The organism is Kribbella sp. NBC_01505, from assembly GCF_045040285.1.
In the GTDB taxonomy this organism is placed as follows: Bacteria; Actinomycetota; Actinomycetes; order Propionibacteriales; family Kribbellaceae; genus Kribbella.
Genome location: NZ_CP109425.1, coordinates 6,137,632 through 6,195,302, shown reverse-complemented (window position 1 = coordinate 6,195,302; position 57,671 = coordinate 6,137,632). Strand labels below are relative to the sequence as shown.

Genomic DNA, 57,671 nt, shown 5'->3' with positions numbered 1-57,671 from the left:
ATCGGCGAAGCGCCCAGCCACCGGTGCACTCACGGCGATCGCGAGCGACGTGATCGTCAGCGCCAGTCGCACCAGCACCTCGGATCCGAAATAGCTGCTCATCGCCGGCAGACTCGGCGCGATGATCGCCGCAGCCATGATCGTCGCCATCGATGTCGCCAGCAGCGTCCCTCGGGCTGTCCGCGTCGGGCCCCTCGTCATCAGCTCCATGACCACGAGCCTCGCAGCGACCCAGCACACCGCGCGTCGGTGAGAATTGCGTAGTTGTGCCCCGTACGTAGCGGACGCCGGCAGCGGTCAGGGCTTGCGGGAGAACACGATGTCCTGATTCCACGCCCGCCGACCGGTTCGGCCCGGACAGGTCGAGTTGAAGCAGCGCCAGTACCAGATACCGTTGCGCCGGCGCCGGAGATCGACGTCGGTCCGCGTGCACTTCGGGCAGGTCGGCGGATCCGCGAACACCTCGGCGTGCTCGTGTTCAAGAATCTTCCGGGCGAAATGGGCGCCGCGAATCGTCACCATGATCTCGCGGGTCCGGCTCTGGGAGAGCGCGTTCAGACTGCCGATCAGCACCGTCTGCTCGTCCACCACGATGATCTTCTGATGCATCCGTTCCACCAGTGTCGCGGCGTGCACGACAGCACGTAGATCCGTCACCAGCTCCGCATTGGCTCGCTGGATGGGGTCGCTGGGATCACGGACGAAGACCACGATCCGAACACCACGCGCTGCGGCCGCGGCGAGGTGTGGAAGGAGCTGGCGGACGCGGTTGACGACCCAGGGTGCCCAGATCCACAACGAGGCACGCGCGGTGCGGATCGCCTCGATGAAGGTCTCGAAGAACTCCCGCTCGTCGTCGATGTCGGTGATCTCGACATGCCGCCCGAGTACGTCGCGCAGCCGTGAGCCGAAGGGCCCGAGCCGCTCCGAGTCGGCGGTGGCCCGGGGTGCGATCAGCGCCGTCCCGGGCACCGTGCGATTGATCCGTCCCTTCAACTCGGCGAAGGCCGTCCCGGGAGCGGCCGCCTCGATCCGTCCACGGCTGCCCAGCAGGTAGAGCCTGGTCCGGACGCGGGTGATCGCGACGTTGAACAGGCGAAGCCCGTCCTGCTGCCATCCGCTGGTGCCCGGTCCGCGGCCGGCCTGCGCCATCCACATCGCCTTGCCGTCGCTGCCCTCGACAAGGTCGAAGACCACGATCGGGAACTCCCGGCCCTGGAACCGATGAGCCGTCCCCACTTCGGCCAGCGGGCCTCCGGTCCGCTCGACATCACGAAGCGCCTCGAGCGTCGCGGACGCCTGGTGCCGGTAGGGGGTCACCACACCGGTGGCCTCGCCGTTGTCCTCATGCAGCTCGATCAGTGCCCGGGCGAGCAACGCACCGGCCGGCCACCATCCACTCGCGGCGCCCGTCCTGGTCGGTACGGCGAGTTCCCCCAGCCCGTCGGTGTCGATCAGCACGATCTCGGGGTCGGCGACGACGTCCCGCGCGGGAACCAGCGGCCCCGCCTCGAGCGCACCGTCGTAGGCGATCCCGTTGGCCAGCTCCATCACCGTGTGACCGAAGCGGTTCTGCGCCGTCAGGGTGACACAGGAGGGGTGAGCCCTGGCTTCGGCCGGAGTGCCGATTCCGCAGTGCGCGAAGACGTCGGCCTGCAGCCAGGTGACGATCTCGCGTCGTTTGCTCTGCTTGATGGCTGACGGGAGTACGGGACCGAGCTGCAGGAAGTCACCGAGCAGGACCGCGGTCGACGATGCCCTCGAGACAGCCAGCAGGACTTCCGGCAAGGTTGCCGCTCCTACTTCGTCGACGAGTACCACGTCGTACCTGCCGTTGAGCACGTGTTTGTTGGTCCGCGATCTGGCCAGTGTCGTCGCGACGAGCCGCGCCGCGGCGACGATCTCGCCCTCCGCATCCCGCGCCAGCCGCTCGAACTCCTCCTGAACAGCCTGGTACTGCGCCTCCAACTCGACCGATCGAGAGCGGTCTACTTGCACGCGCCGCCGCAACGGCCCCGCTTGGTCATGCAGAACGGGCCGCCCGGCCGCCTTCTCGGACCGAACGATCTCGTCGGCCCGGTGCGCCGCGGTCTGACGCTCTACGGCCAGCCGCAGCTCGCTGAGTGTCTCCTCCTTGATCCGGGTGAGCCGCTGAAGCTCCGGCGCGGCCGCACGAGCACGATCTTCCCGGTCCCGGATCACTTCGCTGCTGAACGGGATTCCGGTCGCGATCGCCTGGGCTTGGTCGAGCAGAACACGCGACCGGCGGTCGGCGACGTCACGGGCCGACAAGGCCTTCGCCGCCAGCCTCGTCTGCCCCTCGACCGCCGCTCGCAGACGTTCCGCGGTCGTGGCGAGTTCCTTACGAGCTCGCCACTTGGAGATGCCTGCGAGACGTCCCAGCTCGCCGAGGCGGAGCTGAAGATCAGCGCGCTCCTGGTCAGCGATCAGAGCGGCTGCTTCGACTGTGGTCGCCGCGCCATCGACTTGGTCCGCCTCTGCCCGCAATTGCTGAACTTGCGTCCACAGGTGACGCGAGTCGGCGACCTCGTCAAGCTGTTGCCGAGCCTGCTGGACCTCGTGAGCCGCGGCTTCCACGTCGCCGGTCCGCCTCCGGTAGGCGGTCTCGGCGTTGAGCACGGCAGCGTTCACCCCGGAGAGGTCGTCGTCGTGCCGTGCCAACAGTCGCCGCGCGGCGACGTACCGGGCGACGTCGAAGCCTGTGAGTTCCTTCTCCACGGCAGCCAACCGGTCCACACGTTCCTGTATGGCGACCAGTTCGTCCGAGATCGCCTGTCGCTTCACCTCCGTCGCCGTCAGACGGTCCCGCACCAGTAGGGGCAAGGAGACGGTCGCATCCGCCGCGACCTCACGAAGCTGGGGCGGTCCGACCCGAAGGATTTCGCCGGCGGCGTGAGCGCCTTCGCGCAGTACGCCGAGCAACGCGTTGTCGACGGCGATATTCGTCCCGGATACCAGCAGGATGCGCTTTCCCGCGGCCAGCAGATCGACGATCGCACGCTTCAGCACCATCGTCTTGCCGGTCCCCGGTGGTCCCCAGACCAGGAACAGACCCGACCCCAGGCAGGCTCGGTAGGTCTCCATCTGAGCCGGCAGAAGTCCGGGCTGGGCTACTGCCGAGGCGGGCCTGCCCTGCACCTTTCCGTCGGCGAGCGAAGCGGCGAGGGGAGCATCGCCGAGGTTGGCCAGCCCGTCCCGCAGCGCCTCGATCAGGAACGTCGTGGGCTGCTGCAGAAGCCACAGGTGTGGGTCCTCGGGGTGAGCGAACTCGGCAACCCGAACCGTGAGCGCTGTCCCGCTCTGGGAAACCTCCATGACGGCATGTCCGGAGTCGATGCTGGTCCGCTCCGGTCCGGCCAGCTTCAGATCGTCGAGCTGGTCCGGGCCGAGTTCGGAGCTGCGGACGTCGACGAGGTATTCACCGTCGTTGGCCGTCCGCATGGCTCGCCCGACGCGCCGCCACGACGGTCGTCGTGCGCTACCGCCCTCCAGGGCGATCCACTCCTCCAGCGCCGTCGTGACCTCATCGCTCCAAGCCACCCGACCCCCTCACCAACAGTGACCGTTGCGTAGCCAAGATCTCACAGTCCGCAGCCGCTCGCCTGTCGAGGCCGCGTCGTCGGGGTGAGCGATGCTGTGGGCAACGTTTCGGCCCCCGTCGGCCGCCGTACCGGGCCTGCGGTTACCCCAGGTAGGGCGTCGGTGACGGTGGGAGGTGTGCTGGTTCTGGTGCTCGCGCAGTGGCGCATGAGGTGGTAGGACGGCGAGATGGAATTGTCCTCAACGCCTTTTCTCTCGGCCGCCGCGGAGCCGCTTTACCGTGCGGCCGTCGTGGGCGGGAGGGCGAGCCTGGAGGTCCTGGCGGAGCGGGCAGGTGTCGACCGCGCCACTGCTGCGGACCAGGTGAAGACGCTGGCTGCCATCGGCCTACTCGAGGTGATCGACGGGGGGATCGAGGCGGTCGCGCCGCGGATTCCGTTGGAGAAGGTGGCGGCCGAGCATGCGCGGGCTGCTGATGCCACTCGCCAGATCGCCTCGGTCTTCGCTGAGATCTGGAGCGAAGCCGGCGACCGCGCGAGTTTCGTGGAGGTCATCACAGACGAAGCGCGGTGTACGGCGGTCGAGGCCAAACTGATGGCCGACACCGCGTCGACCGTCGACGGTCTGTGCATCGGCCCCGTCTCACCGCGGAAGGTCCAGACCGGGATGGCGATCCCACGGCCCGGCGTGGCGATCGGATTCCTCGCAGCCATGGAACGCGGCGTGCGAGCACGCGGCCTGTACGGCGTATCGGTGCTCGAGGACTTCGAAGGGCTTGCCGCGGTTCATCAGTGCATCGCGGTCGGCGAGCAGGCGCGCGTCTTCGCCCAGGTACCGCTCAACCTCATGCTGTACGACAGCAAGCGGGCGATGCTGTCGGTTCCGGGCCAGAAAGGGTCCCGGCGGTCACTCATCATCGTCCACGAGTCCGGCCTGCTCGACTCCCTGGTCGGCCTCTTCGAGGTCTTCTGGCAGATGGGCGTACCCCTGTCGACCGAGTCGCAGGTGGTCGACGCGTTGGGCGGTCCAGGTTCTGATGAACAGCAACTGCTGTCCTACCTGGCGGCCGGTCTCACCGACGAGGCGATCGCCCGCGACCTGGGCGTGAGCGCTCGCACGGTCGGCCGGCGGATCGCTCGTCTCGAAGAGGTGCTCGGCGCCCACAGCCGATTCCAGCTGGCCATCCAGGCGAGCCGTCGAGGCTGGATCTGACAGCACCTCCTCGAGCCCGAAGCGCTCGAGGAGGTGCCACTGCCAGGGACTACTCCGACACGGTGGCCGTGAACGCGCCCGATCCGGAGTCGGCCTTCACCACCAGGCGGTAGGTGCCCGCCGTGTTGTTGTAGGTGAACGACTCGTCCGGGTTCGGGCTGATGCCTTGGGCAACCGTCACCCAGGAGAATCCGGACTGCTTCTGCAGGTAGACGTCGAAGTCACTGCCGGTCGGCCCGTCGAGGCAGACCTTGAGCTTGCCCGCGTCGCTGTCGCTGAAGGCAGGGAACGTCTTGCTACCGCCTGCGGCGAGGTTGCCGGTGTAGGTGAGGTCGCCGGTGCATGCCCCGCCACCACCGCCGGAGACGACCCACGAGAACGACGCGCTGCCCGTCTTGCCGCCGGCATCAGTGACCTTCGCCGTCACCGTGGACGTGGCCGCGGCGGTCGGCGTACCGGAGATCAGACCCGTTGAGGCGTTGACCGAGAGACCCGCGGGGAGACCCGTCGCCGTCCACGAGTACGGCGTGGTGCCGCCCGTCGCGGCGAGTTGCAGACTGTCAGCGGTCCCTACCGTGCTCGTCTGCGCGCCGGGGTTGGTGACCGCCGGGGAGCCCGGTTCCGGGTTGCCCGTGCCACAGGTCTCGGTCGTCGCCGCGACGGCGATCGCCGTGAACGCCTTTTCGACTGCCTGGCACTCGGCTGAGCCCTGACCGTAGAGGTCCTTGGCGGACTTGATCGCGCCGGTCCGGGCGTTGGAGTACTTGCTCGACGACGTGAGGTAGGTCGACAGCGTGCGGTACCAGATCTTCTCGGCCTTCGCATGACTGATGCCGGTCACGGCCGCGGCGCCGGAGCAGGTCGGGGAGTTGTAGCTGACCCCGTTGACCGTCCTGGCTCCCGAGCCCTCGGAGAGCATGAAGTACCAGTGGTTGAGCGGGCCCGAGGAGTAGTGCGGGTCGAGCGAGCCGAGCGTCGAGGACCAGCAGTCCTTCGACGCACCGTCCTTGCTCGGCTTGTCCATGTACCGCAGCGGCGAGCCGTTGCCGTTGATGTTGATCTCTTCACCGATGAAGTAGTCCGGTACGTCGTTGGGATTGTTGACGTAGAACTCGATCGCGGTGCCGAAGATGTCGGAGGTCGCCTCGTTGAGTCCGCCCGCTTCACCGCTGTACACGAGGCCGGCGGTGTTCTCAGTGACACCGTGGCTCATCTCGTGCCCGGCGACATCCAGTTCGGTGAGCGGAGCAGCGTTGTTCGCGCCATCGCCGTACGACATCTGTGTACCGTCCCAGAACGCGTTCACCATGCCGTTGGCGAAGTGCACGCGCGAGCGGGCCCCGCGGCCGTCGTTCCAGATCCCGTTCCGGCCGAGCTGTGTCTTGTAGTAGTCGAACGTCTTCTGCGCGCCGTAGAGCGCGTCGACGGCGGCGGACGCCCGGTCGGACTGCGCCCCGGTCCCCCACTTGTCGTCGGCGTCGGTGAAGATGTCGCCGTCCGGGCCTTCACCCGTGTTGGGGTCGCCCTGGTTGTGGACGTCGGTGGCCGTGTGACCCGCCGCGTCCCTCATCTCGAAACCGCCACCCGACTTGGGGCTGGTGTTGATGGTGACGTTGCCGACGAAGATGCCGTCGCCGGTACCGGTCTTGATCTCGTCGTCGGTCAGCAGCACGGCGCCAGTGCCGGCGTCGACGTACGTGTGCAGGCGGGTCGGAACCTGGTTGGCGCGAGTGCCGGTGGTCAGTACGTCGTACGCGAGCTTCGGACCCTGATCGGTGACGAGGACAACCAGCTCGTTCCCGGCGGCCTTCTCGTCCTTGGTCGCCTGGGCCGTGGCGAGGCCCTTGGCCTGCGCCGCCGCCTTGGAGATCTTCGGGGTCAGCGATCCGGGAGCGATGCTCTTGCGGCCGAGGTTGTAGGTGACGTCGGTGACCGTGCCCTTGGCCGCCTTGTGGGCAACAAGGTCACCGCCGATCACGCGCATCCCGTTCAGCGTGCGCTGGTAGCGCACGTGGGTGCCGCCATCAGCGTCCTCGACGACCGCCTTGACCGTCAGCTTCTCGCCCGCTGCCAGCCCCAGCGCGGAGGCACTCTCCGCGGCGTGCGCCTGCTCGTTGGCAGCCAAGGAGTTCGACCGGTCGGCGCCGGCGCCAGGAGGCGTCTGGTCGGCGTTGGCGGCGAAGACAGGCGTCATCACCAGCCCGGCCGCGAGCAGACCGCTGGTAGCGATCAACCTTTTTTTGGCTCGATTCACAACTGCTCCTTGAGGCGGGGTCGACGATCGGCCGACCTGGGTGTGCCGTCCGCTTCCGGGACATGTCGGCGGCGGCGGCGTTCGGGTGGTCCGAGTTTGGGCACACCTCATGACCAGCGGAAGGCGTCGTCGCTGGCGGAGATCGGCACCGCCGATTTACGACATCCCTCGGAGCAGGCCCGCCATAGTTGCCAAAAGCACCAAGACGGCCGTCGGCAGCTCAGAGCTCGATTGCTCGGTAGCTCAACGCTCGCTCGACGATCTCTTCCGAGGTCGGCTCGTGGTCGAACTCGTCGCTCGGACAGAAGATCAGGCCCGACGCGTCGGGATGCCGCACGCCGGCCTCGAACTCGGCCAGCGCAGCATCCTCTTCTGCTTCGGTTTCATAGGCGCCTTGCAAGAGGTTCTCGACAATCTCGACCAAGCGCGCCCGCTCGGCACTCGTCACCCCGTCCCCCCACACGGGGCTTCGCAGCTTGGAACGGTCTGGTTGAGGGTCGATCTTCAGGACGAAGGTCAGTACGGCGTACGACGCGGCGCCGAGGGCCAGGCCGGAGCTGTAGATGCCGGTGATCGCGGCCGACATCAGCGAGATCACGATCACGATCGAGAACGGGACGAAGAACCAGCGCGGCAACAGCGCGGTCAGCGCGCCGATCGGATCCGCCGCCGCGGCCTCGCCGAGCGCCGGGTCGCCACCCACCAGCAGCGCACCCACGATCAGCAGAATCACCACCGGCAGCGCCAGCCCACTGGTGGTCCAGCCGATCACCGCCCGGGCCGGAGTGTCGCGCGGCAGGTAGCGCGCGAAGTCACCGCCGTAGTTGAGGAACCCGAGACCGACCAGCGTCATCGCCATGATCGTCCCGCCGACGAACGCCAACGGCCCGCCGGCCGGGGTGTCCCCCAGCCGCGACCAGGAGACCTCGGGCAGCACGAAGCCCAGGAAGGCCAGCGTCATCAGGCCGGTCCCCCACGAGATCCACACCTCGATCTTCATGATGAACGCATGCCCCAGGACCGACGCCGACATTGTTGCCACCAGCACGATCACGAACCAGACCACGATCGTCCCGTCGGCGGGCTTACCGTCCGCCTTGGCGAACTGGCCCGGCCAGAGCGTCCCGAAAAGATTCGCCCCGGTGGTCGACGCCAGCGTGATGATGGTGACCTTCCAGCCCATGTTGGACAGGTAGGCGAAGAACGCGGGCAGGATGTTGCCGCGGATTCCGAACGCGAACCGGGTCTGCACGAGCGTCGGCAGGCCGGTCCGGGGCCCGCCGACCGCAAGGACCCCGACGAGTCCGCACGAGATCAGGTAGCCCACGGTTCCGGCGACGATCGTCTGTACGACGTTCAGCCCGATCCCGAACACGTAGATCCCGTAGCTGATGCCGAGGATCGACACGTTCCACGCGAACCACACCGCGAACAACCCTCGCGGCCGCCCTCGTCGTTCCGCGTCCGGCACCGGATTGACCCCGTTCGCCTCGACGGTCACACCGCCCGAGGCACCCTTCTGCTGAACAGCCACGGCACAACTGTAGGCCGCGTCGTACCGCTCCCATCTCTTACTCGCGAGGCTCCACGGCTGCTGGGATTGCGAGCCATGTGATGAGTAGGGCCGCGAAGGAGAGGGCTGCGGCGACGAGGAAGGCGCTCCGGTATCCGTCGGCGAGCGCGTCGATGGCGTGCTGCGCGAGCCCGCGATCTTCCTGAGAGCCTTGTACGTCGGCCACCGTGACAAGTATCGCCAGACCGAGTGCGCCGCCGAGTTGCTGGGTGGTGTTCACGAGTCCGGATGCCAGGCCGGAATCGGATGGTGGGACGTCGGCGACGGCAAGCGAGACGATGGAGGGCAGGCCGAGACCGGCACCACTCCCGATGAGAACCATCGGCGCGAGCACATCGATCCAGTACGTCGCGGAGTCGGGAATGCGGGCCAGCAGCAACAGACCGGCGGTAACGAGCAGAAGCCCGGCCATCAGGACCCACTTCGCTCCGTGCCGAGCGCCGAGCCGGGCGGACAGACCAAGACTGCAGAGTGCGATGACCAGCGCCACCGGCAGGTAGGCGACCCCAGTCAGGGCCGGGGAATAACCCAGCACACGCTGGAGGTAGAGCGCACCGAGGAACTGGAAGCCGAAGAGCCCCGCCACCATCAGGACCTGCGCGAGGTTCGCTCCTGATAGTCGCCGGGAACGCAGGATCCGCAGCGGTACGAGTGGCGCGGTCGCCATCGACTGCCGCAGGACGAAGCCCGCAAGGAGAAGCGACGCGACCACTGCCGCGACCACCGTCGGCAGGGAACTCCAGCCGTGCTCGGCAGCACTGACGACAGCGTAGATGCCCAGCATGGTTCCGCCGGTGATGAGCACGGCACCCGAGACGTCGGCGCCGATCTCGTTCGGCGCATCGCCATCGGGCTCGACGAGGCGCACTACCAGCGCGACCGTGGCGATCCCGACCGGAACGTTGATGAGGAAGATCCAGTGCCAGTTGGCGAGATCGGTCAGTAGGCCGCCGAGGAGCAGCCCGATCGAAGCACCGGCCGCCGCGACGAAGCTGAAGACGCCGATCGCTCGAGCCCGTCGCTGCTCCTCCGGGTGCATCGCCACGATCATGCTGAGCACGACAGCGGAGGTGAAAGCGCCACCGATGCCTTGGACGAACCGAGCGCCGATCAGCACGTCACCCGACCAGGCGAGCCCACACAGCACTGACGCGGCGGTGAACACGGTCAGGCCGCCGATCAGGACTCTGCGGCGTCCGAAGCGATCACCCACCCGGCCGGCAAGAAGCAGGAAGCCGCCGAACGCGACAAGGTACGCATCGGTGACCCAGGCCAAGGCCGCCGGGGTGAAGTCGAGGTCTTTCTGGATCGAGCCCAGGGCGACGCTGACGACGCTGCCATCGAGGATGATCATGAGTTGCCCGGCGCAGAGAACGAGCAGGGTGAGCGTTGCGCGCGGGGATACGGACGGGTCGACACGACTTCGGTGGCTCACCGGATTCTCCGATCGAGACGGAACGGTTCGTTTCGATTCAGAGTAAGTATCCACCCGCTCCTCGTCAAGACGGTCCGGTTCGTTCCGTTGCTAGAGTGGTCCGGTGACTGATGCAGAGCCGAACTCACGCAGTGAACGCGCCCGCGTCGCGATCCTCGCCGCCGCTGTGGAGGAGTGCGTGGCCCTCGGGTACGAACGGACCAGCGTCGAAGGGATCGCGCGGCGTTCGCGGAGCGGGAAGCAGACCATCTATCGGCGGTGGCCATCCAAGGCCGCAGTCCTGCTGGACGCGTTGGTGGAGTCGCTCGGCGACACCGCCGACTTCCCTGACACCGGGGACCTTGTCGCCGACCTGAGGAACCAGATGCACGGCGTAGTCAGATTCTTCAACGATGCGCGACTCTCGGCGGTCTACCGGGCATTGATCGCGGCAGGACAGAGTGACGCCGGCGAGCTGCGCGCGATGCTCGACCGTCTCGTCGAGCCCCGTCGCGCGCAGGCACTGGAGCTGCTGCGCCGGGCACAGCAGAACGGGAAGCTTGCGGCCGACATCGAAGCGTCGATGCTCCTCGACCTCCTGTACGCCCCGCTGTACTACCGCCTCCTGATCACCCAGGAGGCATTGACGGACGATGTCGCGGACAGTGTTGTCGACCTCGTGCTCGTGCGGATGGCGGGCGCGCGTCCGTAACTCCGATCGGTCAGCCGGCCGTCCACCGGCTCAGCTTCTCCGGATTACGCACGGCCCAGACCCGGTCGATGCGGCCGTCCGAGACTCTGTACGTCGATGGTGCGGCCGGACGCCGTACCGACGAGTCCTGCCGCGCCATTGACGACGGCTTGGCGAATGGAAGGCGGTCACCATACCGAAGGGAGAGCCGAAGACGTCATGCAGGACAAACGCGACCCGCTCGGCACGTTGAGCAGCAGAGCCCGATCGATCTCGGTGACGTCCACCGCCGGCCCTCCCAGCTCCACCGCACATACTGTGCGGCTACGTCGTCATGGGTGCATGTCTACTATCGCAGTTGTCCTGTGCCTCATCACGATCACGGCGAACGCCGTGATGGCCGTCGCCGATCTGGTCGGTGCGCGGTTCGTACTCGCGAACTCGGCCGCGGTCGGCGTGCCACGCTCGTGGTTGCCGATGCTGGGTCTGGCGAAGGCCGCCGGCGCCGCGATCGCGCTCCCGTTGCCTGGGGCTGACGGGCTACGGCTGAGGCGTGTGATGTGCGGTAGTCGGTAATATTTGGTAGCTATATAAGAAAAAATCGCCGACCAACGCACCACACCGGCCCACCGGCCCTCCCTCCCGAACCGCACCCCAAAGCCCGGGAGCCCAGGCGACGGGAAGTTGGCCGCCGACCCTTCCTTGCCGGACCGCAACCAAAACCCGTCAGCCGCAAGCAACGGGGAACCTCTGTCGCAGCCTCGCCATCCGGCCCAGCCACCGCGGCGGCCGGCCATGCTGTCTTTCAGATCGGCCGGACGCGGCGAGCAACCACAAACCCACGACACCGGCCGAGACCTTTCGGCCTGCACCCAGTCGAACCACCAAGCGCAGCCAACAAATAGCCGCGGCTAGCCAGGCCGCCGGCTGAACCGGATAGCGAGCACGGATCCGCGCCACTGACCAACTCACTCCAGCAAAGGGTTCCAGGCAGCGCTTGAGCGTGGCGAGGTAGGCGCGGCGGAGGTTGGTCAGTGTGGGCGATCCGCGAGAGGACGTGCACCAGGCCCACGACGCGTCGCCTCAGCCGGCCGCGCCGATGCAGGCCAAGGGGCGACGCGCTAACCAGTGGATTTTGTGGACCCCGTGACGAAAATCCACCGGCTAACGAACGTCGCGAGCGGTACCGCCCGGTGGGACAGCTCAACTCAACTAGTGACCGGCGCACCGGTTGAACAGCAACCGAAACCGATGCCCGTCAACCCCAAACAACGCACACCCAACCACCGGCCCCTTCCCGGCCCGCAACCCAAGCCCATCAGCCGCAAGCAACGGGGAACCTCGGTCGCGGCCTCGCCATCCGGCCCAGCCACCGCGGCGACCCACCATGCTGTCTTTCAGATCGGCCGGGCGCGGCGAGCAACCACAAACCCACGACACCGGCCGAGTCCTGTCGGTCTGCACCCCGCCCGACCACCAAGGCCAGCCAACTGAAACGCACAGCGAGCAGAGCAGGTGGCTGAGCCAGATGGCGAGCCCAGCGACCGCGATCCCGTCGCCTGGAGCTGACGGGCTGACGGGCGGTGACTTGGGCGCGTGAGGTGGCGGCTGGTCGGAAACTCTTCGGCGCCATCTGACAAAGAAGTTCCGGTCAACACGGTCACCGCCGCCTGAATTTAGCTGTGGCCAGGTGTGGGCAAGTTGAGCAGGCAACCAGCCCACACCAACAGCCCACACTTCCTTTGTATATAAGGGGTTCTGGGCTCGAAAACTGTCGGTGGCCATGGCTATGCTTTGGGGTATGGAGATCTTGGCGATGCCACCGGTGTACACGCAGAGCGGCAGCGAACTGCTGACGACTCTCGACACCCTGATGGCCACCGCCGCCCTGATCGAAACCCTGAAACTGCAAACCATGGCCCGCCTCGACGAAATCGGCACCGCCCAAGAACTCGGCGCCCGCGACACCACCGAACTCGTCTCGCAGCGCTACCGGCTCGTCCCCGCCGACGTCCGCAAAGACCTCACCTTCGCCAAGAACCTCCCCAAATACTCCGCCGTCGCCGACGCACTGCCAGACCCCGCCGACCCATCGAAGTCGGCGGCCTCTGAGTCGGCGGGGTCGGCGGTCCTGGCGGTCCTGGCGCCGGACTCGGCCAAGGTCATCGTGTCGACCTTGGAGAAAGCACCCTCCACCGTGCCGGTCGAAGTCCTGGACGTCGCCGAACGGGAAATGATCCGGGCCGCCGAGCACACCAACACCCGCGAGCTCACCAAGTTCGGCCGCGACGTCCTCGCCCGCCTCGACACCGACGGACCCGAACCCGCCGAAGACGAAACCCACAAGCAACGCTCACTGCGGCTGCGTGATGTCGACGGCGGGGTGAAGATCACCGGGTTCCTGCCCGGCGCCGCCGGGGAACAAGTCAAGACCCAGATCCACACCCTCGCCAAACCCCACAAAACCATCGACGGTGAACGTGACCCGCGCACCCTGGAACAGCGCCAAGCCGATGCGCTGATCGGGATCTCGGATGCTGCGGCAGGCAACCCCGACCACCCCGGCGTACCGCACCTCACCGTCACCATCGACTTCAACGACCTCAAAAACGCCCTCGCCAACGTCCCCGACGCCTTCAACAGCGCGGCCGGCGCGAACGGTGCGGCCGGTGCGACCGGCGCGAACGGTGCGAACGGTGCGACCGATGCGACCGGTGCCACGGGTGGATCGGGTGGGATGGGTGAGTTGGTGTTCGGCGGCAACCTGTCCGCCGGCGCCGTCCGGCTGCTCGCCTGTGATGCCGCGATCCTCCCGATCGTGCTCGGCGGCGATTCGCAGCCCCTGGATGTCGGCACCGAACAACGGTTCGTGAACCGCTACATCCGGCGGGCATTGAACAAGCGAGACAAGGGCTGCGTGGTGTGTAAAGCACCACCGTGGATGTGCCATGCCCACCACGTCATCCACTGGGTCGACGGCGGACCGACCAGCCTGCACAACCTCGCCCTGGTGTGTTCTGCCCACCACCGCGCGGTCCACAAGAACCAATGGACCATCACCATCACCGCAGGCGTCGTCCACGTCGGTCGCCCGTCCTGGGCCGATCCACCACCACCCGACCCTCTCGCGCTTGCTGCCATGGCTGCGTGGGTCACCCCTGCCCGCAACGCCACCGCGAACAGCGCTTACGCCACGCCTAGTGCCAGCACGACCAGGACCGACGGAGCCAGCACGGCCAGCGCCAGCACGGCTCATGCCGAGGAGGTCAGTGCCAGCACGGCTAGTGCTAGCAGGGCTCGTGTCGATGCGGGCGAGGTTAGCGGGACTCGTTTCAGTTGGGCCGAGGCCGAGAGCAGCCCGACATACGAACAGCCGACCCGGCTCCCCGCAGCCAGTGCGCAGCCCAACGCCGCGATCGTCGCGGAGCGCGAAGCCTTCCGCGCCTACCTCATCTCGACACCCGGCTACACAGACCCCTGGCGCACCGACGACACCCCAGCAGCCGGACCGTAGGCCGACCACTGCTGGTGGCTCGCGGCCCCGACCGCCACCACCCGGGTCGAAACGGCAGCCGGCGCTCGTGGATCACCCCAGCGCCGGATCAGCCATGCGCGCATGCTGGAACAGGTTCATTTCGTGGGGCGGGGCGCCCGCAGCCGCGGCCTCGGAGATAGCGGTGCGCTGCTTGGTGTGGGCTAGGTGGCCGCGGGGTCGGGCTAGCTGAGCGCCGCGTGCTCGCGGAGGCCGCAGCTACAGCGTCGGGCTAGCAGCCGGTCACCAGATAGCCTGCGGCTACGGGGTCGATTGGCCGCGCACAAGGATGACCATGGGGGTCGCAGCAGGAGCCCGTTACGTGGGCGACGGTGGAGTTGGTGGTGCGGTCGTCGTCCACATCCGTGCCGGTGCCCTGCGGACCCTCTGCGTCCCAGCAGCGTTCCTCGCTTTGGCCGCGGCTACCGTCGCGGTCAGCTAACGGAAGTGCAGCTTGTGCGTCACCCGTCCTGGAAGATCACCCGCCGCAGCGGACCGATGGCTCCGCAGAGGCGGAAGAAGCCGCGGGCAACAGTACGCAGCACTCGGCTCGGCGAGATCGCGAGAGCGACGTACAGACGAGCTTGGCGGACCGACCCGAACCCCGACGTGAGCATCGCCGCCTCGTAGCCGCGCAGGGCAGGGAGCAACGCCGATCTCCCATCGTGTACGTCGGTGATGGCGTCGCGCAGCAACAACGCGTCGTGCAATGCGGCGTTGCCGCCCAGCCCGCCGACGGGTGGCATGTGGTGGATCGCGTCGCCGAGCACGGTGACGGTGGTGGTCGGCCACGGAGCGACCCGCCGCGCGGTGGAGAAGTCGAACCGGTCGACGGTCTCGGCCGGAGTGGCCGACAGCAAGGCGCGCAGCCCAGGGTCCCAATCCCGCATGCGCACGTCGACGCGGTCGAGCAACGCCTGCCCGGTGAGATCCTCGCCGATGTGTCGGCGGTGCGCTACATACGCCCACATCACGTAGTCGTCGTCCGTGACGTCAGCCAACACCGTCTTGGTGTCGAGTCCGGCTGCGGCGACCTGGTCGCGCATCCGCTCAGCCAGCTCCTCGGGCTGTTCGCGGCGGCGGAAGACCGCGGTGAACAGGAAGTCGCGCTGCGGGAGCACCATGTTCTTCGAACGCGTCAAGGCCTCGGGCAGCCAGCTCGCCGTCCGGTCGGTGAGCGGCACCTTTCCGCCGACACCGAACGCGGGCAGTGCGGTCGTGACGGCCGCGGGCAGCAGTTGGCGACGTACTCGCGACCGCCCGCCATCGGCACCGACGAGCAGCGTGCCGTTGGCAGTGGAGCCGTCGGCGAACTCTGCCGTCACGCTGCCGTCCGCCTCGTGCCGGTAGCGCTGGAACTCCTTGCCGAAGTGCACCACCTCATCGAGGCCCGCCAGCAGCAGCCCGCGCAATGACACCCGGCTGACGGCGTGAGTACTGACGGCGGGGTCGAGGCCCGCAGGAGGGCCGTCCTCCCGCATGAGCTCGCGCATGCCCTCGGTGAACACACCCATCCCCGGGCCAGGATCACCGGCCGTGGCAACCAGGATCTGCCAGAGATGATCGGGCAAGCAGGCGTGCAGTGCACGGCTGCCCTGGGGTTCGATGTTGAGCCGGTAGCCCTGCAGGCGGGCGTCGGGTGCGGCGTCGCGCTCGTAAACGGCGACGCTCACTCCCGCCTTCACCAGGCCTTGGGCCAGGCACAGCCCACCGATGCCGCCACCGATGATCACGACATGCATCACGCCTCCCGGCGGAAGTCGGCGACGATCTTCGGCAGCCGGTCGAGCAGCTCGTCGTGCCAGCGCACCTCAGTGGCCAGCCGGGCCGCCAGGTGCGCGAGAGCCATCCGCTCGGCCTCCGTCAGCCACTGATCGGCTTCTTCGGTCTGGTGACGCAGCGAGTCCTCCTGCGCGATGAGCGCAGCACGGCGATCGGTGATCACGTGCTCGAGTTGCTGCTCGTCCAGGTCGCCCGAGTGCACGAGAGCGAGGTCGAACGGATCGGGCCGCACCACGACCGCGCGCAGCGCCTGCCCGCGCACCACATCAAGCGCCTCCCGGCCGGCGCGAGTGATCTCGTAGACCGTCCGCTCCGGGTAGTTGCCCACCCGCTCACCGCGGACCTCGGCGATGAGCTCCTCCGAAGCCAGCCGGCGCAGCGCGCCGTAGAGCGCACCGACCTTCACCTCGGTCCACAGCTCGGTGTGATCGCTCTGGGCTTGATTGCGGATCTGATGACCGTGCATCGGACCGTGCTCGCTCAGGATGCTGAGGACGAACAAGCGGATTGAACTCATGAAAGTACTCTCGCATGAGTAGTCGCACATCGCAACCGGACGACCCTTGTTCTCAGTGACGAACCCCGCCATCCCTCAGGGGATGGCGGGGTTCACTGGTCGGACTGATCAGCTTTGGGGCGGATCGGCGAACTCGGAGCAGTAGGACGCACTCCAGGAGCTCAGGTTGTTGTTTCGGTCCCGGCCCATGACCTGGAAGCAGGTGCTGGAACCGCGCGGGCCCGTCCCGGCATATTGCGTGCTCTGCCGGGACGCGACCGTCTCGGTCCAGTCGCCGTACGGCGCGTCCGGAGACGGCCGGGTCTGGTAGCGGAGGTGGAAGGCATTCAGGCCGCTGGCCGGATCCGAGTCGGTGCTCGGGTCCTCGAAGACCCACTTGAACTGGAGGGACTCCTGGTTCCGGTACGCCGGTCCGGCGTCGGCGCTGACCAGCCTCGGTGCGACATGGTCGGAGGTGTAGACCATCGTCGGCGAGAGCCAGTCGAGGGTGACGAGCCGCGGCCGATGGTTCTCGTCCACGTAGACCAGACGGCCACCACCCTGATCGTCCGCCGCGTATTCGGCCGACCGGGAGACACCCGCGAGCGGACCGTAGCGACGTTCCTGCAGGTCCAGCGTGCGCAGGTCGGACACCCGGAGCTGGACCGGTACGGCGCCCAGCGCGGTCTCCTGGAGCAGGAAGTTGTTGCCGAGCTCCCAACGGTCGGCCAGCGTCGTCGTACGGATCGGAATGCCGTACGACGTCAGGTCGATGATCTGATCCGGACCGGCGCAGTCGACGACGAGCCAGTTGCCGGCCACCTCCAGCTTCCGCGCCACGCCGCATCCGGGCTTGGCCGGGATGAACAGTTGCCGGGGGCCACCGATGACATTGATCGTGTTGGTGGCGTCCGGAGCGACGTACGTGAGGTCGCCGTTCAGCGCGATCGCCCTGCCGTAGCCGCCGATGCTCTTGCGCTTGGCCAGGTCCCAGACGCCGATCGAGCCGAACCTTTCGTCCTTCACCGCGACCAGCTTGCCGCCCCGCCCCAGCCTGGCCTCCCAGGTCGGAAACGTCCAACTGCCCTTGGAGTCGGTGATCACGGATTCCTTGCCACCGCTCGCGTTCAGGCGCTTCGTCAGTACGACGTCGCCCTCGAACTGCACCTCATGGCCGTCGCTGTCGAGCGCCGACCGCGACCACGTCGTACCGAGGTCTGAGGTCTCGTACAGATGGGCGTCGGTACCGGCGGTCCGCACGCGATTGCCGGACAGGCCGACGTACCCGACCTGTCCTTCGAAGGCCGGCGTCTGCGCGATCGTCTGCAGAGCACCGTCAGCGCCGATCGAAGCGACCTGCGACTGCGCGGTCAGGAGTAGACGGCCGTTGCCCTGGCCCTTGGCGTCGTGGACACCGGTGACGACGTTCCGAGTCACGGTGCCGTCGACGACGTTGACCTTGAGCAGTTCCTTGGTGGCCGGCAGCCGGACCGCGACGTCATCGCCGAGCGGGAGCAGCGGCCCGCCGAACGGTACGACGGTCGCCCCTGCTGCTGGACCAGTCCGATCCTTCCAGGCCAGCGTGGTGCTGGAGTCGCCGGAGGCGGTCCGCCAGATCACGCGGCCCGGCGTGAGCTGCGCCCAGGTCGTGGCCGCGTCCAGTGCCGCGAGTTGCGACGCCGTACCGGTTGCGACGTCCAGGATGAAGAGACCGCTCGCTGTCCCCAGCAGGAATGCGTCATCGGTCCGGTCGAGCACCTCGGCGGTCGCGCCGACGCCGATGACCGGCGTTTCGTCACCCGCGTACGTGCGCAACGCGAGATCGCCACCGCGTGCCAGCAGCAGGCCGCCCGGGTAGACGTTGCGAACCTCCGCACCGGTCGGCGTGCCGATGTACTGCGTCTCGGTCTCGCCGAGTTTCCGGACCTCGGCGCCTTCCTCGTTCCACTCCATCGCGTAGTCGCCGACCACGTCCAGAGTGCGGGCAGAGCGCCGGTACTCCCCCGCCGCGCTTCCGTCCAAGACGTTCCGGATGCTCCACGGGGCCGGCCCGCCATCGGCCGGCTCCCCGAAATCGGTCAAGTAGTACTTGCTCGTCGCTGCCAGGATCTCGAGCGGCGGATCAGCCTCCAGCCGCGACCCCAGCAACACCCCCTCGGCGTACGGCGGGTCGGCGGCGACCGCCGTACCTGGAGAACTCAGCACCGTCCCGAACAAACAAACGATTGCCATGGCACGAATTTTCACGGGACCCCTCCCTCTTGTCCCAGGCTCCCCCGCCCGGGTTACGGTCGTCACCCTAAAGCACCCGGTCGACCCCTCACCTCATCCTTTAGGCCAACATGACCGGCTACGTCTAGGATTGGCGGCATCCGTCCAGCCGACCGCGTCAGGGGATAAGGTGCCGAAGGCAACGACCGGTGGAGACGCGCTTCCGCTGGCGGAGGTGCGGGACGCGATCATCGCCGATCCGTCGAACCGATGGGCGGCCGAGCTGGGCTATCTTCCGCTGTACGCGGCCTCGGCGGCCGCGCGGATCGTGATCATCGGCCAAGCACCCGGTCGGCGTGCGCAGGAGTCGGGCATCCCGTGGGACGATCCCAGCGGAGTTCGGCTTCGATCCTGGTTGGGTGTCGACGACGAGGTCTTCTACGACCCGGCTTCGATCGCCCTGCTGCCGATGGATTTCTACTTCCCGGGCAAGGGCAGTCACGGAGATCTGCCTCCGCGCAAGGACTTCGCTCCGCGGTGGCATCCCGCGATCCTCGGTCAGCTGCCGGAGGTGCGTCTCACGGTTCTCATCGGCAGTCACGCACAAGCGCACTATCTCGGCTCGCAGGCACGGTCCAACCTGACCGAGACCGTTCGCGCGCACATCGACTACGCGCCGGCGGTGATCCCGCTCGTCCACCCCTCGCCGCTGAACTTCCGCTGGCAGAAAGCCAACCCCTGGTTCGAGGCGGACGTCGTACCGGCGTTGCAGGATCTCGTCCGGGCCGCTCTGACCTAGCCCTCACATCTCGGCGCGCCAGGCCGGCACCGCTTCGGCGAAGGCGAGTACCGGTGCTTCGCAACGCCGCCTGAAGGTCAGCGGATGGCGCCGGTGCTGAAGAAGTGTCGTACGACGAGGCCGCCGGCCGCGGTGACGAGGGGGTTGGTGGTGGAGCGGGGGCGGGTCAGGGATGGTGGCGGCACGGCTTCGACCTGGTTGCGGACCACCTCGAGCCATCGATCGGTGGGGGCGCCACTGCCGCCGAGGATCACGAGGTGTGGACGCATGAGGTCGTAGACGGTGTCGGCGAGGACGGCGACCTGGGCGCTGTGTGCGGTGAGCAGGTCGACCGCGGTCGCATCGTGCTCATCGGCAAGCCGGACGAGATCTGCGAGTGTGGGTGTGTCGAGCCCCGCGGCTCGTGCGGCGGCGAGCAGCATCAGGTCTGTTCCGCACTGGTCGAAGCGCGCTTGGCCGTTGCCTGTGAGTTCCGGTACGGCGATGCGGCGCAGACTGCCGTGCACGATGCGGTCGGAGTCGAGCAGGGACGGGTGGTTGACGAATCCGATCTCGGCCACGTTGCCGACGAACAGGTAAAGCACGCTGTGCATGCCTTGGCCGGCTCCGAAGGTCAATTCGGCGTTCAGGTGTGCGCGCGCGTTGCTGTCCACCAGCACCTGGAGGCCGGTTTTCTTGCCCAGCGCATCGGCCACGGCGACGTCGTACCAGCCGAGTTCTTCGTTGCGTACAACGGTTCCGGTCGATTGGTCCACGTCGCCACCGACGACCACGCCGATGCCCAGTACGCGCTGGGGAGCTCGGGCGGCCAGGTCCGCGGCGAGTTCGCCGGCCCGGCGAACCGTGCCGTCATGGTCGGCCGGGTCGCGGTCCTCGGCGTACGTCTCGACACACCGGCCGGTCAGATCGGTCAGTCCGATCGTGGTGCGCTCGACACCGAGATGGATGCCGACGGCGAACCCACCGGTCGGGTCGAGCTCGACCGGAATCCTCGGCCGGCCGATCCCGCTGGCCTCCTTCGCACACTCGCGAACGATGCCGTCGGCAAGCAACGGATCAAGGATCCGGCCGACGCTCGCGTGGTTGAGCGACAGCTCCTTGGCGATGTCGGCCCGCGCCAGCGCACCACGCTGAGCCAGCAACTGCAGCACCGCGGACGTGTTCGACCGGCGGGCCTGGCGCGGCTGCGTCCCCTGCAGGCTCGGCGTCACCCGGTCTCCGCTTCTCGGGACGCGACGACATCCTCGAGTTCGACACCCGTGGTGGCAAGCCACGGCGACGCCACCACGATCAACGCGCTGATGAGGAACGCACCGGCGTACCAGGCGACGACTGTGATGCCGTACTTCTGCAACAAGGTCGGCACCAGGAAGACATTAAGCGCGATCGCCAGCCGAGTCACGCACTGCGCGATCCCCGAGCCGAGACCGCGCAAGGCCGTCGGGAACGCCTCGGTGCTCCAGACCCACGACAGCACGCCGGGACCGAGCCAGGTCAGCGTCGCGTACGCCGCCCAGCAGATCACCAGGCCGATGCCGGGATGGCGGCCGGTGATCGAGATCCCCACCCCGGCGACGAAGACTCCGAGGCAGGTCCAGACCCCCAGCCAGCGGCGGTTGACCTTGTCGATGATCAGCGAGCCGAGCGAGACCGCGATCAGGCCCATCACGAAGCCCAGCAAGGAGAAATGCAGTGTGTTGGACACGCCGATCCCGATGCTGCTGATGATCAACGGACCGGCGACCGTCGCCACCGCGCCGCCGAAGGCCTGGACGGCGAAGAATGCCGTGACGGCCGCGAGCCGACGCCAGGCACCGCCGGCTACGAGGGTCCGGTAGTTCCTCGGGGCCTCAGGTTCGGGCTTCGGCGGCTCGAGTCCGAGCGCGTCGTACACCTGCTGGGCTTCTTCGAGGCGTCCTTGGGCCTGCAGCCAGCGTGGCGACTCGGGCAAGAACTGGCGGGCCACCAGCACCGCCGCGGCGGGGATCGCGGCCAGGCCGAACAGCCAGCGCCACGTCTCGTTGCCGAAGACCGGCTGGAGGGCGAGGGCGAGCAGCACCGAGACGATGGCGCCGCTCAGCCACATCAGGTTCGGCAGGCTGCCCGCGATCCGGCCGCGCCGGGCCTTCGGCGCGATCTCGGTCAGGAACGCATGCGAGGTCGGAATGTCCATGCCGACGGCGACCCCGAGGACGAACCGGGCAAGCACCAGTTGCCAGATCTCCTGGACGAACGCCGCACCGATCGAGGCCACCACGAAGAACACCAGATTGACCATGAAGATCGTCCGCCGGCCGAAGCGGTCGGAGAGATCACCGAAGACCAGCAGGCCCAGCGCCGTACCGATGAAGGCCGACGCCGTCACCAGCCCGACCTCACCGGCGCTGAGGCCGAACGCCGGCCGCAGGAACAGCACCGCGGCACCGACGACCAGCAGGTCGTAGCCGTCGATGAACTCCCCGAAGGCGACCAGCCTGCTGGTCCAGTTGCGTGCGAAACGGGCCCTCCGCGGGCTCGTGATCACCGACGTCATCGTGCGCTTCCCCCAGGAGTCGACGTACTTATGTGCGACAAACACTAAAATAGTCGCAGGCCAGCCGCCACCCCTGTTTGGGCATGTCGCTACTTGACGACCTTCTCCAGGAAGGTCGTCAGGTTGGTCTTCAGGCGGGCGACCTTCTCCTCAACCGAGAGAGTCTCGTCCAGCCCCGGCTCCGTGGCCGCTATTTTCTTTCCGCGGACATAGAGCGAACAGGCAAGATCGGTGCACAAATACTCCCCGACCGTGTTCCCCTGCCGCCCGGCCGCACCAGCGCGGCGGGCAGCCATCAACGCGACACCTCCACCCGTCCGGGTGGTCTTGCACAGCGAACACATGCTCCGCGAAGTGAACCCGCGAGCAGCACCTTTGGCCGCCTTGAGCGTGACGCCGACCAACACCCCATCCTCACGCTCAGCAACGAGGTAGCCCCGGTCAGGCGCCCCGGCATCCCGCCACCCAAGGAAGTCAAGCTGCTCCCACGGCAGCATCTCCAGGTCCTTCGGCACCGGCAACCGCTTCGCCTCCCCCTGCGAGCAGTTGACGAACGAGCGACGAATCTCGCTCTCAGTAATCGGTCTCATAGCTCGAAGGTAGCTTGCCTAAGATCTTTAGGCAAATGATTAACACCGTTAGCAACTGACCGACGACGCCGGTCAGTTGGTGATGCGTTCGAGCGTCCAGTCGGCGCTCCACCAGGCAGGCTGGACACCGCCCTCCTGGACATAGCCGAGCTGGTCCTCGTTGTGCAGGTAGTCCCGCCGAGCCCGGTTCTGGAGTCTGGTGACTGTCCCGTTCCGCACCAACGACCACTGCGCGCTCCACCAGTCGTCGCGCACCGGCCCGTACTGCACCCTCGGCAAGGGGGCCTCGGCGTTCAGGTAGTCACCGGTCTGGCGGTTCCGGAACCGTCGGTAGCCGTTGTAGTCCACCTGGTACCACTGGCTCGACCACGCGGAGGCCGGGATCGTCTTGCTGAGTTGGACCGTCCCGTTGCCGTCCTCGATGTGCATGTACTCACCGGTGTTGCGGTTCTTCAACCGGTAGAGGCCGAGTTCGTTGACCGACGGATAGCCTGCATCGGGTTTGTACACGCGGATGTAGTCGACGCTCCACTCCTTCGGCCAGACGGCGTTCGCGGGCCCGGTACTCGCGTCGGTGTAGATGCCGAGGATCATCCCCATCGGCATGTTCGGTGCGTCGTCGAGGGTCCTGAACAGCTGGTTGTCGTAGTAGAACTTGAGCTGCGTCGGCGTCCACTCCATCCCGTAGGTGTGGTACTCCGTCGTCGGGCTACCGGAGGGAACCGTCAGCGCCGGATCACCGGAGACCTGGAAGTCCGGGTCGCTCCAGGTGGACGACGCGATCCGCCAGGTCGACGGCTGCGAGAACCGGGTCTCGATCATGTCGATCTCCGGATTCGCCGACGAACCCGTGGTGTCGTCGGTTCCGACCAGCCAGAAGGCCTCGTGGCCGCCGCCCCCGACGGCCGACATCCTGGCCCGGATCTCGAAGTACCCGTACTTCGTGCTGTAGCCGTTGAAGTCCGGTTCATGGTGGTCCAGCGGCATCGATCCGCGGAAGCGGTGCCACCAGTCCTTCTCGTAGCTCTGGATGCTGGAGACCTTCACCGTGCCGTCGTACGCCGGGTTCCAGGGCACCGAACCGGCGCCGAGCCGCAGGTTGAGCTTGCCGTCGGCGAGCGTGTAGTCGGCCTTGGTCTTCTCCCTGTCCGCAGCCCAGTGCGGCAGGTAGTAGGGCAGCCACTTGTCGGTGTTCAGCGTCGGATCGTTGAACTCCTCCTGGAAGTCCAGGTGGTATCCCGCCTTGACCGGCGGATTGGGCCGGCGGCCAGACGCGGCGTACGTCGGCAGGACGCCGATCGGGAGCAGCAGTCCGGCGAGCGCAGCGGCCAGGCAGATCCGGAGCTTGAGTCTGAGGGCGGTCATGACTCGTCCTTCCTCGAAGGAGGAGAAGGGAAAGCGAGGTTATGAAACAAACTTTCATTCGCACTGTAAGGAGCCCGCCGCGGGAGCGTCAAGAGCCGGTGGCGAACAAGCTCGCCCGCAGGCCTTCGCGAGCCAGCTCGACCGCTCCGATCGCGACGGCCTGCTCGCCGAGCGCCGACAGCACCAGCTCCGGAACCACGTAACAGACCTCGGCAAGGTGCTGCCGCAACGGCTCGAGAAGCGCCCGCCCTGCTTGCGCGATCCCACCACCCAGTACGACGAGTTGCGGGTCGAGCGCCAGCACCATCGCGCCGACCCCCGCCGCCAGCGTGCGCGCGAACGTATCGACCGCCCGCAACGCCTTCGCGTCGCCCAAGGCGGCCTGCGCGAAGATCCACTCGGTGGAACCGTCCGACTCGGCGATGCCGACATCCCGGTGCAGCTTGGCCGGACCGTCCTCCCAGCCGAGCGCGGGATGCTTGCCGATCTCCCCCGCCCAGCCCTTGCCCCCGGTGAACACCGTGCCGCCGACGAGCAGCCCGACACCGAGCCGATGACCTGCGTGCACGTACAGCACGTCGTCGAATCCCTGGGCGTTCCCCGCGCGCTGCTCACCCAGCGCCGCGAGGTTCGTCTCCTTCGCGCTCGCCACCGGGCAGCCGAGACGCTCGGTCAGTTCGTCGGTCAGGGCGACCTCCGACCAGTCGTGCAGGGCGACATTGAGCCGAAGAACGCCCGCGGTGTCCACGACTCCCGGCGTACCGGCTCCGACCGACCAGAACGAACCCTCGCCGGCGTGCTCGCGGAGAAGGTCGACGGCCGCATCGATCCGGGCCGCCCTGGACAGCCTGCTGCGGATCGACCGACGCCCCGAGGACAGCAGCGCGCCGTTCAGGTTCGCGACGCGGACCGCCACCGAGTGCGCACCGATGTCGATGCCGCCCAGGATCCCCGCCGCGCTGGCGAAGCGATACCGCTGCGCCGGGCGCCCACCGGTCCGCACCTGATCGAACCCGTCCAGGATCAGCAGCTCATCGTCGACGAGCGCGGTCAGGATCGCCTGCGCGGTCGGTCGCGACAGCCCGGTGACCCGCGCGACCGCGCCGATCGTCAGCGACGGCCCGTCGTACAGCGCCTGCAGCACGCGCCGCGTGTTCTGGCTGCGCAACGAACTCTGATCACCACCGGGCAGCAGGCTCGGCACCTCGACCACTTCCCTCAGCGGTTGTCCCCAACTCCCGCACAAAACTTACTTTCGAAACCCCCAATCGGCAAAGCTCCGATCGCCTTCCTTGTCCTTCGCCCGATTTCACCGCGTCCGTCGACCTCAGTGCTCTTACGCTCGAGGCCGGTTGCAACCTCCTGGGTGGTGTGGCCAGTAGATGCAGGGTGGAGATCACCGACATGGGGAGGGCGGACCGTGACTGATCGGGACGCGGAGTTCCTGGAGTACGTGACTGCGCACCGGGGCCGCATGCTGCGGACGGCCCGGCTGCTCGCGTCAGGGGACGTGCACTGGGCGGAGGACCTGGTTCAGGTCGCGCTGACCAGGCTGTATGTGCATTGGGCCAAGATCCGGCGCGACGAGGGAGCCGAGCGGTACGCCGACCGGATCCTCGTGAATGCCTTCCTCGACGAGCGCAAGCGGATGTGGCGGCGACGGGAGGCCACGACCGAGGAGATGCACGACGCGGTCCCCGTGACCGGTCCGGACACCGCGGAGCGGCTCACCGTGCTGGATGCGCTCGCGAAGCTTCCCCGCCGGCAGCACGCGGTGGTGGTGCTGCGCTACTTCCGCGACTGCGACGTACGGACGACCGCCGAGCTGATGGGTTGCACCGAAGGCACGGTCAAGTCGCAGACGTCGCGGGCACTCTCGACGCTGCGTGGTCTCCTGCACGAATCCTTCGACACCCTGGAGAGCCTGCGATGACCGACCTCAAGCACCTGCTCGACGACGCCGCGGGTCCGGAACCCGCCACCACCGACACCGACCTCGACGGCGATCTCGCGCGCGGCCATCGCGCCGTACGGCGTCGCCGGCTGACCGGAATCGCCGCCGGAACCGTGGCTACCGCGGCCGTCCTCGGTGCCGCCTGGTCATTCCTTCCTGGCGGGACCACGGCGGACACCACGCCGCAGGTCGCCGCGACCACAGCCAAGCCGTCCGCCGAGCCGTCCGCCAAACCATCCACGAAGCCGTCCGACATGCCTCCGCCGCCTCGCAGCGTTCCCGGTCCGCTACCACCGAAGCCCGCCGTACCGGTCGCGCTCGTCCCGAACACTCGCCCGATGCCCGGCAAGATCACCTGCGATCTGATCCCGCAGGGGTGGTCGGTCGACTTCACCTTCCCCGGCACCAGCGAGGACTGGGAGCAGAAGGAGCTCTTCGACCCGAAGCTCGAGAACCCGGGCCAGTACCGGGAGAACTCGACCCGGATCCGGGTCCGTCAGTCGGAGATGCGCGACGAGGGCCATGGCCTGGTCCCGGACAAGTACAGCGACACCTGGGCCGAGCTCCCGCACGTCCGCGCCGGGAGCAAAGAGGCCGTCATCAGCACTGGCACCAAGGAGGACGGCCTCCGCGAGGTCCATGTCCGTCAGGGCAAGACGGCTCGCCTCGTCGCCGTGATGAACTACACGCCAAGCCTCGGCTGGGACGAGGCAACGCTCCTGAAGTTCGCCGGCTCCTGCCACTACAAGTAACGCAGGCACGCCGGTCGTTGCATAAGGCCCCTTTATCGCGACCGGGCTACTGCGGGGCTGCCTTCAGGCGGTCTTGGATGCGCTGCTCGAACTGGGCCTGGGTGGTGTCGATGTGCCGGAGCATCGCCGTACCGGCTTTGTCCGGGTCGCCGGCGGCGATCGCGTCGGCGATGTTCACGTGTTGCTGCGCGGCGACCTCGAGCGAGCCCGGCAGCCCGCCGGCGAACAGCAGCCGGTCGGACTGCTCTTTGAAGTCGCGTAGCGACGTGACGGCGGCCTGGAGGAAGACGTTGGCGGACGCCTCGGCCACGGCGTCGTGGAACAACCTGTCCTGGTGCCGGAAGGCGACGTGATCGCGATGCGCCTCGACCGAGGCCTCGGCGGCAGCCCGGATCGCCCGGACCTGCGGCGGCCGGGCGAGGGCGGCGGCCAGCCGCGCTGACTCCGCCTCGATCAGGCGCCGGTGGTCGAAGAGCATCGCGACATGCGCCAGGTCGGTCGGCTGGAAATACCCGACCTGGCTGTCCGCGTCCGGATTGGAGGGCACGGACACGTAGATGCCCGCACCCTTCCGTACGGCGACCCGTCCGAGGGCCGCGAGGACCTTGATCGCCTCGCGGGTCACCGACCGGCCGGTACCGAGGATCTCGGCCAGCCCCTTCTCGGTCGGTAACCGGTCACCCGGCCGGAGGCCCTGCTCGGCGATGTACCCGAGCAGCTGCTCGGCCACCACCTCGTACCCCGGCCGGTATGCCTGTGAGTCGTTCATCCGCCTGCCAATCAGAAACCGCCGTAGACCTGAAGTTCGTAGATGCTGCCACCGTTGAAGTTCGAGCCGACAACGGTCAGACGAACATATCTCGCCTGCACCGGAACCGTCCGGATCGACGGGTTGCGGCGGACACTCGTCGCCACCGCGGTGTGGTCGTCGAACATCGACCACGCGGTGCCGTCGAGCGAGTACTCCACCTTGTACTTGTACCCGCTCGGCAGCTCGAAGTTCGTCACGACGCTCTTCACCGAGGTCGGCGTACCGAGGTCGACCTGGAACCAGGACGGGTCCGGCAGCCCGAGTCCTTGCGCCCACCGGGTGTTCAGGTCGCCGTCGACACCGAGCGCGGGGACGTTCGGGTCCGAGTACGACGAGACTGTGACCGGCTTGCCGACCGCGAGTCCCGCTTCGGCAGGCATGATCACGTCGGCGGGCGGGCTGGCCGGGGCCGCGTTGAGGTTGGCATCCCGGGCGACCACGGTGAAGCTGTGGCTGGAGCCGGCGGTCAGACCGTCGACCCGGAACTGGTTCAGCGGCGTGGTCGCGATCTTCTGGCCGTCCTGGTAGACCACGTAGCTGGTCACGCCCACGTTGTCGGTGCCGGTCGGCCAGCTCAGGTCGAGCGTGGTCGGCAGCAGCACGTTCACCGTCGGCTTCGGCAGCGCGGCCGGCGGCTGCTGATCGGGTGTCACCGTCGCAAACTTCCCGTAGGCCTCGATCTCGTAGATGCTGCCGCCGTTGAAGTTCGAGCCGACGATGGTCAGCCGGAGAAAGCGGCCCCGGACGGACGTCGGCAGCGAGGCGTAGTTGTCCGACTGCGTCGTTGCGGTGGCCGTGTGGTCCTCGAAGGTGATCCAGTCGCTCGCGTCGGACGAGACCTCGAGCTTGTAGCGGTATCCGGTGCTGAGTTCGAAGGTCGTGATCACGCCACTGACGTCGTACTGGGCGCCAAGGTCCACCTGCAACCAGGACGGATCCGGGAGACCGAGGCCTTGGGCCCAGCGCGTGGACAGCTTGCCGTCGACGGCCAGCGCCGGAACGTTCGGCTCGGAGAACGAGGACGCGGTGACGTTCTTGCCGAGGGCAATGTCCTCGCTGGCCGGCATGGTGATGGCGATGGCCGAACTGACGCAGGACTCGTTGCCTGCGGCATCGCGAGCGGTGATCGTGAAGGAGTAGCGCTGACCGGAGACGAGCCCGGTGACGCGCGCTGACGCACCCTGCGAGGCGCTGACCAGCTTGCCGTTCGCGTAGACCGAGTAGCCGGTGACGCCGGTCTGGTCGGTCGATGCCGGCCAGGTCAGGTCGGCGATCGTCGGGAAGTTCGTCCGGACGGTCGGCCTGCCGGGTGCGGTCGGTGCGATCCGGTCGGTCGGCACCGGCTGCGGGTCGAGATACCGGTACGCCGCTTCGAGGCCGGCGTTGTTGACGATCGACGCCGGCAACTGGTCGCAGCTCGGGACCACGGGGTTGTTGGCGATCGTCGAATCAATGGTGTTCGCCTGGGTCGCCGACCGCGGCTGGGTGGTGAAGTTGCGTTGGGCATCGATGTTCAGGCCGTGGTTGAGGAACAGCCACAACGCCTGCACGTTGCAGAGCGCGTTCTCGGTCGTGGTGAAGTCGCGACTGCCTTCGTCGTGGTAGATCGCGCCGTACGCCGGGCTCGGGGTGTTCTTGATGTAGTTGCCGGAGACAACGCTGCCGGGCTGCATGCTCAGGGTGTAGATCGCCCCACCGTCGGCCTGCCGCTTCATGATGTCGCTGATCGCGTTGTCGCGGACGATGTTGTTCTTGGCGGTCGTCGGGGTGTCGTAGATCGGGATGCCGAAGTTGCCCGGGTAGTTGGTGTCGCCGCCGACATCGGTGTTGCCCCAGCCCCACCCGACCGAGATCCCGCTGTAGGGCAGGTCGTAGATCTTGTTGTGCTCGATCACCGTGTGCTCGGTGTAGCCCGCCATGATCGCCAGCGAACCGGAGTAGTCGGCCGCGGCCTTGGTGATCAGGTTGTTGCTGACCAGGTTGTCCTTGGTGATCGCGCGGACGTCGTCCGGGTGGTGGTCGATGATGTCGGTGCCGCCGACCTGGATGCCGGTCGCGGCGATGTCACGGAAGACGTTGCCGCGGATCGTGGTGCCCTGCGAACCGGTGTTCAGGTTCAGCCCGACCGCGCCGAGATGAGTGAACGTACTGCCGGTGAAGGAGACGTTCCGGCTGTAGCCCACATTCACGGCGCCGGGGGTCTTCTCCCAGTACAGACGGGAGTGGTCGAAGTCGCGCCAGTTCGGCCCGTTGATCCGGAAGCCGGCCTGACCCTCGACCATCCCGTCGTCGCTGCTCGGGTCGAGCCAGGTCGAGTAGGAGAACGTGATGCCGTCGAAGCGGATGTTCTGCACCGGGTTCGTCAGGGTCCCGGTGACGTTGACCAGGTCCTGCACCTGCGGAACGACGACACTCGCGTTCGCCGGGTTCGGACCCAGGTAGTAGACGTCGCCGGAGCTCTTGTCGAGGTACCACTCACCAGGCGTGTCCAGCAGCTCGTAGGCGTTCTCGATCCAGGTCGGGTTCTGGATCTCCTCGCCCTTGTGCAGGTTGGCGTTCTTGTAGCAGGGCTGCTGCATCGTGACCGTCGTTCCGGCGATCGACTGGATCGGGCAGCGGTAGTGCATCCAGCCCCAACGGCTGTTGACCTCGATGTCGCCCTGGTTCTTCCAGCCGACCATGCTCTGCGTGCTGTCGGTGTAGCCGGTGGCCGTCTTCGACCAGCCGGGCGGGTTCTCGGGACCGCGAGCGCGCTGCTGCCGCTCGCCGTTCACATAGAGCTGGCGGAAGTCGATCGCGCCGACGTGCGCCTTGTAGATGCTCTTCGCCGGATCGGAGAGCGTCCAGCCGGTCACCAGCCGGCCGCCGTTCACCGTCACCTTGGCGCCGGGCTGCGCCTGGTAGATCACCTGATGCCCGTTCCGCCCGGAGTCGGCGCTGGTCAGCTGGAAGGTGCTGGTCCGCTGGTAGTCACCGGCCAGGAGTACGACGCGGATGTCCGCGCGCTGGTTCTTCGTGAGCTTGCGGGCCTCGTCCCGCGCCTGCTCGAGCGACCCGAACGGCCGCGCCAGACTCCCGGACCCCGAGCCGCCGGACGGAGCGACGTACAGGGTCGTCACCGCGGCTGCGGAGGCGACGGGCACAACGACTGCGGGCAGCGCGAGGCTGACCAGGACGGCAAGAAGCCGGCGGACGGAACGCGGCATGGCGGCACCTATCTTGACGGATAGATCAGGTCAATTGATCCGCACACTCTGACAGTTCCGGCTCGTCTTGGGAAGATCGAACAGATCTATCGCCATTCTGGTCACAATAGATCTGATCCTTCACTCAGTCAGGGGCAGGGCCACCACGCCGAGGAAGCGGGGCGTCTCGGCTTCGTCGAGCATCGCCGCGGCGACGGTCTCCCGGGTGACCGTCGTTCCCAGGTCGAACGGCGGCGCCGAGTCCAGACCGACCGTGCGCCGACCGGGACTCTCCGGACCGTCGGCGAGCAGGCCGGCATGGAAGACGGTGCCCCCAGCAACCAAAATGGCGTCGTCCGCCTCAACCTTGTCGCCGAGCCGATCACCCAGCAGCTTCGCCAGCACACCGGACGCCTCGCCCGCAGCCGCAGTGGACTCGCCAGTGCCATACGCACCAAGCCAGATGATCCGTCGCGGCCCGGCAGCCACCACCGCCTTGGCTCCGGCGAGCAGCCCGCCGGCCCGATCCGTGCCGAGTCCGGACAGCACCACCGATTCAGCGTCGATGACCGCGGCGATGCTCGCCGGATCGTTCACGTCGCCCACAACCTTGCGCAGCCGGTCCGAATCCGGGACCGCAATGCGCTCCGGGTCACGCGCGATCGCCGTCACGAGATGGCCGCGCCGCAACGCCTGCCGAGTCAGCGCCAGCCCGGTCCGCCCGGACGCCGCAAGAATGATGAGGTTCATACCAAAACCCTATGAACCTCATCACCTAACCTCAAATGCATCTTTGGCAACTAGAACCTTACCGAGACGCAACTATCCTCAGGCTGCTGTCGACAGCGGGGACAGCCGTTCGCGCAGGTCGGTGAGCGTGCGCCGCAGCAGCCGGGACACCTGCATCTGACTGACACCGATCTCGGCACCGATGTCGGACTGAGTCCAGCCTTCGATGAACCGTAGTTCGAGGATCCGGCGCTCACGCGCGCTGAGGTCCTCCAGCACCGGTTGCAGCATGTCCACGGCCTCCAGTTGGCTGACCGCGACATCGTCCTCGTCGGCCACGACGTCGGCCAGACTCAGACCGTTCTCCTCGGCCGGCCGATCCAGCGACAGCGTGTTGAAGCAACCCTTCGCCGCCAGCGCCTGCTCCACTTCATCGACCTCGACCCCGAGGTACTCGGCGAGCTCCTCGGTCGACGGCTCCCGGCCCAGCTCCTGCTCCAACTCCGGCAGCTTCGCCGACACCAGGCCCTGCAACTCCTGCAACCGCCGCGGGATCCGCACCGTCCACGCCGAGTCCCGGAAGTACCGCCGTACCTCGCCGCGGATCGTCGGTACGGCGTACCCGATGAACGGCGTCTCCGCGTCCAGCCGGTAGTTCGTCGCCGCCTTCAGCAGACCCACGCACGCCACCTGCTCGAGATCCTCGACCTCGACCCCACGCCCACGGAACCGCTGCGCGATCCCCCGCGCGATCTCCAGATTCAGCTCCACGATCCGCTCGAGCAACACCTGCTGCTCCACCGGATCCACGGCCTCGGCACGAGCCTCGAACAACTCTGCCGTCGCCGCCTCGCGGGCGGCCCGATCTCCGGCCGACGAACACTTCGTCGGCACCGACTGCTGACCAACACTCATCACAGAAACAGTCATTTTGACCTCGCGACAATCACGTCACGGCGCGGCACACATCTGGACCGCGGTCAAAGGATGTTTCCACATTACCCAGCCGGCTCGATCTCATGCATCTCGGCTAGAGAAGGTAGCGGTCGCCTGGGCGGACTACGCGCAGCCAGCGGGACGCGTGCGGTTCCAGTTCCAGGGTGAGTGTGCCGTCGTCGGCTACCTCGGTGCTGGCATCCCGGAGCAGGTCGACGGCGGTCCCGACAGCGGCGATCTTCAGGGTGATCCGGGCGGCCTCGGCGCCGAAGTTGTGCGCGGTGACGACGACCCCGTCCTCGTACGTCGATCGGTGCGCGAACACGCCCGCCGCGCCGTGCTCGAGGATCGTGCATTCACCCCACGACAGCTCCGGGCACTCGCGATAACGCCGTACCAGCAGCTTGATCCAGTTCAGCAACGAGTCCGGGTCGCGGCGTTGAGCGGCCACGTTGACGTGCTCGGGGCCGAACTCCCCCTCGGTGACGGGGGCCGCGAGCTTCGACGGATCGGCCGTGGAGAAGCCGCCGTTCGGCCCAGCCGTCCATTGCATCGGCGATCGCACTGCGCCGCGGCCCTCGATCGCGAGGTTCTCCCCCATCCCGATCTCCTCGCCGTAGAAGAGCACCGGCGTACCGGGCAAGGAGAACAGCAGGCTGTAGACCATCTTCAGCCGGGCCTGGTCGTTGCCGAGCATCGGCGGCAACCTCCGGCGCAGGCCACGACCGTACAGCTGCATGTCCTTGTCCGGCCCGAACGCGTCGAACACCTCTTGCCGCTCGGCATCGGACAGTTTGTCCAGCGTCAGCTCATCGTGATTGCGCACGAACGTTCCCCACTGGCCTTGTTCCGCGGCCGGCGGGCGCTCCCGCAAGGCCTTCACCAGCTCGGCCGGGTCGTTGCGGGCCAGCGACAGATACAGCCGCTGCATCCCGATGAAGTCGAAACACATGGTGAGTTCGTCGCCGTCCTCGTCACCGAAGAAGCGCCGTACGTCGGGATACTCCAGATTGACCTCGCCGAGCAGCATCGACTGGCTGCGCCGCCGGTCCAGGAACGCGCGCAGATCGCGCAGGTAGTCGTGCGGATCCGGCAGCGCCCCGGCGTCGACCGCGCCGGTCGTATCCAGCAGGAACGGTACGGCGTCCACCCGGAAGCCGGACAGCCCGAGCTGCGACCAGAAGCCGATCACGCGCTGAATCTCCTCGCGGACCTCGGCGTTGGCGATGTCGAGGTCCGGCTGATGCTTGTAGAACTGATGCAGGTAGTACTGCCCGGCCTCCTCGTCGTACTCCCACAAGCTCGTCTCCTGATCCGGGAAGACGATGCCCTCGTGCTGGTTGGCCGGCGGCTCGTCCCGCCACACATACCAGCCCCGGTACGGCGACTCCCGCGACGCCCGGGCGCTCTGGAACCACGGATGCGCGTCGGAGGTGTGGTTGACGACCAGGTCCGCGATCACCCGGATCCCGCGATCCTGAGCCAGCGTGATCAGCTCGACCAGATCACCATGCGTGCCCAGGCGCGGATCGACGCCGTAGAAGTCGATGATGTCATAGCCGTCGTCGCGATCCGGCGTCGGATAGAACGGCATCAGCCACAGGCAGGTCACCCCCAGATCGGCCAGGTGATCGATCCGCTGACCGACACCGCGCAGGTCGCCCACACCATCACCGTCGGTGTCGAAGAACGTCTCGACATCGAGGCAGTAGATCACCGCGTTCTTCCACCAGACATCGGCCGTCTCGGTCAGTCGCATGAACTCCCCGTGCCCCCGCGACCCCCGGCGTACTCGTCAGGCCGCTGGGTACCGGCCCCGGCGTACGACTCGATCAGGAGGCCCGAGATGCCCGCGAGAGCCGGGCTTCTGAATCCGGTCACTTTTCGGGATTGGCCGGTTGCGGGATCATGGGGGCATGGATCACGTCGGCCGGGCCATGGCCTCCGGGTTCGAGGACCCTGAGGAGCCCACACCCCCGCTCGCTCTTGTCGATAACGCCGCCGCGGCGCAGTTCGCCCGGCTGGCGGTCGAGCTCCACGACACGGACGGGGTCGACGAGACCGTCCAGGCGGTCGTCGAGTTCGCTCTGCAGGCCCTGGACTGCTCGCACGCGGGGGTTGCGCTGGTCGTCCGCGGTGGTCGGTTGGAGATTCCGGCCGTCACCGATCCGGTCGTCGCGGACATCTACCAGCTGCAGGCGAGCGGCACCGCCGGTCCCCTCACCGAGTCGATGAAGCACCGGACAACGGTCCTGGTCGGTGACACGGTCTCGGATCCACGCTGGCCCGACTGGGCGGCGAGGGTGGTTGAGCTCGGCGTGCGGAGCGTGCTCGACGTACCGCTGACCACCTCGGCCGGCACAGTCGGCGTACTGGGCCTTTACAGCGCGCACCCGGACGCCTTCGGTGCCGACGAAGAAGCGATCGCGCACATCCTCGCCCGGCACGCCTCGGTCGCGGTCGCCACGGCGCGGCACGAGGAGACGATGTCCGCCGCCGTCGACGCTCGCAAGCTGGTCGGCCAGGCCATGGGCATCCTGATGGAGCGCTACGCCATCGACGGCGACCGCGCCTTCGCGATCCTGCGCCGCTACTCCCAGGACACCAACACCAAACTCCGCGACGTCGCCCAGCAACTCATCGACACCCGCCGTCTCCCCCGCTGAGCCTGTCGCTCAGGAGCCGGCGGCGCCTCGGTGGTAGGTGGCCGTCAGGGTCGCGCGGCCGATCACCCTGCTCTCCGCCGCCGCGAGAACAGTGCGAGCAGGCGACCCGTACGGCAGATCGATCCGTCGTGACAACGCCAGCAACGTGAACTGGTAGTGATGCGTCTGCCCGGCCGGCGGACAGGGCCCGTTGTACGTCGCCTCGCCAAGATCGCTCAACGCCTCCCGGGCCTCCTCGGGCTTGGTGTGCTCCGCAAGCCCACCCGAATCAGCGGGGATCGCCCACTCCACCCAATGAATCAACGCGTCCCCCGACGGACTCTTCTTGTCGAGATCCACCATCGACAACACCAGCTCAACCGTTCCCCCCGGAGCATGCCGAAACACCAGCGGCGGCGAGTAATCCCCCGCCCCGTCACAAGTCATCCGCGCATCAAAGCTCCCATCAGCATGGAACCCCTCCCCAGCCACCACGGCAAACCTCCCATCATCAGGCCCACCCGCCGTACCCTCCTCCTCCGAGCACCCCGCAACCCCAGCCACAAGCAACACAACAACAATCGCCAGTCTCGATCGCCCCATCCCCCCACGCTAACCACGAACCACCCCCGCCGACCCTTACGCTTCCCCGACCCCTCACCCACCACCCCAACGTCCGAAAGATCGGAGACAGGCCCCTCCGCTCCTTCGGACGTTAACCACCGCCCCTCCACAACGTCCGAACGATCGGAGAGGGGCCCCTCCCGTCCTTCGGACGTTAGCCACAGCTGCTCGGGTTGTGGCCGGTTCACGGATGTTTACGGCCGCTCCGTGGCAGTAGATCTCCGTGGATCTCGTGCCCGGAGTCGTTGGTGCGGGTCTGCGGGGAGCTGCTGTCGCTGGGAGCCTGTTGCGCGTTGGCAGGCGGCATCCTCCCCAAACCGGTTCGGGGAGGATTTGAGACCGATTCGGGGGGTTAATGCTCCCCGGTTCGCTCTCCGGGAGGGCGGACCTCTCCCCGAACCGGTTTGGGGAGCGATATCGCGGTACGTGGTCGGTCGCGGTAGCTGAGGACTTTGCCTGGGCAGGAACCCCTCCTCCCCGAAGGTGCTCGTCCCGTCCCGCCGCTCCGATTCGGCCGGGGGCGTACGCGGTGGCTGGTCGCCGCTGCGGCCGGTATTACCTGAAGCGGTGTGGCTGGGGCGGTCTGTGGTTGAGGGGGATGGTGCGGTCGGTGACCGAGGTTCCCCGTTGCTTGTGGCTGACGGGCTGTGGTTGCGGCCAGCGATGAGGAGGCCTGTCAGCTGACCCGCCGCCGTGGCTGACCACTGCGGTCCGGGTCGGCTGCCAGCGTGCGGAATTTCACTGGATATCCGTTCAAATGGGCCCTTCTCTGCTCAAATATTGAGGGGAGAACCAGCAACTTGCGGGGAGATCCCCTCGTTTTCCGGGACCGCAACCGAAGCCCGGAAGCTCAAACGACCGGGCACGCGGTCACCGACCCCGCCATCCCCCTCAACCCCAGACCACGCCCACCTAGCGCTTCAGCAAATCGGCCGCCGCGGCGACCAACCACCGCATACGTGTCCGGCCTGTCCGGCGCGGCGCGAATCGGGGGCACACCGACCAACTCTGCGGGGATCTACTGCCTCTCAGCGGCAGCAGATCCCCGCAAAGCCGGGCTTTTGCTCGTTGGGATGCGGCCGGTGGGGTCGGCGGGTGGCTGGTCGCCGCCCACTGCATGCCGAAGCGGCCGGGACCGCTCAGGTCCCCACGTCGCGTACGAGGTTCCGCGAACTGTCTGCGGGTTGTCGTACGGTGGGCTGATCGGGTTGGCGGCAGGTGGGAGTGGCAGTGGTTCGGTTGACGAGGGCGCAGGCGCGGCGGATCGCCGTACGGGCTCAGTTGTTGACGGCGGATCGGCCGACGGATCTGGTGGCGATGGTTCACGAGTTGACGTTGCTGCAGATCGATCCGACGGCGGCGATCGCTCCGAATGTGGACCTGGTCGCGTGGAGCCGGTTGGGGACTTCGTATGCGCCGGCGCAGTTGCGGCAGGCGGTGGAGGTGGATCGGACGCTGTTCGAGTTCAACGCGTTGATCCGGCCGACGAGCGATGTCGCGTTGTATCTGGCTGGTGCAGAGGACGAGCCGACGTGGGAGCGGGCCCGCGACTGGATGCGGAAGAACGACGGCTTCCGGCGCGACATCCTGGAGCTGCTCGGCGAGCGGGGGCCGATGACTTCGCGCGAGATCCCGGACACCTCGGTCGAGCCGTGGGCGTCGACCGGCTGGAGCAACTCTCGCAACATCACCAAGATGCTCGACTGCCTGATCGCTCGCGGCGAGGTCGCCATCGCCGGCCGGGTAGGTCGCGAACGCAAGTGGGATCTGCCCGAGCGGGTCTACCCGCCTGACCTCGTCATCCCGACCGTCGAGGAAGCGACTCGGATCAAGAACGAGCGCCGACTCCGCTCGCTCGGAATCGCCCGCGCGACAGGCACCGAGGTGCCGGTCGAGCCCTGGACGGTCGGTCCCGTCGGTGAGCCGGTCGAGGTCGAGGGCACCAAGGGTGAGTGGCGAGTGGATCCCGCCGCTCTCGAAGCCAACGACTTCGAGCCCCGTACGGCGTTCCTGTCGCCCTTCGACCGCCTGATCCACAACCGCGGCCGCGCGGAGGAGCTGTTCGACTTCGAGTACACCCTGGAGATGTACAAGCCGGCCGCCAAACGCCGCTGGGGCTACTTCGCCCTCCCGATCCTGCACGGCGACCAACTCGTCGGGAAGCTCGACGCCATCGCCGACCGCAAAGCCTCGGTCCTCCGGGTGAACGCGATCCACGAAGACATCCCGTTCACCCGCAAGGTGCGCAACGCCGTCCAAGGAGAACTGGACAACCTCGCCAACTGGCTCGGCCCGGCCGACATCCAGCAGTGATCGCGGTTCAGGTGCCGAGGTCCTGGGTCCAGGTTCCGGCGCTCCATTTGGACTTGATGCGGCCGCTGTCGTAGCCGACGCCGAGCATGGTGAAGGCGCAGTTCAGGAGGTTGGCGCGGTCGGTTTCGTTGTTCATCCAGGCGTTCACGACGGCTGCTGGGTCGCGTGATCCGGTGGCGAGGTTCTCGGCTGTCGAGGTGCCGCCGAAGCCGGCTGCTCGCATTCGGTCGGCGGGGGTGCGGCCGTCTTGGCTGTTGTGGGCGAAGTAGTGGTGCGCGACCATGTCCGTCGCGTGGTTCTGGGCTGCCTGAGTGAGCGCGCTGTTCAGTTGCAGGGGACGGCAGCCGGCGTTGGCCCGCTCGGTGTTCGTGAGCCGCAGAATCTCCCGGGCTTGCGGCGAGCCGCTGGGCACGGGCGGCTTCGGCGGCGGCTTGGCAGTCGTCGGCGGCGGAGGGGTCGGCCTCGGCCGGGGCCGGGTCGTCGACGGGTGCGTCAGGGGCGGAGTCGGAGTCGGTTTCGCTGATGGTTTCACCCGGGGTGACCTGGTGGGCGAAGGCGTCGGAGTGGGGGTTGATCTCAGCACGACCGGATGCGCCGTCACCTTGTTCTGCACGATGGTGCGCTGGCGGACCGCGACCGTCTGCTTCGGGTCGCGGGCCACGTACCAGCCGCCGACCGCGACCAGCCCGAGCACCAGCAGCGCCCCGATCAGCGGAGCTGTGGCCACCCGCCTCCGCCGCTCCCGCAGTAGCGGCTCGTCGTCCTGGGTCCTGTCGACTGGATCCGTCACGTAATGGAAGCTAATCGACACCTTCGCGGGCGTTACACATTCGCCGAGGGTCTTTACCTTCACCGAAGATTTTGTCGGCATCCGGAGAATCTCCATTCGGAGACCCTCCGAAGGGAGATCTTCATTAGTTGCTTGAAGCAATTGAATGTAAAACTACGGAAAGGGTCTCGAACACGGTGTTTCACAAGGGCTGTCGCCGCGCGTAATTTCTCCAGCACCGCCCGGCAACAAGTGATGGGAAGCGAGATGATGCAGCGAGCACCTGTCACCACCCACGTCCACGGGACAGCGGCCCGGATCGGCTGGTTCGCGCTCTACCTCGAGACGCTCCTGGTGCCGATCGCGCTGACCTGGCTGTCGTACGGCCTGCGCACGATGAAAGTCGGCGAAGCGATCGCAGTGGGCCTCGGCCTGGTCGCCTTCTCGGCACTGGTGGTCGCGGTGATCCTGCCGGCCCGGGTGTCGCCGCTGATCGCGGCGTTCGGGATCGAGACGATCCTCAAGATCCACCGGTGTACCGCCAAGTGGGCAGTCGTCCTGGTGCTGGCACACGTCGTCGTGGTGCTGATCGAAGATCCCCGCGGCCTCAAGATCTTCAACCTGCTGAACACGACCTGGGCGGCGCGCGCGGCGACGGCTTCGACGCTGGCGCTGATCCTGATGGTCGTGCTGGCGATCACGCGATCCCGCAGGCAGCCGCGGTACGAGGGCTGGCGGATGGTCCACAACGTGCTGGCCGGCGCCGTACTGATGACTGCCTGGATGCATGTCTGGTGGCTGCGGCACCTGATGACGAAGCCGTTGCTGGCCATCTGGTTCTTCGGTACCGGCCTCCTGGTAGCGGCGCTCGGCGCACGCCGCTGGCTGTGGTTGCCCCTGCGCGCACGCAGACGCTCCTACCTACTTCAGGAGGTACGGCGGGAACCGGGCGACGGAGTCACGCTGACGCTCGCCGCGGACCGGCACAGCGGCGTACCGTTCAACGCCGGGCAGTTCGCGTGGCTCAAGTTCGGTACGTCGGCCTTCGTGTTCGAGGAGCATCCGTTCAGCATCTCGTCGACGGCCGACCGCCCGGGCGTCAAGCAGTTCACGATCAAGGCACTCGGCGACTTCACCGAGTTGCTCAGCGCCTTGCGGCCCGGCCGCCGCGTCTACCTGGACGGCCCGTACGGCGGGTTCACGATCGAGGGCCACGACGGCTCGGCCGGGTTCATGATGATCGCGGCCGGGGTCGGCATCACCCCGTTGCTGAGCATGCTGCGCACCCTGGCCGATCGCCGCGACCGGCGTCGCCACTGGCTGATCGTTGCCGCCCGGACGGTCGAGGAGCTGATGCTGCGCCCCGAGATCCTCGAGGTCCGCAAGCGCCTCAACCTCCAGGTCGTCGAGGTGCTCAGCAAGCCAGGACCGGGATGGACCGGAGAGACGGGCCGGATCAGCGGCAGAGTGCTCTCGCGCTATCTGCCGCGTAACCCGTCCCGCCTCAACTACTTCATCTGCGGACCGGACCCGATGGTCCATACCGTCAGCCACGCACTCGCCGCGCGCGGCATTCCCTTGCGCCGCATTCACACCGAGCGTTTCGGTGCGGCCTGAGGTCTTAGCTCCAGATCTGGAATTCGGAGAGTTGTGCGGCCGGCCAGCCGGTGTTTGCGGTGATGTTTACTCGCCAATACCGCTGGGTCGAGGCGGGGAAGGTAATGGTCGTGGTCGGGCCGAAGGTGTAGGTCGCGGCAGCTTTTACGGTGGTGAATGTGTTTCCGTCACTGGAGGCGAGCAGGGACAGGGTTTGGTCGCGCGCTCCCCAGGCGGCGGGCAGTTGCAGGACGACGCGGCTGACGGACTGGGCGGAGCCGAGATCGACCTGGGTCCACTGCGGGAACGCGTTGTTCGCGCTCTCCCAGTACGACGATTGGTTGCCGTCGGTCACGTTGCCCGACACGTAGGACTGGCTGTGCGAGGACTCGCTGGTGGGCTTGCCCGCGGCCAGGTTCGCGGTCGGGGTCGAGCCGCTGGTGAACTGCAGGCTGTTGAGGTTCCAGTTTCCGTTGTCCTGGTAGACCGTCAGCGTCTGCAGCCCGGCCGGCAAGGTCACCTGAGCGGTGACGTTTGCCCAGGTCTGCCAGCCGCCGGTCGACGGGAGGCTGACGTTGCCGCTGAGGTTGGTGCCGGAGGCACTGACCAGATGGAACGCGTTGGTCACCGCGGCCGGCGTCGCGACGCGCGCTGCCACGCTGTATGTCCCGGCGGTGGCGACGTTCACCGTGTAGTGGAACCACTGACCGGCGCTCGTCCAGCCCAGGTTGTAGCCTCCACCGGCGTCCGACGTGGTCTCGAGGTCGACGCCGTCGCCGCGATAGCTGTTCGCCGTACCGTTGATCGAGTTCACGCTGTACGCGACGCCCTGCCCACCGGTGTTGTAGTTCTCCGCCTGCACGAGGCCGGGGACCGCAGCCGCCGCACCGCCGTACGGGGCCTCGGTCGAACCGCCGGTCTGCCAACTGTTGCCACTGAGCGACGCCGCGAATCCACCCGAGTTATTGATGTACGGCGTCCCGCCACCGTTCACGGTGTTGCCGGTGATCGTCGCGGATCCGGACGGAGCCGGGTAGAACGCCGGCGCGATGACGATGCCGTTCCGCCACGGCGACGTGACGGTGTTGTTCTGGAGCTGGGTGTTGGTCGAGGTCGAGAAGCCGATCCCGTCGTACAGCGAATTGAGAATGGTGTTGTTGGTGGCGGTGACGTGGTCGACCACGCCGACGTTCTGCCCGTCGCCGCCGTTCCCGATGTGGAACGCCGGTTGCCCTTGGCTGTAAGCATTCCCGCCCGACCGTACGACGGTGTTGCCGGTGACCGTGGTCGACGACAGATCGTTGCCGTTGACACCGAACCGACCGGCGCCGAGACCGATGTAGCGCGCGGTGTCGGAGACGTAGTTGTTCTCGACCCGATGTCCGCTGCCGCCGTAGATGCCCAGACCCTTGCCGCCCCAGGGAGCGGTCGACGTATTGTTCGTCACCATCGCGTTCGCCATCGGGGTGTAGTAGACCCGCGTGCCGTCGATGTCGTTGTAGTTCACGGAGTTGATCGCCAGCGCGTCATCACCAGTGCCGCGGACGAAGTTGTTGGTGATGGTCAGGTTATTGCCGACGGAATTGCCCATCGAGACGTTGTTGATGTTGGCGCCGTCGGCCCAGATCGTCGTGAGGCGGTTGTTCCGGATACTGCCGCCGGTGCCGGAGGCCCAGAAGCCCGACAGCGTGTGCTGGGTCCAGATCCCCTCGGCCACCCAGTTCGTTCCGGTGATGTCCATTGATCCGCCCGCGCCGTCGATGGTGGCGCGGCTGGTCGCGTTGGAATCGACATGGAGGTTCCGGATCGTGGTCGAGTTCAGGCCCCACAACGCCGGAAGCGGGGTGCTGTTCGGCAGCGGCACGTCGCGGTAGATCGTGCTGTGCCACGCGCCCGCACCGGCGATGGTGATGCCCTGAGCCTGCAGCCCCTGGGTCCCCTTCACGTAGAAGGTCCCGGCCGGGATCCACAGGGTCCGGCCCTGGGACTGCGCCTGATTGATGCAGTTCTGGATGGCCGCCCGGCTGTCGACCGATGCCGGGGCCGCGGCACCGTTGGTCGGGGTGTTGTCCGAGACGGCACCGCAGTCGGTGATCGAGATCGAGTTGGCCGGCTGGGCGATCGGGGCCGGCGCGTTCTCCACGTCGACGACGTCGATGTCGTAGAAGGCGGCCGAGTTGGCGGCGTCCTTCCGCAGCATGAACGTTCCGCCCGCCGCGATCGGCGTACCGGTGACGAACGTGTGCGTCTCGTCGAAGAACACCCGCGGGTTGCCGTCGGACGGGTTCTGGCTGTTGCCGTTGTAGTTGTTGTTGCCTTCGTACAGCCAGGTCTGCTTCGAGTTGACGTTGAGCGCCTGCCGCAGCCCGCCGTCGACGTACAGGTTCAGCGTGCTGGTCTGGCCGCCGCCGCCACTGGTGTCGGGGATGCTCACCCGGACAGTGATCGCACTGATCGGGCTACCGGTGTTGTTGGTCCACTGCACGCTCTGGCCGGTGCCCGCGAGGTGCGCGTACGCGTGACCGGAAGCCTCCAGCGAAGCGCTCGAGAACTGCGTCGTCGGCGCCGCGGTCAGCGACACCGAGGTCGCGCCCCCGCCAAGCGAACCGGCCTCGGCTTCGAGGCTGGTGAACGGCACCGTGGCGCCGGCGGCGGCTGCCGGCGTCACGACCACGGCGGTGAGCGAGATCGCGGTGAGGGCGATGGTGCAGGCGGCGCCGATCAGTCGGCGGAGCGGAATGGAGCGCATGATTCTTCCTCTCTCTGGCTGTGCAGGGCCGGGAGTGGGCGTCCCGGCAGGGCGACTGCATCGGCCTCGATGTCAGAAAGTTTCGAAGAATCATCGGAAATTTGCACTGACACCGTAGGAGGATGAAACGCGAATGTCCTCCACCCGTCAAGAAGGAACGCCCAGCGAGCCCGCCTGCGACAGGAAGCCGATGATCTCCGGCAGCTGGTCCTCACAGTCCCTCAGGATCCGATCCGGCAAATGTCATCGCCTTGTCTCGGCGTCGACGGGCGTAGTTCAGTGACTGAACTGCGCGAGGTACAGTGAAATCACCCCTTCACACACCATCGGACAGGAGAGCACCATGGCATCCGTCCTCATCACCGGAGCCTCGAGAGGCATCGGGCGGGCGATCGCGACCGAGCTGGCGACCCGCGGCCACCGAGTGATCGCGACAGCCCGGCGTACCGAGGACCTCGACGACCTCGCCGTGGACCAGCGGCTGCGCCTCGATGTCACCGATCAGGACAGCGTCGACCAGGCATTACGCGCGGCAGGCGAGGTCGACATCCTCGTCAGCAATGCCGGCGCCACTATCCGTTCCCCGCTGGAGAACGTGCCGATCGCCGAGCTCGAGGCGCTCTTCCAGCTCAACACGTTCGGCCCACTACGAGTGGCGCAGGGCCTGCTTCCGGCCATGCGCGCACGAGGCGAGGGCCGGCTGATCTTCGTGTCCAGCATCCAAGGCCGCCTGGTGCTGCCGATCATCGGCCCGTACGGCGCGAGCAAGTGGGCGCTGGAAGCGATCGCCGAGGCACTGGCCATCGAGACCGGCCACTTCGGCATCAAGGTGAGCGTCATCCAGCCGGGAGCCGTGTCGTCCGGTGGAGCCGAGCGGGCCAAGTCGTTCTTCACCGAGAACGATCCCTACCAGCCACTCCTCGAGCAGGTCGGCGTCCTCCGCGGCGAGCCTGTCACCCCGGAAGAAGTCGCCGTCGCAGTCGCCGACACCATCGAGAACCCCGAGCCGCCATTGCGGATACCGGTCGGCGCCCCCGCGAAGGCCGCGCTCGAAGCGCGCAAGGCTGCCCCGGACGACGTACCCTTCCTGCCGGTCCAGCTCAACTGGTAGTTGCCTCGAGCAAGCGGTGCGGCGTGTTGAGCGCCTGGGACACCGGGTCGAGTTCAGCAGCGCCTGGTTCGTAGCCAGGACCGGGCTCCACCCGAATGTCCGGGACCTTGACGATCTTGCGGCACGTCTCGCACCGCCCGGCGGGGTCGACAACCCCGCCGTCCTTGTCGTGCAACAGCGCTCGCTTGACCCCGGTCGGCGAATAGAACTCGTCACCCCAACCGATCAGCGAGCGCAGGACGGGCCACAAAGCGATGCCCTTGTCGGTCAGCAGGTACTGCCCGTCGCTTCGCGTCATCACCCCTTCCGCCACCAGGAGCTTCAGTCGGCTGGTCAGCACCGCACGCGGGATACCGAGCTGGGTGGCGAAGTCGCCGAACCTGCGAACGCCGAAGAAAGCATCCCGAAGGATCATCAGCGTCCACCGTTCACCCACCACTGCCAGCGCCCGGGCCAGCGAGCAGTTCCGGTCGGCGTAAGTACTGGGAAGCGTCATGAGACCAGCCTACCGATGCAGTTCAATCAATGAACTACGATTTGAGCGCTGCCGCGAACAGCGGGACGACCTTGTCCAGGGCGTAGCCGATCGAGAGGATCGAGTCGGTCGCGAAGGCGCTGCTCAACGTCTTGTCGTTGAAGACGACCACGTGACCGGCCTTGACCGACGGGACCTTCTGGAAGAGCGGATCGCCGGTGATCTTGGTGGCGTCGACCCCGATCGGCGCCATCACCGTCAGGTCGGCGTCCAGCAGGTCGAGCTGCTCCTGCGACACCTTGATCGAGAACCCCGCGTCCGCCTTGGCCTGGACCTTCGGGTTGTTCGTGAAGCCCAGCCGCTCCACGAAGTCGACGCGTCCGGTTCCGGCGGTGTAGGCGCCGTACCCGTCGCTCGTCCGCGAGCCGAGCGTGATCGTCTTGCCCTTGAACTCGGGGTGCTCGGCAACGGTCTTGGCGAACCGCGCCTTGGTGTCGGCGATCAACTGCTTGCCCTGATCGACCCGCCCGAGCGCCGCCGCGACCATCTCGGTCTGCTTCTCCCACGACACCTTGTAGGCGTCACCACCAGTCGGTACGCCGACGGTCGGGGCGATCGCCTTCAACGTGTCGTACCGCGTCTGGTCGCCACTCGACTTCGTGTCGAGGATCAGATCCGGCTTCAGCGCGGCGATCTTCTCGAACTCCGGCTCCAGGGTCCCGATCTTCTGGGGCGCCTGCTGGTACCGCCCGGTCGCCCATGGCCCGACCCCTTCGCCACCGAACGCCAGCCAGTCGCTCGCCCCGACCGGCTGCACTCCGAGGGCCAGCGCGGTCTCGGCATCCCCCCAACCGAGGGCGACAACCCGCTTCGGCTCGCTCGGAATCGTCACCGCGCCGAACTTCGTGTCCACCTTCGCGAACGTGCCGCCGGCGGCCCCAGCCTTGTCACCACTGCCACACCCAGCCAGGCCAACCGCGGCCACCACGAGCACAACCGCCGTACCGATCAAGCCCTGAGGCCGCAGAATTCGCATGCCTGAAGGTTAGCCTGCCCTTACCTGATGCCGCACCGCCTTCGCCACCGAACTCGCTGCCATCTGGTGGTACGGCGCCTACAACCGCCGTACCGGGGATTGAGCTCAACGGTCGACGGCGAGGTATTCGTGGCAGGCGCGGAGCAGTCCGTAGATCTCGTGGTGCGAACGGTCGACCTCGACGAGATTCCAGCGGACCGAAGGGTTGGCGCGGACGACTGCGTCGATGTCGACCACGCCCTCGCCGTACGGCACCAGGTAGTCGCTCATCCCTTTGGCGGGTCCGTCCTTGAGGTGCAGGTACTCCAACCGATCGCCGAGTGCGGCGGCCAGTTCGGCGGGATCGACGCCACCGGCCTGCGCCCAGTAGACGTCGAGCTCGAGGACCACCGCCGGATCGAGCTCGTCCAGCAAGACCTGGTACGCCGATCGCCCGCCGAAGGAGTTCCGGAACTCCGCAAAGTGGTTGTGGTACCCGACCCGCATCCCGTACGCCGCCGCCCGGGCGACCGCTTCGTTGATCCGCTCGGCACCCCGCAGGATCCCGTCGAGCGTGGTGAACTCCGCCGGCTCGAGACTCCACACGAGCGTGCCGGCGCCCAACTCGGCGTACTGGTCGAGAACTACCGTCCCCGCGGAGAAGGGCGCGTGCGAACTACACAGCTCGAGCCCGAGGTCGTCCAGGCGGGTCCTGACGGCCTTCGCCGCGTGGCCGTACAGGTCATAGGTCTCGACACCGGCGAACCCGAGCTCGGCGACCCGGCCAAGAACGCCCAGTAGGTCCTGCCCAGCCTGGTCATGCAACGACCACATCTGCAGTGCGATCCGCGCGCGAGGGTTGGCCACGCCGGAAGCGTAGGCCACCCTCGCGCACTCGGCTCAGAACGGTTGTCGCGGCAGGACCTCGGTACGGCGGGACTTCGCCGACGCCGCCGGATCCTGAGCTGCACAGCGCGTGTTGTCGGCAGGCACCTTCAGCGCGGTCAGGTAGTTGTCGGTGTTCGAGCGAGTGCACGTCGTGTGCTCGTACGCACCGTGCCCCCAGCCCTCATAGGTCAGCAGGACCGTGCTGGCCTTGGCCGCGCGGTGAAGCGCAGCGGCCCACTCGTACGGCGTCGCCGGGTCGTGCAAGGAGTTGAGCACGAGCACCTTGCCGGTGGTGTTGATCTTCGGGGTGTGCTGGGGATTCCCGGCCTTGGCCGAACCGAGGCAGGCGGTGACGGCCATGTGGCCGAGGTCGGAACCCCGGGCGTGCGGAGCGTTCTTCCGCTCAGCCGAAGCGAGCTGCTGATAGTGCTTGAAGTCGCGGATCGGGAAGTTGAAGTCGCTGCAGAGCGAGGCTGCGAAGGCCTCCGGGACGGCGTCATCAGCCCGCGCCGACATCCGGCGTGCACCGGACGAACCTGTCTGCAGAGCCTTGACCCCCTCGGTGAAGGGGAGCCAGTCAGGTCCGTAGCCCATGCCACCCGCGGCCCGGGTCAACCCGAGTGGACTCACCTTCTGATCCCCGTCCGGAGTGTGCTCGATCAGCTCACCGCGATCGGCCTTGGCCATCAAGCCGTCCCAGATCTTCAGAGCATCCTGGCCGTGCAGCGGTGACGAGGCGGTTCGCTGATTCCACTTCGCCCATTCCTTCAAGGAGTCTTCGACCGCCCGGGCCTCGGCGGTCAGGAAGGCGTGGGCGTCGAGGCTGTGGTCCATGTTCGCGTCGATCACCATCGCGCGGACCCGGTCGCCGTGCCGTTCGGCGTACACCTGCCCGAACAACGTGCCGTACGAAATGCCGTAGTAGTTCAGCTTCGCCTCGCCCAGCGCGCCGCGAAGCGCGTCCATGTCGTCGGCGACATCGGCCGACGACAGGTGGTCGAACACCGGGCCGGTCTTCTGCCGGCAGTCCGCCCGCAACTGCTTCTCGAGGGCGACCAGCTTGGCGAACTCCACGGCCGTCTTGGGATAGACCGCGGCGTGCTGCTTCGCGAGCAGACCGGCGTCGCAAACCACCGGCTTGCTGTCGCCGACCCCGCGCGGATCCATGCCGATGATGTCGAAGCGCTGCACGATCTGCGGCGAGAAGAGCTCCAGGGAGTCGTAGGCGAACTGCACTCCCGAGCCGCCCGGACCGCCTGGATTGACGAACAGGACGCCGACGCGATGCGCCGGATCGGTTGCCTTGTGCCGGTTCATCGCCAGCTCGAACGTCGGACCGCCCGGCTTACTCCGGTCGATCGGCACGGCCAGCGTTCCGCACTCGAACCCGGCCTGCTCGTTCGCACACTTCTTCCAGGCGATCCTCGCCGTACCGGCGTCTGCGGGCAGTGCCACCACAACACCGCTCGCCGCCAGCAGCACACCCGCGCTCAGCACCCCGAGCGCTCGCTTCATCGGTCGCATAACTCCCTCTCGAAGGTTCATCGGCCTCCCCCGCCAACGACCCTTCCAGCCGGCCCGTACGCCCGGTACCACCCACGGGATGGTCGCCGGATCATCCCGTGGGCGGACGCGATCGGACCTTCGAAGCAATTCAGCCGGTTGCGCGCAGCGCGGCCTGGCGGGCGAGCAGGAACTCTCGCTCGACCTCGTTGTCGGCGAGGGCGAGGGCCTCCTCGTAGGCGAGCAGGGCATCGGCCGTGCGGCCGAGGCGGCGGAGGAAGTCGGCGCGGATGGCGCTCAGGTAGTGGTAGCTCGCGAGGGCTGGTTCGGCGGCCAACGGTTCCAGGGCTTGGAGGCCGGCGGCCGGTCCGTCGCGCATTCCGATGGCGACCGCGCGGTTCAGGTCGGCGACCGGCGAAGGCCAGGAGGCGCGCAGGACGTCGTACAGGGCGATGATGCCTGACCAGTCGGTCGCCTCCCACGAAGCAGACTCGGCATGTACGGCGGCCAACGCGGCCTCGACCGCATAACGCGAGGGGGAGGCGCGGGTGAGGGCGTCAGTCAGGGCAGCGATGCCCTCGTTGATGAGGTCTCGATCCCATCGACCGCGGTCCTGTTCGGAGAGCAGCAGCAACCGGCCGTCGGCGCCGATCCGGGTGGCCGATCGGGCCTCGACCAGCAGGAACAGCGCGAGAAGGGCGCTCACGTCGGCAGTCCCCGGCATGAGCAGTCGCAGGGTTCGAGTCAGGCCGATCGCGCAGTCGACCAGGTCCCGGCGTACCAGCTCTGTTCCTGACGGCGCGGTATGGCCGGTGGTGAAGATCAGGTGCAGTACTTCGAGGACCGCGACCAGCCGGTTGACCAGCTGATCCGGCGGCGGCACCCGATACGGGATCCCGGCCGCCGCGATCTTCTTCTTGGCGCGGGTGATCCTGGCCGCCATCGTCGACTCCTGGACCAGGAAGGCCCGCGCGACATCACTCGTCGACAGACCGCACACCAGCCGCAGCGTCAACGACACCTGCGCATCACGCGAGAGCGCCGGGTGGCAGCAGGTGAAGACCAGCCGGAGCAGATCGTCCTCGAGAATCTGCTCCGGCCCGGGAACCGCATCGTCAGGAACCAGCAGTGGCAGCGATCGCCGGCCGTGCGCCTCCCGCCGAAGGAAGTCCAGGGCCCGGTTCCGCGCGACCGTGGTCAGCCAGGCGCCGGGCCGATCCGGTACGCCGGACTCCGGCCAGGTGCGCAGCGCCTGGGCGAACGCGTCCTGGGTGAACTCCTCGGCGAGATCGAGGTCACGGGTCACCCGGGTGGTTGCCGCGAGCACCCTTCCCCACTCCTGCCGATGCGCCTCCGCCACCTCTTTCATCGTTGGTCAGCCGTGGTTGACGAGCGCGCGGATCTCGACGCCGCTGTGGCCGACATGGACCTCGCGCAGACCCGACGCCAGGGCGATCACCTGGTCGAGGTCCTCGGCCTGCAGCAGGTAGAAGCCGCCGAGCCCTTCCTTGGCCTCCAGGAACGGCCCATCGGTGATCGACACCTGACCGGGACCGCCGGTCCGCAGGCTGGTCGCCGTCTGCGGCGGCTCCAGCTGGCCGACGGCGAGGATCGCGTCCCCGGCCTTGCCGACGAACTCCCGGTGCGCCGTGTCGATCCGCGCACGCTCCTCCGGATCCATCGCGGCCCACTCGGCCTCGTCGCCGAAGATCAGTACCAGGTACTTCATCATCGTGGAGCTCCTTGTTTCCGGGTCACCGTTTGACCCTTCTACCTGTACGACGAAGTCGCCCCACGTCAGATCGACACTCGGGCCCGTTTTCTGGTCGAGATGATGCCGACGACCGTGATGGCGATCGCGATCACCGCGGTCGCGCCGATGTTCAGCCGCTGACCGGACTGGGTGACCATGTAGATGAGCAGGGCCGGAATGACGACGACCACTGCCCAGGTGAGATACGGGTAGCCCCACATCCGGACCGGCATCGGCGCACCGGAGTCCTCGAGTTTCGCGCGGAGGCGGAGCTGCGAGATCGCGATCACGAAGTACACGAGCAGTGCCACCGCGCCGGAGGTGGCCAGCAACACGCCGAAGACATCATCCGGGAAGAGGTAGTTGCTGATCACGGCCAGGAAGCCGACCGCCGTCGAGGCGAGCACGGCGACGCGCGGCACACCGCGGTTGGTGGTCTGGGTCACGACCGCGGGTGCCTGGCCGCGCTTGCCTAGCGAGAAGATCATCCGGGATGCGGTGTAGAGCGCGGAGTTCAGGCAGCTGGCGACAGCCACCAGGACGACGAGGTCGACGATCAGCTTGGCGCCGGGAACGCCGAGCGCCTCCAGCGCGACCTGGTACGAACCGTCCGCGGCCAGCCGAGGCTCGTTCCACGGCACGATCACGACCACCAGCAGGATCGATGCCAGGTAGAAGATGCCGATCCGCCAGATCACCGAGCGGGTGGCCTTGCCGATCTTCTCGTCGGGGTGGTCCGACTCGGCCGCGGCGATCGTGACGATCTCGGTCCCCATGAAGCTGAACATCGTCACCAGCACGGCCGCGGCGACCGCACCGAACCCGTTCGGCAGGAATCCCCCGGTGTCCCACAGATGCGCGACCCCACTGTGCGTCTCACCGAAGACGCCCAGGACAGCGAGCACCCCGACCACGATGAAGCCGACGATCGCGACGACCTTCAGCAGCGCGAACCAGAACTCGAACTCGCCGTAGTTCGCGACGCTGAACAGGTTCGTCACGGTCAGCGCCAGCGTCACCGCGAGCGCCCAGACCCACTTCGGTACGCCCGTCCAGCTCTCCAGGATCCCGGCCGCCGCGGTCGCCTCGACCGGGATCACCAGCACCCAGAACCACCAGTACAGCCACCCGACCGTGAATCCGGCCCACGGCCCGATCGCACGATCGGCGTACGTCGAGAACGAACCGGTGTCCGGATTCGCGGCCGCCATCTCGCCGAGCATCCGCATCACCAGTACGACGAGGGCCCCGGCGAACGCATACGCGATCAGAACGCCGGGGCCTGCCTTGCTGATCGCCGTACCGGACCCCACGAACAGGCCGGCACCGATCACCCCCGCGATGCTGACCATCGTCACATGCCGGCTCTTCAGCCCCGCCGAAAGTTCGTTGTCGGTACCAGCCATATGGCCGACTCTAAACTCAGTAGCCCGCGAAGACTTTACGGAGGGTGTCCAGGTCGATCGAACCGGTGATCTTCACCGAGTCCGGTGTGCGGTCCGCGGCGAGGCGTCCGGCGTACAGGCGGAGCCAGGCCTCGGTGGGCAGGGTCAGCGAACCATCAGGCTGGTCGGCGGGGTCCTCGTCGATGGTGACCGGGTCGGCCAGGCGCAGCGTGAACGCGGTCGCCGGGTCGGTGGTCGCGACAGCCAGTACGGCGGTTTGCCCGTTCAGCTCGGCCGGCTTGGTGATCCAGCTGAGGTTGCCGGTGTTCTGGAGCATCTCGGGAATCGCGGCCGCGTCGAGCGTCGCCTTCGGATCCAGGGCGCTGCGGACGTCCCACGAGTGGAACGTCACCTCGTTGAGCCGCATCCGGCCGATGGTTGCCACGTCGACCGGCTCGGGAAGCCAGCCCAGCTCGACGCGGAGGTCGACACGCTGCTCGGCGTTCAGCGACTCGTACAGCGCGACCAGCTTGTCGTTCCACTCGATGAAACCGTCAGCCTGCTCACGGCGGGAGGCCGCGTTCCAGCGCGCCCAAACAGTCTGGTTGCTCTGTTGTTCTTTCTCGGCGCCATCCGCCGGCGGCTTCCCGTCGAGCGCGAGCTGCAGCGTGTTGGTCATGATCTCGGCACCACTGCCCAGGTGGCTCAGCACCTGCGCGATATCCCACTCCGTCGCCGCCGACGGACCGGCCAGCGCATCGTCGTCGAACTTCTTCACCAGGTCCGCGAGCCGGTCGTACCCGGTCCGGATCGCGGCGATGACGGTATCGGCGTTACTCAAGAGCTGTACCTCCACAGGAGTGGTGCGATCAGTCGATTCAACACTCAATCACCTATCCGCCCCTGCTATTCCCGCACCGGGTCAGCCCGGGTCGACGAGTCCCCGGCGGACGGCTTCGGTGACGGCGGCCGCCCGGTTCGCCGCGCCGAGTTTGCGGTAGATGCGGATCAGGTGGGTCTTCACCGTCGCCTCGCTGAGCAGCAGGTCACCCGCGATCTCACGATTGCTGCGCCCTGTGGCGAGCAGCCGCAGTACGCCGATCTCGCGATCGCTCAGCTCGGCGGTCGGGGCGATCGCCTCGTCCACGAGCAGGCCGATCGCCTCCTGGGCGATACCGGTACCACCGTCGCCGGCCGTCCGGAGCGCGCGGAACAGCTCGTCCGGCGGCCCTGCTTTGAGGACATAACCACGAGCACCGGCCGCGAGCGCCAAGGCGATGTCGGTGCGCGTCCCATGGCTGGTCAGTACGACGACCCTCGTCTCCGGCGCGATCGCGGCGAGCCGGCGGGTGGCCTCCACCCCGTCGATCGCGCCCTTCTCCAGCCGCAGATCCATCAGGACGAGATCCGGGCGCAGGTCGAGCACCAGCTTGATCGCCTCCTCGCCGTCACCGGTCTCGTCGACAACGTCGAACCCGGGCTCGCCCTCGAGCAGCGCCCGCAGCCCGGCGCGGACGACCTTGTGGTCGTCGACGAGCAGGACCCTCATCCGGCCGGCACCTCGGCAGTCAGCGCCGTACCGCGGCCTGGGGTGCTGTTGAGCGTCAAGGTGCCATCCAGACCGCGTAAGCGTTCCCGCAGACCCGGCAAGCCATAGCCGCGGTCGACGTCGACGTCGGCCGCGGCGGTCAGGCCGGTCCCGTTGTCCCGGACCTCCAGCTGGACCGACGCGAGGCGCCAATCCAGCACGATGTGGATGCGATCGGCGTCCGCGTGGTCCCGGACGTTGGCCAAGGCACCCTGCGCGGTCCGCAGCAGGGCGGTCTCCACGTCGGGACCGATCGGCCGCGGTTCGCCCTTCACCTCGAGCTCGACCTCGGCCCCGTACCGCTGCTCCCGCCGGCACAACTCGGTCAACGCTGCCTCCAGGCTGCCGTCCGCCAGCTCCGCCGGCGTCAGATCGGCGATCATCCGCCGAGCCTGTACGACGTTGTCTCCCAGCGTGTCCGCGACATCCCGCACCCGCTGCCGGGCCTTGGCCGGATCCCCGTCCCAGTCCCGATCCGCCGCCTGCAGCAGCATCCGGCTGCCGGCCATCTCCTGGGTCAGCGTGTCGTGGATCTCGCGCGCCAGCCGGGCCCGCTCGGCCAGCGCACCAGCTTCGCGTTGCTGCTCGGCCAACTGATCGCGCGTGGCGGCGAGGTCGTCGAGCAGTTGCTGACGGCTACTGGTGTCACGCTGCTGGGCGGCATACAACGCGACCGTGGTCAGGATCGCGGCGACCGGCGGCAGGAAGAGCTCGAAGTCACCGGACTGACGGAACACCGCGAGCACCAACAGGAGGGTGAGGATGCCGACCGCAACAATCGCCGGCCTCGGCGGCAACGCCCGCAGGATCAAGCAGGCCAGCGGAATCGCCAGCCAGGCATAGACGGCCGCGTACGAGGTGGGCAGTGTCATTGCCACCAGCAACCAGACGGCGGCGATCGCCGTGATCACGACCGGTTGCCAGCGGCCGAGCCGCTGACCACCCCAGACCGTCAGTGCATAGCCGCCGGACAGCAGCACGCTCAGCCCCAGCACCCGGTAGCACAACGGGCTGTTGATGCTGAACAGCCGAATCACCGAACCGGCGACAATCAGCACGAACGCCACATGCATGGCGATCTCCAGCCGGGACACCGCGCTCCGGGACACGTCGGCTCCCCTCGTTCGAAGCATTCTGCTGGCCGAGTGTATCCGCGGTACCCAATCAGGATCCGTCAGCGACCGGGATGCAGACCGAGCCAGCCCGGGCTCGCCGGTCCGGTGACCTCACCGAAGTACAGGCTGAAGGTCTGCCGCCAGCGTTCGACCTCGGCGCGGTCGGCCATGAAGGCCGGGAACCCGTCCAGGTTGGCGTTCCGGTAGGTCCAGATCGGTCGCAGACCGGTGCCGGGAGCAACATCCGTCCGGACCGACCAGCCGTTGTAGGCGGCCTGCTGCCGCTCCTTGGTGAGCTGCCAGTTCAGGTAGAGCTTGGCGGCGGTCCGGTTCCGGCCCGCGGCGAAGATCGCGGCCCGCTGGCCCCAGGCCATGAACGGATCGCTGGCCGGCACCACCCAGCGCACTCGCCCGGTGCCACGCGGATCGCCGGAGCCGCCGACTCCGATCGCCTTCTGCGCCGCCGCGAGCGTCCGCGCGGGCGTGTCGCTCCCCCGGCCGAACGCGAGTTGCTGCTCGGCCAGCTGAGCGATCCACGACCAGCCGTAGGTCTCGGCGTACCGCTTGAACAGGAAGAGCGTCGCGTCGTCGTCGTTCGCGTACGCCGACGAGATGCGGCCACGCCAGCGCGGATCGGTCAGCTGCTTCGGCGTGCGGGGTGCATCCGCGCCGGCCGCGTCCGCGTCGTACGAGAAACTGAAGCCGTACACGGCGATCGCGGTCCAGGCAGCCTCGCTGTCCTTGAAACCGTTGTGGACGCTACCGAATCCGGCCGGCCGGTAGCGCAGCAGCCGTCCTTCGCGCTTCCAGCGGTCGAAGTTCTGCAGTGTCTGCAACTGCGCCACATCCGGCACCAGCGTCCCGGTGGCGAGCTGGTTGTCGATCCGTACGTCGTGAAACTTGCTGTAGTCGACGACCACGGTCAGGTCGATCTCGGGGAACCTCGCCCGGAAGGCCGCGGCCATGCCCGACTGCTGGTCCGATCTATCACCGCCCGCGTAAACGACCAGCTTGCCGGACTCAGCGACCGCCGCGCGGTACAGCTCGTCCAGCGACCGCGTCTCCTCGGCGACTCCGGCGGCCGAGGCCCTGGTCGCCGAACCGAGTACGGCAGCCGCTCCCAGACCTGCACCGGCTCCGAGAATGGTGCGCCGGCTGAGTCCTTGATCGTCCATGATGGCGGTCCTTTCTGGTGGAGTTCCCTGCTCAGATCCTGGCTTCCGCAGCCGTCGCACCGCCTCCACCGACCGGCCCATTCCGGGGCCGAACGGCTTCTTCCGCTTCAACCTTTCGGTTGAATCTCAGCCGCACCGAGGGCTTGCCGGGCTCTCTGCCGATCGGTACAGTCCGGTTTCTGTTAGGAAAGTTTCCTTATTGTTCCGCTGCTGTTCACCGAGCCCCGCCCCTTGGCCGGAAGGAGCGCGACGTGTCCCTGTTTCGCCGTACGACCGCCTCCGCAGTTGTTGTCGCGGTGTTGTCCTCGTCCGTGATGGCTGTTCCAGCGCGAGCCGCCACCTCATGGCCCGGTGGGCCCGCCGTCACTGTTGCCGACGGCAGCAATGTGTTCGGGAAGAACCTGAGCGGGCTCTCGTTCGAGAGCCCGGATGTGTTGTGGGCCGTGAAGAACGGGCCCGGATCGTTGTACCGGCTGGTGCGTGACGGCACCCGCTGGAAGCCGGACTCGGTCGGCGCTCGGTCCTTGAACTATCGCGACGGCAGTGGCGATCCGGATGCCGAAGGCGTGGTCCGGACGCCGGACGGCCTGCTGGTCGCGACCGAGCGCGACGGTGACGACGACGAGACCAGTTCGCTCAAGATCCTGCGGTTCGATCCGAAGTCGACGGCGAGATCTGTCAAGGCCACTGCCGAATGGGATCTCACCGACGACCTGCCCGAGGTGGACAGCAACAGCGGCCTCGAGGCGATCTCGTGGGTGCCGGACTCGTTCCTCACCGCGAAGGGCTTCCGCGACGAGCGCACGAAGGCCGCGTACAACCCGGCCTCGTACGCCAACCACGGCACCGGGCTGTACTTCGCCGGGCTCGAGGACAACGGGACGGTCTACGCGTACGCACTGAACCAGTCCGGCGGGACGTTCACCCGCGTCGCGACCTTCGCCGGTGGACTCGCGGCGATCATGGATCTCGAGTTCGAGCCGGAGAGCGGTCGGCTGTGGTCGACCTGCGACGACACCTGTCAGGGACGCAGCGCGGCACTGTCGATCGTCGGCGGCAAGTTCACCGTCTCCGCCACCTACAACCGACCGACGCAACTGCCCGACTACAACAACGAGGGCTTCGCGATCGGGACTTGTACGGCGGGACGCAAGGAGGTCGTCTGGGCCGACGACGGCAACGACGGCGGACACGTACTGCGCGCCGGGTCGTTGCCCTGCTCGGCTGCTGCGCCGACCGCGCGGGCGGACGACAGCTGGCAGAAGATCGCCGACGGAATGACGGCCGGTGTCAGCGGGATCGCCGTACTGGGCGACGACGACGTATTAGTTGTCCGGGACAACAAGAAGGTCGGCGAGAACAGGGCGGTGCGGCTCCGGTACGACGACGGCAAGGTGCGCAAGGTCGAGCCGATCGTCTGGCCTGGTGAGCTGCCGGTCGACCTGGAAGCGGTCGAGCCGGTGCCGGGTCGGTCCGGCGAGTACGTCGCTTTGGCCAGTGCAGGCAAGGGTTTCGTCTTCCAGTTGAAGGCTTTGCGGCTCAAGGTGCTCGCCACCTTCCAGGTTCCGCAGGGTCAACCGGATGACAACTACGAGAGCTTCGCACTCAAGGTCGTCCGGAACCGCCTGTACGCCGTCTGGGCCGACCGCGGCCAGGACGCCCGGTCGTCGACGATCTACTCGGCGCCGTTCGAGGTCGCCAGTACGTCGTTCGGGCAGGTGCGGTCGGTGCCGTTCCGCGTGCCGTATCCGACGACCGACGTACGGCATATCTCCGATCTCGAGATCACCGACGACAACCGCGTACTGGTCACCTCGGCGTCGGATCCGGGCGACGACGGGCCGTTCGATTCCGCGGTACATCTGGCCGGCAAGCTCGGCAAGGACGGCTCGATCGGGCTGGCCACCAAGGAGCTTGCCCGGTATCCCGGTCACAAGATCGAGGCGCTGACCTGTCTGTCGCGCTCATGCGACCGGGTGCTTTATGGAACCGATGACGAGGCCGCCGGCGGCGCCGTACGCATCGGGAATCTTTAACAACTTCTACGCAGGAGGCGATATGCGCGGTCTAGCCGTGGCAGTGGCGTTGACAGTTCTCGGCGGCGGTACGGCGGTTGCCGTGACGCAGACGGCACAGGGGCAGGAGGCGAAGAGACCCCGCGTCGCGAAGAACATCATCTACATCCAGGGTGATGGACTCGGTCCGGGGCAGCGCAACCTGATCCGGCTGGCCACCAAGGGCCGGCACGGCGAACTGGAGCTCGACAAGCTGCCGGTTGCCGGGATGGTGCGCACCTCATCGGTCGATCCGGACGAGGTCGTGACCGACTCCGCAGCCTCGGCCACCGCGCTGGCAACCGGGCACAAGACCAACAACGGCGTGATCGGCCTGGACGCGAAGGGCCGACCGGTCGAGACGATCCTGGAGCTGGCGAAGAAGGCGGGGAAGTCGACCGGCCTGGTCACCACGGCCACGGTGACCGGTGCGTCGCCGGCATCCTTCGCCGCGCATGTGCCGAGCCGCGACCTGCAGAACGACATCGCCCGGCAGTACATCGAGAAGGTCAGGCCCGACGTACTGCTCGGTG

General features: G+C 67.4%; 47 protein-coding genes (2 of these 47 only partly in view). 14 read left to right on the top strand and 33 right to left on the bottom strand.

From position 1 onward, the window contains the following. A protein-coding gene (locus OG474_RS29220) for an MFS transporter (protein ID WP_405056804.1) crosses the window boundary here: on the bottom strand, positions 1-210 show its 5' end (the start). The gene continues 954 nt to the left of window position 1, outside the view; the window shows 210 of its 1,164 coding nt (coding positions 1-210); it begins with the start codon at positions 208-210; its stop codon lies off the left edge, out of view. Positions 211-297: 87 nt separating this feature from the next. Then, positions 298-3,561, bottom strand: a complete 3,264-nt coding sequence (locus OG474_RS29215; protein ID WP_405056803.1) for an AAA domain-containing protein — start codon at positions 3,559-3,561, stop codon at positions 298-300. A 291-nt stretch (positions 3,562-3,852) separates the two neighbouring features. Between OG474_RS29215 and OG474_RS29210 the strand changes: the two genes are divergently transcribed. Further along, positions 3,853-4,773, top strand: a complete 921-nt coding sequence (locus OG474_RS29210; RefSeq protein ID WP_405056802.1) for a response regulator transcription factor — start codon at positions 3,853-3,855, stop codon at positions 4,771-4,773. A gap of 49 nt (positions 4,774-4,822) precedes the next feature. Here the strand turns inward: OG474_RS29210 and OG474_RS29205 are convergent, their stop codons facing one another. The 3 genes from OG474_RS29205 to OG474_RS29195 all read right to left on the bottom strand — a co-directional run bounded on the left by OG474_RS29205 (position 4,823) and on the right by OG474_RS29195 (position 10,035). Continuing rightward, complete coding sequence (locus OG474_RS29205) at positions 4,823-7,027, bottom strand: M4 family metallopeptidase (protein WP_405056800.1); 2,205 nt, start codon at positions 7,025-7,027, stop codon at positions 4,823-4,825. A 220-nt stretch (positions 7,028-7,247) separates the two neighbouring features. Then, positions 7,248-8,561: a cytosine permease gene (locus OG474_RS29200; RefSeq protein ID WP_405056799.1), complete on the bottom strand. Its 1,314-nt coding sequence runs from the start codon at positions 8,559-8,561 to the stop codon at positions 7,248-7,250. Positions 8,562-8,598: 37 nt separating this feature from the next. Continuing rightward, entirely contained in the window at positions 8,599-10,035 is a 1,437-nt protein-coding gene (locus tag OG474_RS29195) for an MFS transporter (protein ID WP_405056798.1), read from the bottom strand. Between the two features lie 103 nt (positions 10,036-10,138). Between OG474_RS29195 and OG474_RS29190 the strand changes: the two genes are divergently transcribed. Beyond that, positions 10,139-10,726, top strand: coding sequence for a TetR/AcrR family transcriptional regulator (locus OG474_RS29190; protein ID WP_405056797.1), 588 nt, complete (start codon positions 10,139-10,141; stop codon positions 10,724-10,726). A gap of 10 nt (positions 10,727-10,736) precedes the next feature. Here the strand turns inward: OG474_RS29190 and OG474_RS29185 are convergent, their stop codons facing one another. Next, a complete protein-coding gene (locus OG474_RS29185; RefSeq protein ID WP_405056796.1) occupies positions 10,737-10,865 on the bottom strand; it encodes a hypothetical protein in 129 nt (42 codons plus the stop codon). Between the two features lie 182 nt (positions 10,866-11,047). On the opposite strand from OG474_RS29185, the gene OG474_RS29180 reads away from it, so the two are divergent. From OG474_RS29180 to OG474_RS29170, 3 genes are all read left to right on the top strand, one after another. Continuing rightward, entirely contained in the window at positions 11,048-11,281 is a 234-nt protein-coding gene (locus tag OG474_RS29180; protein ID WP_405056795.1) for a DoxX family protein, read from the top strand. Between the two features lie 1,225 nt (positions 11,282-12,506). Continuing rightward, entirely contained in the window at positions 12,507-14,219 is a 1,713-nt protein-coding gene (locus OG474_RS29175; protein WP_405056794.1) for a DUF222 domain-containing protein, read from the top strand. Positions 14,220-14,532: 313 nt separating this feature from the next. Continuing rightward, a complete protein-coding gene (locus tag OG474_RS29170) occupies positions 14,533-14,679 on the top strand; it encodes a hypothetical protein (RefSeq protein WP_405056793.1) in 147 nt (48 codons plus the stop codon). Positions 14,680-14,698: 19 nt separating this feature from the next. Here OG474_RS29170 and OG474_RS29165 read toward each other — a convergent pair whose 3' ends face one another. The 3 genes from OG474_RS29165 to OG474_RS29155 all read right to left on the bottom strand — a co-directional run bounded on the left by OG474_RS29165 (position 14,699) and on the right by OG474_RS29155 (position 18,747). Then, positions 14,699-15,979, bottom strand: coding sequence for an FAD-dependent oxidoreductase (locus OG474_RS29165; RefSeq protein ID WP_405056792.1), 1,281 nt, complete (start codon positions 15,977-15,979; stop codon positions 14,699-14,701). Then, the gene (locus tag OG474_RS29160; protein WP_405056791.1) at positions 15,979-16,536 is read right to left on the bottom strand and encodes a PadR family transcriptional regulator; all 558 of its coding nucleotides are present in this window, start codon (positions 16,534-16,536) and stop codon (positions 15,979-15,981) included. Before OG474_RS29160 ends, OG474_RS29165 begins: the two co-directional genes overlap by 1 nt. Before the next feature lie 108 nt (positions 16,537-16,644). Beyond that, positions 16,645-18,747 (bottom strand): hypothetical protein, encoded by a 2,103-nt coding sequence (locus OG474_RS29155; RefSeq protein ID WP_405056790.1) that lies wholly within the window; start codon positions 18,745-18,747, stop codon positions 16,645-16,647. 169 nt (positions 18,748-18,916) lie between these two features. On the opposite strand from OG474_RS29155, the gene OG474_RS29150 reads away from it, so the two are divergent. Then, positions 18,917-19,525 (top strand): uracil-DNA glycosylase family protein, encoded by a 609-nt coding sequence (locus OG474_RS29150; protein WP_405056789.1) that lies wholly within the window; start codon positions 18,917-18,919, stop codon positions 19,523-19,525. Between the two features lie 77 nt (positions 19,526-19,602). On the opposite strand, the gene OG474_RS29145 is transcribed toward OG474_RS29150, so the two are convergent. The 5 genes from OG474_RS29145 to OG474_RS29125 all read right to left on the bottom strand — a co-directional run bounded on the left by OG474_RS29145 (position 19,603) and on the right by OG474_RS29125 (position 25,217). Next, positions 19,603-20,736: an ROK family protein gene (locus tag OG474_RS29145; protein WP_405056788.1), complete on the bottom strand. Its 1,134-nt coding sequence runs from the start codon at positions 20,734-20,736 to the stop codon at positions 19,603-19,605. Next, positions 20,733-22,103, bottom strand: coding sequence for an MFS transporter (locus tag OG474_RS29140; protein WP_405056787.1), 1,371 nt, complete (start codon positions 22,101-22,103; stop codon positions 20,733-20,735). The genes OG474_RS29145 and OG474_RS29140 overlap by 4 nt, the downstream gene beginning before the upstream one ends. 44 nt (positions 22,104-22,147) lie before the next feature. Continuing rightward, positions 22,148-22,648 (bottom strand): FBP domain-containing protein, encoded by a 501-nt coding sequence (locus OG474_RS29135; RefSeq protein WP_405056786.1) that lies wholly within the window; start codon positions 22,646-22,648, stop codon positions 22,148-22,150. Between the two features lie 72 nt (positions 22,649-22,720). After that, the gene (locus OG474_RS29130; protein ID WP_405056785.1) at positions 22,721-24,013 is read right to left on the bottom strand and encodes a family 16 glycosylhydrolase; all 1,293 of its coding nucleotides are present in this window, start codon (positions 24,011-24,013) and stop codon (positions 22,721-22,723) included. Between the two features lie 88 nt (positions 24,014-24,101). After that, positions 24,102-25,217 carry an ROK family protein gene (locus OG474_RS29125; RefSeq protein WP_405056784.1) on the bottom strand — a complete coding sequence of 372 codons (1,116 nt, stop codon included), beginning with the start codon at positions 25,215-25,217 and terminating at the stop codon, positions 24,102-24,104. A gap of 216 nt (positions 25,218-25,433) precedes the next feature. Between OG474_RS29125 and OG474_RS29120 the strand changes: the two genes are divergently transcribed. Both OG474_RS29120 and OG474_RS29115 read left to right on the top strand, forming a co-directional pair. After that, a complete protein-coding gene (locus OG474_RS29120) occupies positions 25,434-25,946 on the top strand; it encodes a SigE family RNA polymerase sigma factor (protein ID WP_405056783.1) in 513 nt (170 codons plus the stop codon). After that, positions 25,943-26,719, top strand: a complete 777-nt coding sequence (locus OG474_RS29115) for a hypothetical protein (RefSeq protein ID WP_405056782.1) — start codon at positions 25,943-25,945, stop codon at positions 26,717-26,719. The genes OG474_RS29120 and OG474_RS29115 overlap by 4 nt, the downstream gene beginning before the upstream one ends. Before the next feature lie 46 nt (positions 26,720-26,765). Here OG474_RS29115 and OG474_RS29110 read toward each other — a convergent pair whose 3' ends face one another. From OG474_RS29110 to OG474_RS29090, 5 genes are all read right to left on the bottom strand, one after another. Continuing rightward, positions 26,766-27,488, bottom strand: a complete 723-nt coding sequence (locus OG474_RS29110) for a FadR/GntR family transcriptional regulator (RefSeq protein ID WP_405056781.1) — start codon at positions 27,486-27,488, stop codon at positions 26,766-26,768. A gap of 11 nt (positions 27,489-27,499) precedes the next feature. Continuing rightward, positions 27,500-30,736 carry a discoidin domain-containing protein gene (locus OG474_RS29105; protein ID WP_405056780.1) on the bottom strand — a complete coding sequence of 1,079 codons (3,237 nt, stop codon included), beginning with the start codon at positions 30,734-30,736 and terminating at the stop codon, positions 27,500-27,502. A gap of 120 nt (positions 30,737-30,856) precedes the next feature. After that, positions 30,857-31,465 (bottom strand): NAD(P)-dependent oxidoreductase, encoded by a 609-nt coding sequence (locus tag OG474_RS29100; protein WP_405056779.1) that lies wholly within the window; start codon positions 31,463-31,465, stop codon positions 30,857-30,859. Positions 31,466-31,543: 78 nt separating this feature from the next. Beyond that, the gene (locus OG474_RS29095; RefSeq protein ID WP_405056778.1) at positions 31,544-32,359 is read right to left on the bottom strand and encodes a SigB/SigF/SigG family RNA polymerase sigma factor; all 816 of its coding nucleotides are present in this window, start codon (positions 32,357-32,359) and stop codon (positions 31,544-31,546) included. 115 nt (positions 32,360-32,474) lie between these two features. Further along, the gene (locus tag OG474_RS29090; RefSeq protein WP_405056777.1) at positions 32,475-34,139 is read right to left on the bottom strand and encodes an alpha-amylase family protein; all 1,665 of its coding nucleotides are present in this window, start codon (positions 34,137-34,139) and stop codon (positions 32,475-32,477) included. Positions 34,140-34,296: 157 nt separating this feature from the next. Here OG474_RS29090 and OG474_RS29085 point away from each other — a divergent pair, with 157 nt between their 5' ends. Further along, on the top strand, positions 34,297-35,046 hold the full coding sequence (locus OG474_RS29085; RefSeq protein WP_405056776.1) for an ANTAR domain-containing protein: 750 nt from the start codon (positions 34,297-34,299) through the stop codon (positions 35,044-35,046). A gap of 9 nt (positions 35,047-35,055) precedes the next feature. Here the strand turns inward: OG474_RS29085 and OG474_RS29080 are convergent, their stop codons facing one another. Further along, positions 35,056-35,472, bottom strand: a complete 417-nt coding sequence (locus tag OG474_RS29080) for a YbhB/YbcL family Raf kinase inhibitor-like protein (RefSeq protein ID WP_405056775.1) — start codon at positions 35,470-35,472, stop codon at positions 35,056-35,058. 1,407 nt (positions 35,473-36,879) lie between these two features. Here OG474_RS29080 and OG474_RS29075 point away from each other — a divergent pair. After that, positions 36,880-37,962, top strand: coding sequence for a DNA glycosylase AlkZ-like family protein (locus OG474_RS29075; RefSeq protein WP_405056774.1), 1,083 nt, complete (start codon positions 36,880-36,882; stop codon positions 37,960-37,962). Positions 37,963-37,969: 7 nt separating this feature from the next. Here OG474_RS29075 and OG474_RS29070 read toward each other — a convergent pair whose 3' ends face one another. Then, positions 37,970-38,752 (bottom strand): CAP domain-containing protein, encoded by a 783-nt coding sequence (locus tag OG474_RS29070; protein WP_405056773.1) that lies wholly within the window; start codon positions 38,750-38,752, stop codon positions 37,970-37,972. A 249-nt stretch (positions 38,753-39,001) separates the two neighbouring features. Here OG474_RS29070 and OG474_RS29065 point away from each other — a divergent pair, with 249 nt between their 5' ends. Further along, positions 39,002-40,348: a ferric reductase-like transmembrane domain-containing protein gene (locus OG474_RS29065; protein ID WP_405056772.1), complete on the top strand. Its 1,347-nt coding sequence runs from the start codon at positions 39,002-39,004 to the stop codon at positions 40,346-40,348. Between the two features lie 4 nt (positions 40,349-40,352). Here the strand turns inward: OG474_RS29065 and OG474_RS29060 are convergent, their stop codons facing one another. Continuing rightward, a complete protein-coding gene (locus OG474_RS29060; RefSeq protein ID WP_405056771.1) occupies positions 40,353-43,076 on the bottom strand; it encodes a carbohydrate-binding protein in 2,724 nt (907 codons plus the stop codon). Between the two features lie 343 nt (positions 43,077-43,419). Here OG474_RS29060 and OG474_RS29055 point away from each other — a divergent pair, with 343 nt between their 5' ends. Then, the gene (locus tag OG474_RS29055) at positions 43,420-44,187 is read left to right on the top strand and encodes an SDR family NAD(P)-dependent oxidoreductase (protein ID WP_405056770.1); all 768 of its coding nucleotides are present in this window, start codon (positions 43,420-43,422) and stop codon (positions 44,185-44,187) included. Here OG474_RS29055 and OG474_RS29050 read toward each other — a convergent pair. The 11 genes from OG474_RS29050 to OG474_RS29000 form a co-directional block, all read right to left on the bottom strand. Then, positions 44,177-44,683, bottom strand: a complete 507-nt coding sequence (locus OG474_RS29050; RefSeq protein ID WP_405056769.1) for a winged helix-turn-helix transcriptional regulator — start codon at positions 44,681-44,683, stop codon at positions 44,177-44,179. The genes OG474_RS29055 and OG474_RS29050 overlap by 11 nt on opposite strands. 34 nt (positions 44,684-44,717) lie before the next feature. Further along, the gene (locus OG474_RS29045; RefSeq protein WP_405056768.1) at positions 44,718-45,698 is read right to left on the bottom strand and encodes an iron-siderophore ABC transporter substrate-binding protein; all 981 of its coding nucleotides are present in this window, start codon (positions 45,696-45,698) and stop codon (positions 44,718-44,720) included. A gap of 105 nt (positions 45,699-45,803) precedes the next feature. Continuing rightward, a complete protein-coding gene (locus OG474_RS29040; RefSeq protein WP_405056767.1) occupies positions 45,804-46,544 on the bottom strand; it encodes a sugar phosphate isomerase/epimerase family protein in 741 nt (246 codons plus the stop codon). A gap of 33 nt (positions 46,545-46,577) precedes the next feature. Next, complete coding sequence (locus tag OG474_RS29035) at positions 46,578-48,080, bottom strand: alpha/beta fold hydrolase (RefSeq protein WP_405056766.1); 1,503 nt, start codon at positions 48,078-48,080, stop codon at positions 46,578-46,580. Between the two features lie 139 nt (positions 48,081-48,219). Continuing rightward, positions 48,220-49,437, bottom strand: coding sequence for an RNA polymerase sigma factor (locus tag OG474_RS29030; RefSeq protein ID WP_405056765.1), 1,218 nt, complete (start codon positions 49,435-49,437; stop codon positions 48,220-48,222). Positions 49,438-49,443: 6 nt separating this feature from the next. Further along, entirely contained in the window at positions 49,444-49,800 is a 357-nt protein-coding gene (locus tag OG474_RS29025) for a YciI family protein (protein ID WP_405056764.1), read from the bottom strand. 65 nt (positions 49,801-49,865) lie between these two features. Further along, on the bottom strand, positions 49,866-51,227 hold the full coding sequence (locus OG474_RS29020; RefSeq protein ID WP_405056763.1) for an amino acid permease: 1,362 nt from the start codon (positions 51,225-51,227) through the stop codon (positions 49,866-49,868). 16 nt (positions 51,228-51,243) lie between these two features. Continuing rightward, on the bottom strand, positions 51,244-52,047 hold the full coding sequence (locus tag OG474_RS29015; RefSeq protein WP_405056762.1) for a maleylpyruvate isomerase family mycothiol-dependent enzyme: 804 nt from the start codon (positions 52,045-52,047) through the stop codon (positions 51,244-51,246). Positions 52,048-52,128: 81 nt separating this feature from the next. Further along, positions 52,129-52,755 (bottom strand): response regulator transcription factor, encoded by a 627-nt coding sequence (locus tag OG474_RS29010; RefSeq protein WP_405056761.1) that lies wholly within the window; start codon positions 52,753-52,755, stop codon positions 52,129-52,131. Continuing rightward, positions 52,752-53,903 carry a histidine kinase gene (locus tag OG474_RS29005; RefSeq protein ID WP_405056760.1) on the bottom strand — a complete coding sequence of 384 codons (1,152 nt, stop codon included), beginning with the start codon at positions 53,901-53,903 and terminating at the stop codon, positions 52,752-52,754. Before OG474_RS29005 ends, OG474_RS29010 begins: the two co-directional genes overlap by 4 nt. A 65-nt stretch (positions 53,904-53,968) precedes the next feature. After that, positions 53,969-55,084, bottom strand: coding sequence for an ABC transporter substrate-binding protein (locus tag OG474_RS29000; RefSeq protein WP_405056759.1), 1,116 nt, complete (start codon positions 55,082-55,084; stop codon positions 53,969-53,971). A 251-nt stretch (positions 55,085-55,335) separates the two neighbouring features. Here OG474_RS29000 and OG474_RS28995 point away from each other — a divergent pair, with 251 nt between their 5' ends. Further along, positions 55,336-57,120, top strand: coding sequence for a hypothetical protein (locus OG474_RS28995; RefSeq protein WP_405056758.1), 1,785 nt, complete (start codon positions 55,336-55,338; stop codon positions 57,118-57,120). Positions 57,121-57,142: 22 nt separating this feature from the next. Beyond that, positions 57,143-57,671, top strand: the 5' portion of a protein-coding gene (locus OG474_RS28990) for an alkaline phosphatase (protein ID WP_405056757.1). Its footprint extends 692 nt past the window's final position; the window shows 529 of its 1,221 coding nt (coding positions 1-529); it begins with the start codon at positions 57,143-57,145; its stop codon lies off the right edge, out of view.

Coding starts and splice junctions, on each gene's coding strand:
- OG474_RS29185 (WP_405056796.1), bottom strand. CDS start 10,865: ATGGCGCGGCAGGACTCGTCGGTACGGCGTCCGGCCGCACCATCGACG.
- OG474_RS29180 (WP_405056795.1), top strand. CDS start 11,048: ATGTCTACTATCGCAGTTGTCCTGTGCCTCATCACGATCACGGCGAAC.
- OG474_RS29175 (WP_405056794.1), top strand. CDS start 12,507: ATGGAGATCTTGGCGATGCCACCGGTGTACACGCAGAGCGGCAGCGAA.
- OG474_RS29170 (WP_405056793.1), top strand. CDS start 14,533: ATGGGGGTCGCAGCAGGAGCCCGTTACGTGGGCGACGGTGGAGTTGGT.
- OG474_RS29165 (WP_405056792.1), bottom strand. CDS start 15,979: ATGCATGTCGTGATCATCGGTGGCGGCATCGGTGGGCTGTGCCTGGCC.
- OG474_RS29160 (WP_405056791.1), bottom strand. CDS start 16,536: ATGAGTTCAATCCGCTTGTTCGTCCTCAGCATCCTGAGCGAGCACGGT.
- OG474_RS29155 (WP_405056790.1), bottom strand. CDS start 18,747: ATGGCAATCGTTTGTTTGTTCGGGACGGTGCTGAGTTCTCCAGGTACG.
- OG474_RS29135 (WP_405056786.1), bottom strand. CDS start 22,648: ATGAGACCGATTACTGAGAGCGAGATTCGTCGCTCGTTCGTCAACTGC.
- OG474_RS29130 (WP_405056785.1), bottom strand. CDS start 24,013: ATGACCGCCCTCAGACTCAAGCTCCGGATCTGCCTGGCCGCTGCGCTC.
- OG474_RS29115 (WP_405056782.1), top strand. CDS start 25,943: ATGACCGACCTCAAGCACCTGCTCGACGACGCCGCGGGTCCGGAACCC.
- OG474_RS29110 (WP_405056781.1), bottom strand. CDS start 27,488: ATGAACGACTCACAGGCATACCGGCCGGGGTACGAGGTGGTGGCCGAG.
- OG474_RS29105 (WP_405056780.1), bottom strand. CDS start 30,736: ATGCCGCGTTCCGTCCGCCGGCTTCTTGCCGTCCTGGTCAGCCTCGCG.
- OG474_RS29100 (WP_405056779.1), bottom strand. CDS start 31,465: ATGAACCTCATCATTCTTGCGGCGTCCGGGCGGACCGGGCTGGCGCTG.
- OG474_RS29095 (WP_405056778.1), bottom strand. CDS start 32,359: ATGAGTGTTGGTCAGCAGTCGGTGCCGACGAAGTGTTCGTCGGCCGGA.
- OG474_RS29090 (WP_405056777.1), bottom strand. CDS start 34,139: ATGCGACTGACCGAGACGGCCGATGTCTGGTGGAAGAACGCGGTGATC.
- OG474_RS29085 (WP_405056776.1), top strand. CDS start 34,297: ATGGATCACGTCGGCCGGGCCATGGCCTCCGGGTTCGAGGACCCTGAG.
- OG474_RS29080 (WP_405056775.1), bottom strand. CDS start 35,472: ATGACTTGTGACGGGGCGGGGGATTACTCGCCGCCGCTGGTGTTTCGG.
- OG474_RS29065 (WP_405056772.1), top strand. CDS start 39,002: ATGCAGCGAGCACCTGTCACCACCCACGTCCACGGGACAGCGGCCCGG.
- OG474_RS29060 (WP_405056771.1), bottom strand. CDS start 43,076: ATGCGCTCCATTCCGCTCCGCCGACTGATCGGCGCCGCCTGCACCATC.
- OG474_RS29055 (WP_405056770.1), top strand. CDS start 43,420: ATGGCATCCGTCCTCATCACCGGAGCCTCGAGAGGCATCGGGCGGGCG.
- OG474_RS29050 (WP_405056769.1), bottom strand. CDS start 44,683: ATGACGCTTCCCAGTACTTACGCCGACCGGAACTGCTCGCTGGCCCGG.
- OG474_RS29045 (WP_405056768.1), bottom strand. CDS start 45,698: ATGCGAATTCTGCGGCCTCAGGGCTTGATCGGTACGGCGGTTGTGCTC.
- OG474_RS29035 (WP_405056766.1), bottom strand. CDS start 48,080: ATGAAGCGAGCGCTCGGGGTGCTGAGCGCGGGTGTGCTGCTGGCGGCG.
- OG474_RS29030 (WP_405056765.1), bottom strand. CDS start 49,437: ATGAAAGAGGTGGCGGAGGCGCATCGGCAGGAGTGGGGAAGGGTGCTC.
- OG474_RS29025 (WP_405056764.1), bottom strand. CDS start 49,800: ATGATGAAGTACCTGGTACTGATCTTCGGCGACGAGGCCGAGTGGGCC.
- OG474_RS29020 (WP_405056763.1), bottom strand. CDS start 51,227: ATGGCTGGTACCGACAACGAACTTTCGGCGGGGCTGAAGAGCCGGCAT.
- OG474_RS29010 (WP_405056761.1), bottom strand. CDS start 52,755: ATGAGGGTCCTGCTCGTCGACGACCACAAGGTCGTCCGCGCCGGGCTG.
- OG474_RS29000 (WP_405056759.1), bottom strand. CDS start 55,084: ATGGACGATCAAGGACTCAGCCGGCGCACCATTCTCGGAGCCGGTGCA.